The sequence below is a fragment of the Streptosporangium roseum DSM 43021 genome, from assembly GCF_000024865.1.
Lineage (GTDB): Bacteria > Actinomycetota > Actinomycetes > Streptosporangiales > Streptosporangiaceae > Streptosporangium > Streptosporangium roseum.
In genome coordinates this window covers 4058620-4116290 of record NC_013595.1, presented here as the reverse complement: position 1 = coordinate 4116290, position 57671 = coordinate 4058620, and the positions used below count along the sequence as shown (strand labels likewise).

The following is a 57671-nucleotide window of genomic DNA, read 5'->3' as shown; positions in this document are numbered from 1 at the left end:
CGGGGCGGGGCCCGGCGTGCAGCTCGACCAGCCCGGCCAGGGCGTCCGCCTCCCACCAGGCCGCGCCGCCGACGTCGGCGCCGGCAGGGTCGCGGGGCTCCCGATCCGGCCGCGACAGACCGATCTCGGCGGCGGTCAGGGAGCGCCCGAGCCGGCGCGACAGCGCCTCGGCCACCAGGTCCGGCACCGGAGAGCGCGGACGCATGCCCGCCAGCCAGTGCGCGACCGCCGCCCGGCCGTACCTCAGCGTCACCCCCGCCTCGACGCCGAGATCGTTCACCGCGCCGGCCAGTTGCTGGCCGGTCCACCCGGTCTCGGTCAGCAGTGCCCGCAGCCGGACGTTCGGTCGGTGTCCTGTCGCCATCCGGGTCCTCTCACCCGGCGCGGCGACAATAGTCCTCCGTTCTCGGGCACAGGGCCGGGCGGGCCGCCCGCCGATGGGCGCCCGCCCGGGGACGGCCGTCCGGCTCACCGCTTCCATCTGCGGCAACGGCCGCGGCCGCCGCTCCGGCCGTACGGCTCTCCGCCTCCTTTCCTTTCCGTCCACCGGTGGCCCGGAGGCGCGCCCCGCGACCTCGGCCACCGGCGTGAAACACGGCCGGCAAATGAAACCACTCCCCCGGCGCCGGGGGGTTCCGAGACATTGCGGCGCCAGCCGTACTGGAAGTGAGCCTGCCCTTCGTCGCGGGGATGCGGCGTCGGCCGCGTCCGTTCATATCGCTCCGGCAGCGCCCGGAAATCCGGAAAAACAGGAAAGAGGTGAGTGTGGTGACGACCGCACCAGTGCTCGGCTTCACCGACAGCACCACGCGATCGGCACATGAGGTACTGGCCGCGGCCCAGGAGCTGGCCGGACCGGCTCACCGCGGCGCGGTGGACCGCCTGCCGGAGGAGATCCGCCACATCGCCGGCTACCACGCGGGCTGGTGGGACGCCGAAGGCCGCCCGCGGCAGGGCGGCGGCAAGGCGGTCCGGCCGGCCCTGGTGCTGGCCTCGGCGTGGGCGGCCGGCGGCGAGGACGCGGAGACCGTCCGGGCGGCGGTGCCGGCCGCGGTCGCGGTGGAGCTGGTCCACGACTTCTCCCTGCTGCACGACGACATCATGGACGGCGACCTGACCCGCAGGCACCGGCCGGCCGCGTGGTCGGTGTTCGGGGTCGGCGAGGCCATCCTGGCCGGCGACGTGCTGCTGACCCTCGCCCTGGACCTGCTCGCCGGGAGCCCGGGCCTGAGGGTGCTGACCGGCTCGCTGCTACGGCTGTGCTCAGGGCAGAGCGCCGACCTGGCGTTCGAAACCCGTACCGACGTCACCCTCGCCCAGTGCGTCGAGATGGCCGCGGGCAAGACCGGGGCGCTGCTGGGCTGCGCCTGCGAGATCGGCGCGCTGGCCGGTGGCGCCGGCCAGGACCGCGCCGGGCTGTTCGGGCGGTTCGGCCACCATCTCGGGCTGGCCTTCCAGCTCACGGACGATCTCCTGGGGATCTGGGGGGATCCCGCCGTCACCGGCAAACCCGTCTTCTCCGACCTGGCCGCCCGCAAGAAGTCCCTGCCGGTGGTCGCCGCCCTCACCTCGGGCACCCCCGCGGGCGAGCGGCTGGCCCGGCTCTACCACGGCGACCGGATCCTGGACGAGCGGTCCCTCGCCCATGCCGCCGACCTCATCGAGGCGGCCGGTGCCCGCGCCTGGGCGCAGCGGGAGGCCGAGGCCAACCTCGCCGCCGCGCTGGCCTGCCTGCGGCAGGCCGACCCCGCCCCGGAAGCGGCCGGCGACCTCCGCCTGCTGGCCCAGCTGATCACCCGGCGGGACCGCTGACATGGCCGACCACATGCCCACGACGACGCCTACGGACGGGCTGACCATGGACGGACCGCCGGTCGGCGGGCTGCCCGACGGCTCCGTCCGGACGGTGCTGCTGGCCTCACCCCGCTCGCTGTGCGCCGGTGTCGAGCGGGCGATCGAGACCGTGGAACGCGTCCTGGCCGACCGCGGCGCCCCCGTCTACGTCCGTAAGCAGATCGTGCACAACGTTCACGTGGTCGCCGATCTACGGCGGCGCGGCGCCGTCTTCGTCGAGGAGCTCGACGAGGTGCCCGACGGGGAGACCGTGGTGTTCTCCGCGCACGGCGTCTCCCCGGCGGTCCGGGCGCAGGCCGGCCGCAAGGGGCTGCGGGTGGTCGACGCCACCTGCCCCCTGGTCACCAAGGTGCACGTCGAGGCCCGCCGCTTCGCCGCGCGCGGCGACACCGTCGTGCTGATCGGGCACGCCGGGCACGAGGAGGTCGAGGGCACCCTCGGCGAGGCGCCGCGGCAGAGCGTGCTGGTCCAGACCCCCGCCGAGGCGGCCGCCCTGGAGGTCGACGACCCCACCCGGGTGTCCTATCTGACCCAGACCACCCTGGCAGTGGACGAGACCTCCGAGGTGGTCGAGGCGCTGCGGGACCGGTTCCCGGCGCTCTCCGGGCCCGGCAGCGACGACATCTGCTACGCCACCACCAACCGGCAGCACGCCGTGGCGGGGATCGCCGCCGCCGCCGACCTGGTGCTGGTCGTCGGATCGGTCAACTCCTCCAACTCGGTGCGGCTGGTCGAGCTCGCCCGGCGCCAGGGCACCCCGGCCCACCTGATCGACGACGCCGGCGGCATCGAACCCGGATGGCTCCACGGGGCCCGCGTGATCGGCCTGAGCGCGGGCGCCTCGGCCCCGCACCACCTGGTGGAGGAGGTCATCGCCTTTCTCCGCGGCCTGGGGCCGCTGCGGGTCCGGGAGCACCGCCACACCACCGAAACCGTCCGCTTCGCTCCGCCTAAGGAAGTGCGTACGAATGAGCGCTGACATCGCCACCGCCGTCCCCCACGCGAGCCAGGACGCCGCCTCCGCCGCGAAAACGCCGGCCGGCACCGGCACGACGATCACGAGCGGCCTTCTCCCCCGGATCAACGGCCCCGGCGACCTGCGCCGCCTGCCACCGGGCCGGCTGCCCGAACTGGCCGGCGAGATCCGCCGTTTCCTGGTGGACAAGGTCAGCGCCACGGGTGGTCATCTGGGTCCCAACCTGGGGGCGGTGGAGCTCAGCATCGCGCTGCACCGGGTGTTCGCCTCGCCCCGGGACGCGATCGTGTTCGACACCGGCCACCAGGCCTACGTGCACAAGATCCTCACCGGCCGCCAGGGCGGCTTCGACCGGCTGCGCCAGGCTGGCGGGCTGTCCGGGTATCCGAGCCGCGCGGAGTCGGTCCACGACCTCGTCGAGAACTCCCATGCCTCGACCGCCCTGTCCTACGCCGACGGCCTGGCGAGGGCCTTCCAGCTCCGCGGCCACACGGACAGGCACGTGGTGGCGGTGATCGGGGACGGGGCGCTGACCGGCGGCCTGGCGCTGGAGGCGGTGAACAACCTCGGTGCCGCGCCCGGCCGCCCCGCGATCATCGTGCTCAACGACAACGGCCGCTCCTACGCCCCCACGGTCGGCGGGCTCGCGAGCCACCTCGCCACCCTGCGCCGGCCCGGGGTCCCCTCTCCCCGGCCGGGCGTCCCCAACGTGTTCGAAAGCCTGGGCTTCTCCTACCTGGGACCGGTCGACGGCCACGACATCGGCGCGCTGGAGGGGGCACTCCGCCAGGCCCGTGCCCTGCGCCGGCCCGTGGTGGTGCACGCGGTGACGGTCAAGGGCAAGGGGTACGGCCCTGCCGAGAACGACAGGGCCGACCACATGCACGGGATCGGGGTGCTGGACCCGGCCACCGGACGCCCGCACGACGTGCCCGGCGCGGCGCCGCCGTCGTGGACGTCGCTGTTCGCCGACGAGATGACCGTGATCGGCGCCGAGCATCCCGGCGTGGTGGCGATCACGGCGGCGATGCCGGGCCCGACCGGGCTGGCCGAGTTCGCGACCAGGTTCCCCGACCGTTTCTTCGACGTCGGCATCGCCGAGCAGCACGCCGTCGCCTGCGCCGCGGGGCTCGCCCTGAACGGCATGCATCCGATCGTCGCGATGTACGCGACCTTCTGCAACCGGGCCTTCGACCAGGCGCTGATGGACGTCGCCCTGCACCGGCTCCCCGTCACGTTCGTCCTGGACCGGGCCGGGATCACCGGACCGGACGGCCCCAGCCACCACGGCATGTGGGATCTGGTGCTGCTCGGCATGATCCCCGGACTGCGGATCGCCGCCCCCCGCGACGCGACCCGGCTGCGCGAGCTGCTCCACGAGGCCGTCGGCCATGACGGCGGGCCGACCGTGGTCCGCTATCCCAAGGCCAATGCCGGCCCTGACATCGCGGCGCCACGGAGGCTCGGCGGTCCGGACGGCGTCGACGTGCTGTCCCAGCACGGCGACCAGGCCCTGCTCGTGGCCGTCGGGCCGCTCGCGGGACCGTGCCTGGCCGCCGCCGCGCAGCTCCGTCACCACGGGGTCGGCGTGACGGTGGTCGACCCGCGCTGGGTGGCGCCGGTCTCCCCGGTGCTGGTCGAGCTGGCCGCCGCGCACCATCTGGTGGTCACCGCCGAGGACGGCCTGCGTACCGGGGGCGTCGGCACGGCGATCGCCACCGCGTGCGCCGACGCCGGCCTGACGACGCCGGTACGCACCCTCGGTCTGCCGAGGGAGTTCATCGGCCACGGTGAACGCGCCCACCTGCTGGCCGCCGCCGGCCTGGACCACCGCTCGATCACCGCCTCCGTGCTGGAGGCCGTCCGCCCGGGAGTCCCCGGGCGGACGGCCCCTTCACCGGCGGGCGAGCCCCGGCCGGTCGGAGGATGGTCATGAGCGCCCCCGTCCTCCTGGGCATGCCCGGTACCGGCGCCCCGCCCACGGCCCCGCGGTCGTCTCCCTCCCCGTCGCCTGCCTCCGCCGTCCTCAGGCCGCGCCGGGTGACCCGCCGGCTCCAGGTGGGCGGGGTCGCGGTGGGCGGGGACGCCCCGGTGTCGGTGCAGTCGATGACCACCACCGTCACCGCCGACGTCGGCGCCACCCTCCAGCAGATCGCCGAACTCACCGCCGCGGGCTGCGAGATCGTCCGCGTCGCCGTACCGTCCCAGGACGACGCCGACGCCCTGCCGCAGATCGCCAGGAAATCCACCATCCCGGTGATCGCCGACATCCACTTCCAGCCCAGATACGTCTTCGCCGCCATCGACGCCGGGTGCGCCGCAGTCCGGGTCAATCCCGGCAACATCCGGGCCTTCGACGACAAGGTGGGGGAGATCGCCCGTGCGGCCGGCGCGGCCGGGATCCCGATCCGGATCGGCGTCAACGCCGGTTCCCTCGACAGGCGGTTACTGGCCAAGTACGGCAGTGCCACCCCCGAGGCGCTGGCCGAATCGGCCCTGTGGGAGTGCTCCCTGTTCGAGGAGCACGGCTTCGCCGATCTCAAGGTCTCCGTCAAGCACCACGACCCGCTGACCATGATCGCCGCCTACCGGGTGCTGGCCGCGTCCTGCGACTACCCCCTGCATCTCGGCGTCACCGAGGCCGGTCCCGCCTTCCAGGGCACCGTCAAGTCCGCCACCGCGTTCGGCATCCTGCTGGCCGAGGGCATCGGCGACACCATCCGCGTCTCCCTGTCCGCTCCACCGGTGGAAGAGGTCAGGGTCGGGACGCAGATCCTCCAGTCCCTCGGGCTGCGGCCGCGCCGGCTGGAGATCGTCTCCTGCCCCTCCTGCGGCCGGGCGCAGGTCGACGTCTACCGGCTCACCGACCAGGTCGCCGCCGCCTTCGACGGGTTCCCCCTGCCCCTGCGGGTGGCCGTCATGGGCTGCGTCGTCAACGGGCCCGGCGAAGCCCGCGAGGCCGATCTCGGCGTCGCGAGCGGCAACGGCAAGGGGCAGATCTTCGTCCGCGGCCGGGTCGTCGCCACCGTCCCGGAATCGAAGATCATCGAAGCTCTCATCGAGGAGGCGACGCGCCTCGCCGAGCAGGCGGACGCGGGCGACGACGTCCCGGCGCCCTCAGGAAGCGCGCCAGAGCCGTGATCCGGCCCCGAGAGCACCGGCCGCGCATCTCACCGGTACGGAGGACAGCACCGTACCGGCTCCCGCAGCCCGCCGCCGGAGCCGTGAGCGCCGACCCCGAAGACACCTCACCCCCTCGGAGGAATGGATGAGCACCACGCGTACGGCACGTCCCGCCGGAGCCTCTCCCCAGGACCTTCTCGCTGAGATCGCCGTCGATCCCATGGGTCAGGTCACCGCCTCGGTCTACGAGACGGCCCGGCTGGTGGCGTCGGCACCGTGGCTGAGCGGCCACCGGCGGCGGATCGAGTTCCTGATCCGGGGCCAGAACCCGGACGGCACCTGGGGAGGACCGGGCCCCTACGTGCTGGTCCCCACCCTCAGCGCGGTCGAGGCCCTGTTCACCGTGGTGAGCGCCGCCCGGCCCGGCGAGCGGGCCGCATCCGGCCACAGCGATGTCGCGGGTGCCGTCCACCGCGGCCTGCACGCGCTGTTCGCGCGGCTGGACCCCCAGTCGAGAGCCGTCCTTCCGGACACCATCGGGGCGGAGTTCCTCATCCCCTGGCTCGTCGGCGAGATCAACCGGCATCTGGACGCGCTGGAGAGGCACCCCGTCCCCGGACTGGCCGCCTGGCACGGCTCGGGGCGCCTCCACACACCCGACGGGTGGGATCCGGCCCCCCTCGACCGGCTCCGCCATGCCGCCGGGCAGGGGCACGCGCTGCCCCCGAAGGTCTGGCACTCCCTGGAGGCGCTGGGGGGCACCGCCGTACAGGCTCCCCAGGTGCGTCCCGTCGGCGGGGCCGTGGGCTGCTCGCCGGCCGCCACCGCCGCCTGGCTGGGCCCCGGGGACGGCGACGGGGCGGGCACGGAGCGGCGGCGCGCGATCGAATACCTGCACACCGTGCAGGCCAGGCACGACGGCCCGGTCCCGGGCGTGACGCCGATCGGCGTCTTCGAGCGGGCCTGGGTGCTCTCGGCGTTGGCCGAGGCGTTTCCGGGCACCGCGCCGCCCCGGGAGCTGGGCCACAGCCTGCACGCCGCCTTCGGCGACCTCGGCGTGCCCGCCGGCGCGGGCCTGCCGCCCGATTCGGACGACACCGCCGGGGCGCTCCACGCCCTGGCGCTCATCGGCAGGCCCCGGTCCCCGGAATGCCTCTGGGCCTACGAGGCCGACACCCATTTCCGCTGCTTCGCCGCCGAGCGCACTCCTTCCACCAGCACCAACGCCCACATCCTCATGGCCTTCGGGGACCATGAGGCCGGCGCGGCGGACCGGGCCCGCTACCGGCGGGCGATCGGCAAGATCTCCCACTGGCTGCACGGGCAGCAGCGGCCCGACGGGAGCTGGATCGACAAATGGCACGCCTCCCCCTACTACGCCACGGTCTGCAGCGTCTCGGCCCTGGCCCGCCACGGGGACGCGTCGTCCGCCGCGGCGCTGCGCGCGGCCGCCGAGTGGGTGCTCGGCACCCAGCGCCACGACGGGTCATGGGGCCTGTGGTCCGGCACCTCCGAGGAGACCGCGTACGCGATGCAGACCCTGCTCCGGGCCCCCGCACGCGACGACGGCGCGGTGCGCCGCGCCGTGCTGCGCGGTGACGCCTTCCTCGCCGGGCAGCATCGCGCGGACCACCGTGACCACGACGGACGCGACGACCACGACGGATCCGGCGGGCGCCGCGGCCATGACCGCCACGGCGAGCGCGGCGGACCCGACGGACCCGACGGACCCGACGGTCACGGTCGCCGGGGCGACGCCCGGCGGTACCCGCCCCTGTGGCACGACAAGGACCTCTACGCGCCCGTCGCGGTCATCCGGGCCGAGACGCTGGCCGCCCGCACCCTGGCCCGGACCCGGATCCTGGAGAGGCAGCGATGACATCCCCCGCACCCGGCGCTCCTCCCCCGGCAGGCGCGGAGGGGGTGGCGGCGTGAACCTCAACGGATACCGGTTCGCCCTGCGCACGCGGTCGTTCCTGGAGGCCCACGCCGCGGACGGGACCGGCATGGTCGAGCTCGGCTCGGCTCCGGAGCCGCGACTGCTGGTCTGGCACCCCGAGACGGTCGGGGAGATCTTCCGCTCCGAACAGCAGATGGTCCTGGAGGGCAGCGACACCCTGGGACCTCTGGTCGGGCCCCACTCCCTGCTCTTCGCCAACGGGCCACGGCACGCGGCCTACCGCAAGGTGGTCGGTACGGCGTTGCGCGGGCACCGGCTGGCCGCCTACCACGGCACCATCCGTGACGCCGTCGACGCCGCGCTGGACGGGCTGGTCCCGGGCGAGGTGTTCTGCCTGCCCGAATGGACCCGCGACCTGACGCTCCGGATCATCGGGCAGATCGTGCTCGGCCACGCCGGGCACGAGACGCTCGGCCCCTTCACGAGGTGGGTGGAGTACACGCTCGGATCCCGGCCCCGCACCCTCGCCTACCGCCACCTGCGGGTGCCCGGACCGCTGCCGTCACCGTGGCGGACCTTCCGGCGGCGCAGGACGGAGATCGTCCACAGCCTCCTGGAGGCCGCGCGTCCCGCGACGGCGGCCGCGGGACCGTCCACGCTCGCCGCGCGGCTGTCCGCCGGAAGCGAGCCCCTCGGCCCCGTCGGCGACGAGGAGCTCTCCGACCAGCTGGTGTCGCTGCTGTTCGCCGGCCATGAGACGACCGCGTCCGCGATCGCCTGGACCCTGTTCTGGCTGCACCGCGACGACCGCGTCCGCCACGACGTCCAGGAGGAGCTGGCCGCGACCGGCGACGACGGCTCCGCCGCCGAGAGGGTCCCCCTGCTGAACGCGGTGTGCCAGGAAGCCCTGCGGATCTCTCCCCCCGCCACGGTCGCCGGCAACCGGACGCTCACCGCCGACCGGCGGATCGCCGGCCGGCCCATGCCTGCGGGCACCCGCCTCACCCCGTGCATCGCCCTGGCCCATCGCAACCCGGAGGCCTACCCGCACCCGTGGCGCTTCGATCCCGCGCGGTTCCTGGACACGCGGAGATCCGCCCAGGAGTATCTCCCCTTCGGCGGAGGGACCCGCCGGTGCCTCGGCGCGAACCTGGCCATGCTGGAGATGCGGATGGTCGTCGCGGCGGTGCTGCGCCGGCACGCTCTCCGCTGCCTCAACCCCGAGGCCGGGGTGCCGAACCTGCGAGGGCCCGCCATGGGTCCCGGGCCGCTCAGGATGGCGGTCGGCGGGTGCCCCCGGCGGGCCGGGACATCGGGCGGGACGGCCGCGGGCACCCCCATGACGAGAACCGAGGGTTGACTTCCTCCCCATGGCTGAAGCCCGGGGCCTCCACACTCAAGGAGATTCGATGACCTCGCTGGCCACTCGGAGCCGGCCGATGACCCGGGGACGGGCACTGATCCGCATCCACCGGCTCGAATACCCATTCCCGGCGGTATACGCGTGTCACGTGCTCTGGGGCGCCTGCTTCGCGGCGACCGACCCCGGGCAGCTGTTCACCGTGCCCGTACTGGTCACCCTCCTGGCCAACCTGCTCGCCGTCGTCTCGCAGAATCCGCTCAACGCGGCGCTGGACATCCGCGCGGACTCCCACACGCGGGGGAAGGGCGGCATCGCCACCGCGACCCGGCGGCTCAGCCCGGCCGTGGCCTTCCGGTGCGCCGCGATCGAGAAGACGCTGGCACTGGTGCTGGCGACCGCGGTCTCGGTGGGGCTCGGCCGTCCGGCGGTGGCGATCGGCGTGGGGCTGGCGATCGTCCTGCACCTGCTCTACAACCTCGAACCCGTCCGCCTGAAGCGGCGCGGCTTCGCCAACCCCGCCTACTTCGCCCTGACCTTCGCCTTCCTGCCCTGCGTGTCGACCTACTCGGCCGTCCGCCCGGACGTCCCGGCGCCCGTCTGGCTGGTGTTCGCCGGCCTGGCGGTGCTGCTGTTCGGACGCTCGCTGTGGTGGTCCATTCCGGACCTGGCCGGAGACGCCGCCGCCGGTGACCGCCCGCCTGCCGTACGGCACGGCGCCTACCGGTCCCTGCTGGTGGCCTGCGCGGCCACGGCGGGCGCGCTCGTGCTCGTCGGGTGGGGCCTGTGGTGGCTCTACGGCCCGGCGTGGTCACTCCTGGGCGTCGCGGCCTGCGCCGCTTTCCTCATCGACAAACTCGGCCTGCTGCCCGGCATCTCCGACGAGAACCTTCCCGATGAGAGGACGATGCGCAAACGGAGCCTGTCCATGGTCCTGGCGGCCGACCTGCTGCTGGTGGTGATCCCCCTGGTGGCCGGATGAGACAGCCGCGGTGACCGGACGGATCGGGTCTCCGGGGCGCCCCGCGCCCGTAGAGGGCTCCGCTCACAGGAAGCTCCGCGGGACCTCCGGGGCGGCCCCCTCCATGCGGACGATCTGGAAACCGGCCATGGCGAGCACGGCGGGCAGGTGGCGTACGACGTTGCGATCCTTCTCCTTGGCCGATTCGTGGAGGCGGGCCCAGTCCTCCATGTCGGGGTGGAGCTTGCGGACGGTGTCGCGGGAGGGGCCGTGGGTCCAGCCGTCCGCGGCGCGCTCGTCCATCCAGCGCCGGTGCTCCATGGCGGCGAGCCGCTCGATCTCCGCTTCGGTGAAGGCGAACCCGAGTCCGGGGTCCACCCGTGATGCGAGGACGGCCCCGACGGCCTTGAGCTTGCGGCCGATGTCCTGGGCCTGGCTGCGGTTGGCCTTCTTCAGGCTCTCGGGCAGCTTCGGCCAGGCGACCAGCGAGTCGTTGGTCTCCGGGGACTCTCCGCTCGTGAGGCAGCCGTAGACGTAGTTCTCGTGGATGGTCCGTGCCAGCTGCTCGATGAGGTCCTCGGCGATCAGACGCGGATCACCGGCCTCCTCGGTGACGGCGAACACCCGCAGGAGGCCGGCCAGGTCCTCCAGGAGGCTCACTCCCTGGAAGGCCTGGTCGAACATTCCCTGCCGTTCGACCCGGATCACGAGCGAGCGCGGTGACCTGGTCCACAGCCGCAGGGTGGTCAGCGCGGTCTTCAGGGCCAGGTCCTCGTCGCGGTAGCACACGTACACCCGCTGCGGCACGTCGGCGGGGGCGTGCTCGCCGGAGTCGAGCAGGCGAGGGTGGACGGTCGTGAGGTCGAGGACGGAGTCGATGAATTCGCATCTCCGGCGTATGACGGACAGTGTCGCGTCGGCGTCCGCGTCGATGACGGTCACCGGCAGTCTCGGCTGGGACTGCGGAGACCGTAGCCGCCACCGCCGGGCCAGGCCGACGAGCAGCGCGCTGCCGAAGCCGTCGAGGCCGACAAGCGTGACGGGCAGGCATTCGTCGACGGGATCGCGGTCCAGCAGCACCCGGGCGGCGAGTTCGTCGAGGTTGAAGAAGTCCAGCCGGATGCCGGGCGGGTCCACCACGCCCAGCCGCCGGGCACGCAGGGCCGCGCAGAGATCGGGGTCGGAGATGAGGACGTAGGCCGCCAGCGGGCCGGCGGCGGACCGCCTGACCCTGTGAGCGGCCAGGGCGATCCCCGTGTTCGTGGAGCTGTCCTGCTCGCAGGCGTAGAGCACCTCGGCCCTGCCGACCCCCGCCGCCCTGAGCACGGCGGGGGTGCGGGCGTCGCCGACCACCTGGAGCACGCGAGGGTCGTCCAGGACGGTGACGGGGGTGGAGGTGACCACCACGACGTCACGCCCGGCGGCGCGCAGCTTCTCGACCAGTCCCCGGGCCATCGGTCCCTCCCCGCAGATCACGGCGTGCCGCCGCGCCTCCCGCGCCCGGATCCGCCGGATCTCGGTGGTGAGCATGAGCCGCGCCGCCTCGATCAGGGCGTAGATCGTCACGGCGGGCGCGATGAACCTGGCCAGTTCCAGCGTCCACGGCAGCGGGGTCATGCCGTCGAAAGGGATGGGATCGAGAACGAACAGCTGGAGATCGTAATAGACGATGTCCAGCGGCGAGCGCGCGAACTCCGGCCGGGAGACCAGATAGGTCCGCATGCCGACGTAGCCCAGAACGAAAGCCGCTACCGCCAGGAAGATGAACGCGATTCGGAGCCGGAAGGCGGCGAATGGTGTCTTCACTCATGCCTCACTCATGGCGATATGGAAATGTGGGTAATCGTCTTAACAGCCCCGAGCCGGTAATGATCGACCCTCTCCACACTAATGGGAGTGCCCGGCGGACGGCGGGGATACGGAAGAGCGGTGCCCGGAGATCACCGCCTCGCCGCCGGGTGGCCGGGAGAGGCCGGACCGCCGGCCGATGGGCACGGCATGGCCCCGAGCCGGGTGCCGTCAGCATCGGCCCAGGTGAAACAGGGTAAGAGCCCTTCATTGGACCCGATATCGGATCAAGACAGTCCGCTGCGGTCGTGCGGAGAGGATGCGCCATGGCCATATTTCGGTCGGGATCGGGCGTGCTACGCCGTAAACCCATCGAGCACATCGAAGAACCGGAGGGCGGCAAGAGCGAGCAGCTCACCCGCGTGCTGGGACTCTGGCAGCTCACCGCGATCGGGGTGGGCGGCATCATCGGCGCAGGCATCTTCACGCTCGCGGGCACGGTCGCCAACGGCACGGCGGGTCCCGCGGTGGTGGTGTCGTTCCTGATCGCCGGGATCGCGAGCGCGGCGGCGGCGCTCTCCTACGCGGAGTTCGCGGGCCTCATCCCGAAAGCGGGGTCGGCCTACACCTACGGCTACGCGGTCCTCGGCGAGCTGCCGGGCTGGTTCATCGGCTGGGACCTGCTGCTGGAGTACACCGCGATCGTCGCGGTCGTCGCCATCGGCATCTCCGGCTACTTCTCGTTCCTGCTCGGCGACCTGGGCCTGCAGTTGCCCGCGTGGATGCTGGGGGCCCCGGGAACGGGGGAAGGGCACCAGGTGGACCTGTTCGCCGCCATACTGTGCCTGTTCATCGCATATCTGCTGAACCTCGGCATGAAGAACGCGGCCCGGTTCGAGACGGCCGTCGTCGGGCTGAAGGTCGCCGTGGTGCTGATGGTCATCGTCATCGGCTTCTTCTACATCAACTCCGACAACTACGTCCCGTTCTTCCCCTTCGGCATCGGCGGCGCCATAACCGGGGCGGCCACGGTCTTCTTCGCCGTCTTCGGCTACGACGCCATGAGCACGGCGGCGGAGGAGTCCAAGGACGCCCAGCGCCACATGCCGAAGGCGATCGTGTACTCGCTCGCCATCTCGATGGTCCTGTACGTGCTGGCCTGCCTGGTGCTGACGGGCATGCAGAAATACACGGAGATCGACAAGGAGAGCGGCTTCTCCACGGCGTTCAAGTCCGTGGGCCTGAGCCGCCTGGCCGACGTGATCGCGGTCGGGGCGATCGTCGGCATCCTCACCGTGATGTTCACCTTCATGCTCGGGGTGAGCCGTGTCTGGTTCTCGATGAGCCGCGACGGGCTGCTGCCCAAGTGGTTCGCCAAGACGCACCCGACGCGGCACGTGCCGACGCGCGTGACGTGGATCGTCGGCGTCGCCTCGGCGTTCATCGCCGGGTTCCTCCCCATCAGGGAGGCCGCGGAGCTGACCAACATCGGCATCCTGCTCGCCTTCGCGGTCGTGTGCACGGCGGTGATCGTGCTGCGCTACCGGCAACCCGACCTGCCTCGGACCTTCCGCTGCCCCGGAATGCCGCTGGTGCCCGCGATCGGCGTCGTCTTCTCGCTCTGGCTGATCACCTTCCTGCAGTGGCAGACGTGGGTGCGCTTCCTGGCGTGGTTCCTGATCGGCCTGGTCGTCTACTTCGCATACTCCTACCGGCACTCCGAGCTGGCCAGGGCGGAGGCGGCGCACGGCGGCGGGGTCCCGCCGGACGAGCGCTGACGGCACCGCCACCCACCTTCCGGGCCCCTCCCCGGCCCGGCCGGGCCGGGCCGGGCCGGGGAGGCGGACGGCGGGAGACCGTCAGACGAGCCCCGTGGAGACGTCTGCCGTGAAGGAGACCGTGCCGCCCGGGGTCCGGACCCGCACGTTCCCACCGGAGCAGGAGATCTCCGGGTCGGCGGCGCCCGGCACGATCACGGTCAGCAGGGCTCCCGCCGCCGGGGAGACCACCGTCGGGACCTTGATCCTCTTCAGGTAACCGGGCGAGATCTCCCCGGACCGGACCGACTGGCCGCCGATCGGCCTGCACGCGGGCATCTCCAGCTGGATCAGCGACGCCCGCCAGCGCCCGTCGGCCAGCACCACCCTGCCGTCCCCCGCGGCGGTCGCGCTGAGCGCGGGGCCGAGGTGCCACAGCGGGCGCACCTGCCGCCCCCGCGGGACCACGTCCAGTACGGCCATCAGATCCGTGCCGTGCTCGACCAGCACGGACCGGGTACGGGTGAGGCCGTAGGCCTCGTCGGCGAGCCGGAAGGACTGGCGCGTACGGCCGGCGGCCTCCCCCAGCAGGCGTGCCGCCGTACCTTCCCGGAAGTCCGCGCCGACCACGACGGGAACGTTGTGGGCCTGCGGCGAGAGCGTCCACCTCTGGTAGGGCGTCTTCTCGTAGGAGTGGAAGCCCGCCTCCACCAGGATGTCGCGCCGCCGCGCGTGGTAGCTCACACCGAGATGGTCCTCGTGCCCGTGGAGCGCGCGCCCGGGGCCGAACCTGATCGAATAATAGGCCGAGTCCGCGTCCTGCCAGGCCGTCCTGCCGAAGACGTAGCCGCCCGTGAACACCTTCACGGTGTCCTTCCTCGGGGAGATCCCTTTGGGGCGCAGGTCGGCGGGGCTGTCGCCGATGGGCGCCAGACGGCCGTCGGGCTGGGTGGCGTGGGCGACGTAGTCCTCCAGCGACCGCCACCGCCGGGTGAGCTCGGCGGGCATGCCGACCCCGCAGTCCTTGATCTGCTCCATCGCGACGCGCATCCGCTGGTGGACGTAGAGCCCGTAGCGCGGGGCCTGCTCGCGCAGCACTCCCTGCGCGTCGATGGCGAACCTGGCCGAGGCGGTCATCCGGCGCAGCGCCAGAGCCGTCCACCTCTGCTCGCCGAAGCGGCAGCCGATGCCCAGCAGCGCGATGTCCTGGTCCAGGCCGTGGTTGTGGCCGCCCTTGTAAAGGGTGGCGTCGGCCAGGATCTCGGCGTGCTCGGCCAGGCTGGCGGCCAGCCAGTCGTCCTTGACGTGAGCGCTGAGGCAGACCAGAGCCGGGGCGCGGAGCGCCACCGGATGCTCGGCCCAGGCCCACGGGCTGACACCGGCCGTTCCACGCGGGTTGTCGCGCACCCAGTCCCTGGCGATCTCGGTGGCCCGGTCGAGGTATTCGCGCCGCCCGGTGGCCTCGTAGTCCACGACCAGCCGCCCCATCCACCGCAGGGTGTGCAGGTTCAGCGCCCACGAGCGGTTCCGGTAGGGGTCGGCACGCCAGTCGACGTCCCTGCCCAGCTCCACCGGGGGAAGGCCGACGAAGGCGACCCGCCCTCTCATCGCGTCGGTCCCCGTCACGGTGGAGAACTGGCCACTCTGGCAGGTGACCCTGCCCCGGCTGTCGGCCAGGGAGAGCTCGACCGGCCCGCAGGCCAGAACGGCCAGGAAGGTCAGGAAGGTCAGGGCGAGTGCGCCCAGCCCGATGATCCCCCGTTTTTTGTCAAGCAAGCGATTGCTCCATCAGAAGGCGCGAGCGGCCCCAGCGCGCTCGCGACATGAAAGGACACGACTCCCGGCAGGCGAGGCCCCTCGCCCGCCGGGAGGTTTCAGAGAGCTCCGGAGAGCCCCGGCGGACCGGCGTCCCGGACCCGCGTTCTGATCATGAACCGTTAGATGCGCGACATCCCGGGATCGTTCTCCGCAGGCACGTCTTTTCGCGGCGGGACCGGGGATGGCCGGGCGGCGGGGAAGGCGTGACTTTCAGCGTCCGCCCGCGATGCAGTGGATTCCGGACTTGAGGAACAAGACCCCCTGGGGGTATGTTACGGTCACATGCATACCCCACCGGGGTACCAGCGAGAGGAGAATCCCATGTGCACGGCATGCGCGTGCGGCACCCAGGACAGCACCTCCGCCCAGGTGGAGATCACTGAGGGCAAGGTCTACACAGTCAGCGGGATGACCTGTGGCCACTGCGTCTCGTCGGTCTCCGCCGAGGTCGAAAGCGTCGGCGGCGTGACCGGCGTCCAGGTCGACCTGGCCACCGGCCTGGTCACGGTCAGCGGGACGGGCTTCTCCGACGAGGAGATCCGCGCGGCGGTGGACCGGGCGGGCTACGCGCTGGCGGACGCCTCACCGGTCAGCGCGTCCCGAACGATCAGCGTGTCCTGAAAATCAGCGTGTCCTGAAAACAGGTGGTGGGCGTGCATTGGCGTGCACGCCCACCCGCGGGGCCGGTCCGACTCGAATCACACCCAACCCCCACAACGCATCCTGCCACCCGGCGGGACGCGAGAAACCAGGAGTGCGGCATGAACGCCGTCAATCCACGCAGGTGGCAGGCACTCATCGTGCTCGCCGCCGCGCAGTTCATGGTCATCATGGACACCTCCATCATCGGCGTCGCCCTGCCGGACATGCAGCGCGACCTCGGCTTCTCCCAGGGCGACCTGCAGTGGGTCTTCAACGCCTACGTCATCGCCTTCGGCGGCCTGCTGCTGCTCGGCGGGCGGCTGTCGGACCTGTTCGGCGCCCGCAAGATCTTCACCACCGGCTGGGTCATCCTGATCGCCGGCTCCGTCGTCGCCGCGGCGGCCGGCAACGCCTGGGTCGAGATCCTCGGCCGCGCCGTCCAGGGCGTCGGCGGGGCGCTCATCGCCCCCGCCTCGATGACGCTGCTCATGATGCTCTTCGGACACAACCCGCGCGAGCTGGGCAAGGCCATGGCCCTGTACGGCGCCGCCGCGCCCGCCGGCGGCACCGCGGGCGTGTTCCTCGGCGGCGTCATCACCCAGTACCTGAGCTGGCCCTGGGTTTTCATCATCTACGTCCCGATCGGCCTGGCCACCCTGGCCGCCGTCCCCGCCCTGCTCCCCTCCGTCGAGGGCCGGCGCGGCTCGGTCGACGTGCTGGGCGCCGCCGCCGTCACCGCGGGGATCGCGCTGGCCGTCTACGCCATCGTGCGTGCCCCCGAGCAGGGATGGGGGTCGGCCACCACGCTGCTGGAGCTCGGCGGGGCGCTCGCGCTGCTGGCACTGTTCCTGGTGATCCAGCGCAGCGTGCGCGAGCCGCTCATGCCGCTGAAGATCTGGAAGGCCCCCGGCCTGGCCACGGCCAACCTGGCGATGGCGCTGCTGGGCGCGGCCTGGATCCCGATGTGGTACTTCCTCAACCTCTACCTGCAGCAGGTGCTCGGCTACGGAGCCTTCGCCAGCGGGGCCGCGCTGCTGCCCATGACCGTCGCGATCATGATCTTCATGATCGGCGTCACCGCCCGGCTGCTCGGCAAGTTCGGCGCCAAGCCGCTCATCGTCACCGGCCTGCTCGTACTGGCCGCCGGCGTGGCGGGACTGTCCCTGGTACGGCCGGACGGGGCGTTCGCCTCCGACGTGCTGCCCGCGTCACTGATCGCGGCGGTCGGCATGTCGCTGGCCTACATCCCGGCGATGATGTCGGCCATGTCGGGGGTGCGGCCGGAGGAGAGCGGCCTCGCCTCGGGCATCGTCAACACCACCTACCAGGTCGGCTCGGCCCTCGGGCTGGCGGTCATGACCGCGATCGCCACCTCCCGGGGGGCCGCCGAGCCGGGAAATCTCCTCAGGCTCACCGACGGCTTCCAGGGCGCCTTCGTCGGGGCGGGAGCGGTGGCGGCGCTGGGCGCCGTACTCACCCTGCTGCTCATGCGCAGGCCCCGACCGGCCGACCGTACGGCCGCCGGGACCGAGGCGGAGTCGCTCGGCGCCTAGGGATCCGGGGGTACGGCCCACGTACCCCCAGACGGTACCCCCGCCTCGATGGGAATACCATAGGGGGGTACCGTGTTACTACAGATGAACCGATGACAACAGGAGTGACTGGAGGCGGGGAGATGGCCGGATACAGCGACACCAAGCAGGATCACCTCCGGCGGCTGCGCCGGATCGAGGGCCAGGCACGCGGGCTGCAGCGCATGGTCGAGGAGGACAAGTACTGCATCGACATCCTGACCCAGGTGTCGGCGACCAACCGGGCCTTGCAGTCCTTCGCCATCGCCCTGCTGGAGGAGCACATGGCGCACTGCCTGGCCGACGCCGCCGCCAGGGGCGGCCCCGAGGCCGAGGCCAAGATCAAGGAAGCCTCCGACGCCATCGCCCGCCTCGTCCGTTCCTGACCGCACGCAGATCGACCCTGACCACACAGACCGACCCTGACCGCGCACAGACCGACATAAGAGGAATGATCGCCATGAGCACCACCACATACACCGTCAAGGGCATGACCTGCGGCCACTGCGTCAGCTCGGTCAAGGAAGAGGTCGGCGGGGTCCCCGGCGTCACCGGCGTCGAGGTGGACCTGGCCACCGGCCTGCTCACCGTGGACGGCGAGGGCCCCGTCGACACCGCCGCGATCGTGGCCGCCGTCGAGGAGGCCGGGTACGGAGTGGTGACCCCGTCATGAACACTCCCGCGAAACTCGGAGCCTACGTCCTCGGACTCGCCGTGGTCTTCGGCGGAGCACTGGGAGCCGGCAGCGCCGTGGGCGCCGTCAGCCCCCCGCCCGCGGCGGACGGCCACGGAGCCCACGCCGGACCCGCGACCCCCGCGCCGGCCACGTCGACCACACCCCCCACCCCCGGAGGACTTCAAGTGTCCCAGAACGGCTACACCCTGACCCCCGAGACCACGACGGTCAAGCCCGGCGAGGCGACCGATTTCCGGTTCACCGTGACCGGCCCCGACGGCAGACCGGTCACCGGCTACCAGGTGCAGCACGACAAGAAGCTGCACTTCATCGTGGTCTCCCGCGACCTGGGAAGCTTCCAGCACCTGCACCCCGAAGAGGCCGGGGGCGGCGTGTGGTCGGTGAAGCTGACGCTGCCCGCGGCGGGCGCCTACCGGGCGTTCGCCGACTTCGCCCCCGAGGGCGGCACCGGCCTGACCCTCGGCGCCGACCTGCACGCGGAGGGCGACTACACGCCCAAGGCGCTGCCGGCCGCGAGCCGTACGTCCAGGGTCGACGGCTACACCGTCACCCTGGACGGCGACCTGGCCCCCGGTGCCTCCAGTAAACTCACCCTCAAGGTGAGCAAGGACGGCAAGCCTGTCACCGACCTGCAGCCCTACCTGGGCGCCTACGGCCACCTGGTCGCGCTGCGCGCCGGAGACCTCGCCTACCTGCACGTGCACCCCGACGGGGAGCCGGGCGACGGCAGGACCGCCCCGGGCCCGGAGATCACCTTCTACGCCGAGGTGCCCAGCCGGGGCGACTACCGTCTCTTCCTGGACTTCCAGCACGAGGGGACCGTACGCACCGCGGACTTCACCGCCCGCGCCGGTGAGCTCCCCACGCCGGCCGCGACCTCGGGGCCGGAGCCGACGGCCACACCGTCCACGTCCGGCTCGCACGGCGCACACAACCACTGACACGGGCATGACGAGCGAAAGGAGCAGGTGATGTCCTCCCTCACCGACGACAGACCCCCGAGCGCGGTCGAACTCTCGATCGGCGGCATGACCTGCGCGTCCTGCGCCAACCGGATCGAGCGCAAGCTGAACAAGCTCGACGGCGTCACCGCGACCGTCAACTACGCCACCGAGAAGGCCAAGGTCACCTTCCCCGAGGGCGTGGATCCCCAGACGCTGATCGCCGAGGTGGAGAAGGCGGGCTACACCGCCGAGCTGCCCGCCCCGCCCAGTGCCGAGGGCGCGCCGCAGGAGCCTCACGACGAGCTCCGCTCCCTGCGCGCCCGGCTGATCACCTCCGTGGTGCTCGCCGTGCCGGTGATCGCGATGGCGATGATCCCGCCCCTGCAGTTCACCAACTGGCAGTGGCTGTCGCTGACCCTCGCCGCGCCGGTCGTGGTCTACGCGGGCTGGCCATTCCACAAGGCCGCCTGGACCAACCTGCGCCACGGCGCCGCCACCATGGACACCCTGGTCTCGCTCGGCACGATCGCGGCACTGGGCTGGTCGCTGTGGGCGCTGTTCTTCGGCAGCGCGGGCACCCCGGGCATGACGCACCCGTTCGCGTTCACCATCGAGCGCACCGACGGCTCGGGCAACATCTACCTTGAGGCCGCCGCGGGCGTGACGGCCTTCATCCTGGCCGGCCGCTACTTCGAGGCCCGTTCCAAGCGCCGCGCCGGGGCGGCCCTGCGCGCCCTGCTGGAGCTCGGCGCCAAGGACGTCGCCGTGCTACGCGACGGCCGCGAGGTCCGGATCCCGTCCGACCAGCTCAAGGCCGGCGACCGGTTCGTGGTCCGGCCGGGTGAGAAGATCGCCACCGACGGCGTGGTCGAGGAGGGCTCCTCCGCGGTCGACGCCTCCATGCTCACCGGCGAGTCAGTGCCGGTGGAGGTACGGCCCGGTGACACCGTGACCGGCGCGACCGTCAACGCCGGGGGCCGCCTGGTCGTCCGCGCCACCCGCGTCGGCTCCGACACCCAGCTCGCCCAGATGGCCAAGCTGGTGGAGGACGCGCAGACCGGCAAGGCGCAGGTCCAGCGGCTGGCCGACCGCATCTCCGGCATCTTCGTCCCGATCGTGATCGCCCTGGCCGTCGGCACGCTCGGCTTCTGGCTCGGCACCGGCGGCGGCGCCGGCGCCGCCTTCACCGCCGCGGTGGCCGTGCTGATCATCGCCTGCCCCTGCGCCCTGGGCCTGGCCACCCCGACCGCGCTGCTGGTGGGGACCGGCCGGGGCGCCCAGCTCGGCATCCTGATCAAGGGCCCCGAGGTGCTGGAGTCCACCCGCGCCATCGACACCGTCGTGCTCGACAAGACCGGCACCGTCACCGAGGGCAAGATGACCCTCACCGACGTGCACCTCGCCGACGGCGAGGACCACGACGAGGTGCTGCGCCTGGCCGGCGCCCTGGAGCACGCCTCCGAGCACCCCATCGCCCAGGCGATCGCCCGGGGCGCTGCCGAGCGGGTGGGAGAGCTGCCCGCACCGGAGGACTTCGCCAACGTCGAGGGGCTCGGCGTGCAGGGCATCGTCGACGGGCACGCCGTGCTGGTCGGCCGTCCCCGGCTGCTGGCCGAGTGGTCGCAGCACCTGTCCGCCGAGCTGGAGCGGGCGCTGCAGGAGGCTCAGGCCGCCGGCCGTACGGCTGTCGCGGTCGGCTGGGACGGCAAGGCCCGCGCGGTCCTCGTCGTGGCCGACACCGTCAAGCCGACCTCGGCCGAGGCGATCAGGCAGCTGCGCGCCCTGGGGCTGACCCCGGTGCTGCTCACCGGCGACAACGAGGCCGTCGCCCGGTCCGTGGCCGCCGAGGTGGGCATCGACGAGGTGATCGCCGAGGTCCTGCCCGCCGACAAGGTCGACGTGGTCAAGCGCCTGCAGGCCGAGGGCCGGTCGGTGGCCATGGTCGGTGACGGCGTCAACGACGCCGCCGCGCTCGCCCAGGCCGATCTGGGCCTGGCCATGGGCACCGGGACGGACGCGGCCATCGAGGCCTCCGACCTCACCCTGGTCCGCGGCGACCTGCGGGTGGCCGCCGACGCCATCCGCCTGTCCCGCCGCACCCTGCGCACCATCAAGGGCAACCTGTTCTGGGCCTTCGCCTACAACGTGGCCGCCCTGCCCCTGGCCGCGCTCGGCCTGCTCAACCCGATGATCGCCGGAGCCGCCATGGCGTTCTCCTCGGTCTTCGTGGTCAGCAACAGCCTGCGGTTGCGCGGCTTCAAGTAAAGCCGCCGCTCCGGACGGACGGGCGCTCGTACGGCCTCCAGCACCGCGCTGGGGGCCGTCGCGCGTTCCCGGGAGGTGCGGCTCCGTTCGAGGGAGTAGCTGAGCTGGGATGACGGGGCTGATCGCGTTGCGTGTCGTCTTCTACCGTGCGTGCTGGAGGCGATCGCGATGGGCCCGTTGCAGGAAGAGTTGGCGCTAGGGGAGGCGGCGGCGCGGGAGCGGGTCGCGCGGTTGCGTCAGGAGTTGGCGGCCACGGAGGAGGCGCTGTCGCGGTTGACGATCACCGGGGAGCCGACCAGCTGTTCTGAGCTGCCGTTGATCAATGCAGATGCCGGTGCATCGGGCGGCCGAGCACGATGGGGAACAGATTGCGGCCTGGGTGGCGCAGGTCTGGCCACAGATCTGCGCCGACGCCGCCGAACGCCACGCCTGGATCCCCTGCGAAGACGAGAGCGGTCAGAGCCTGCGCCCACCCAAGGGCCGTACCTGGGCGCGGGTCGGTAAAACGCCGGTCGTCAAGGGCTCGGGCAGGGTCTCGATCGCCGGGCTGATCTGCGTGCGGCCCGGACGGCGCACCCGGCTGCTGTATCGGGTGATGGTCTTCCACGACCGCAAGGGCGAGCCGAAGGGCTTCGACGTGCCCGACTTCGTCCGGCTGCTGCGGGCCGCCCATCACCTGCTGAACGGCTTCATCGCCGAGACGGGCCTGGTTCTCAAGCCGAGCTGATCAACACACCTCGGTCTTTCAACATCAGTAGTGCAGGCCAGACGGTATTTCGTTGGAAATTTCCTCATTGCTACTGGGACCCCATGAGCCGGCACCTCGACCTCCCACCCGTCCCGGGGATCGACGTCGAACAGGCCGGCTGATCGGAATCACCTGCTTCTGCCGCGCACTGCTGCGAGCATCGGGCCGGCTCATGGGCGGTGTGCGCTAGGGAGTGGTTTGGCAGGCGTCGTGAGCGGCTTGGACGAACGCGCGGACGCGTTGGGTGGTGTTGGTGTTGAGCCACAGCGGGCCCCAGCGCAGTGGCGGAGCGTCGGTGATTGGGATGTAGGCGATGTCGGGGCGGGGGTAGAACCGGGGGGTGTTCTCGCCAACGGGGAAGACGCCCCGGCCGGCCGCGACAAGGGTGAGGTGCTCGTTGAAGCTGGCCGCTCGCGGTCCCCGCGGGATGGGTTTCCCGACCGGGGTGTGCGTGGGGTTGCGGTCCCGCTGGAACGCCTCGGGCAGCTCCTCCGCCACCAGCGTGACGGGGTGATCGGCGAGCGCCTCCATCGATACCGAGGCGTGCTGGGCCAGTGCGTGGCCGGCCGCCACCGCCAGCATCTTCTTCTCCGACAGCAGGACCGGGCCGGCGATCAGGTCGGACGGGGAGGCGATGAGCAGGTCGGTGATCAGGACGTCGATGTCGCCGCCGCGGAGCCGGGCGAGGGCGTCGTGGCCCTGGGCCTCACGGATGTGCACCTCGCAGTCGGGGTGGCGGGCGGCGAACAGCGCGACCGCCTTGAGCAGCAGCTGTCCGGCGGTGGCGCTCAGATATCCGACGTGCAGGTCACCGGTGACCCCGCGTCCGGAGTCGATGGCCCGGCGCACCGCATCGTTCATGCCGTCCACCAGCGGCCTCAGGTCATCGGCCAGCTGCCGGCCGATCGGAGTCAGCAGGACCTGGCGGCTGGTGCGTTCGAACAGCACCGCGCCGACGAGGCGTTCCATCTTCTTGATCGTCTGGCTCACCCTGCCGGTGGTGATCCCCACCCGCTCGGCCGTATGCCCGAAGTGCAACTCCTCGGCGAGCGTCAGGAACACCTCAGCCTCCTGCCGCTCCAGCATGCCCCTCCACCCTTGAGCTCAACTAAACGACCGCAACGCGAACGTGTGTTGATCCATTCCACCACAACGGTGGATCGTTAAGACACACCCCGGTGACCAGGAAGAACCCCTGGCGCCGCCCCCTTGAGGAGTACTCAACGATGACTTCCGCGCGCAAGATCGTGGCCGGGCTGTTCATGTCGCTGGACGGCGTCGTCGAAGCACCGGAGAAGTGGCACTTCCCCTACCTGAACGAGGAGATGGGCGCAGCGGTCGGCTCCATGCACGCCGAAGCCGACACCCTGCTGATGGGCCGGGTGACCTATGAGACCTTCGCCGCAGCCTGGCCGCACCGGACCGGCGAGCTGGCCGACCAGATCAACGGCATCCGCAAGTTGGTCGTCTCCACCACCCTGGCCAAGGCCGACTGGCAGAACTCGGCCTTGATCGACGGCGACGCCATCGCCGCCCTGGCCAAGCTCAAGCAGCAGCCGGGCAAGTGCATCCACCTGTCGGGCAGCATCAGCCTGACCCGGGCCCTGCTGGCGGTCGGGCTCATCGACCGCCTGCGACTGCTGGTGCACCCCATCGTGCTCGGCACCGGCCAACGGCTCTTCCCCGAGGGCATCGGGGTAGTCCCCCTCAAGCTCGCCCGGTCGGCCACCTTCACCACAGGCGTGATGGACCTGACCTACCAGCCGGCCTGACGCCGCAGACCGCACCACCGGCGAACCATCCCCCAAAACCAGAACGAGGAAGATCCCATGACGCACACCATCAGCGCCCCGACCACCCCGACCGTCCCGGCCCGTCCCCCGCACGCCGCCCGTCCGGCGGCCCGGCTCCTGCTGGGCTGCGGTATCGCCGCGGGCCCGCTGTTCCTGGCGGTGGGCGTGATCCAGGGCCTGACCCGCGAGGGCTTCGACTTCACCCGCAACGCCATCAGCCAGCTCAGCCTCGGCGACCTGGGCTGGATCCAGGTGACCAACTTCGTGATCACCGGAGCGCTGCTCATCGCCGGAGCGATCGGGACGCGGCGGGCGCTGCACGGTGGGCCGGGCGGCACCTGGGCTCCCCGGCTGGTCGCCGTGTTCGGCGCCTCGTTCCTGGTCAGCGCGGTGTTCGCCGCCGACCCCGGTGCCGGCTTCCCCATCGGCACCCCCGAAGGACCGACCGGCTCGATCAGCACGAACGGCGCCGTCCACATGTTCGGCGGCATGATCGGCTACCTGGCGCTGTGCGCGGCGTTCGTCGTGCTGGCCCGGCGCTTCTCCGCCCAGGGCCGGCGCGGCTGGGCGGTGGCCTCCCGCATCGTCCCGGTGGCCGTCCTGGCCGGTTTCGCCGGCTCCGCCGCAAGCGTCCTGGCCTTCTCCGCAGGAGCGGCGCTGGGCCTGGTGTGGCTCACCGCGACGACCGCCCGGCTCGCCACCACACCGCCGACCGGACGGTGACCGCCGAACTCCCGGCTGCTGAGCGGACGAACCTCCACCGGATGCCCGGCCGGCCTGAATCCATCCATTTCACAAGAACGGAAACACCGATGCACAGCACTGAGATCAAGGCGCTCCAGGTTCCGGGAGCACGACTGCACTATGAGGTCGGCGGATCGGGGCCGCTGCTGCTGATGATCCCGGGCGCGCCCGCCGACGCCGGGGCACTGGCCGGCCTGGCCGCGCAATTGGCCGACCGCTACACCGTCGTCAGCTACGACCAGCGCGGGCTGTCGCGCAGCAGCCTGACAGGCCCGCCCGAGGACCAGAGCGTCGCGGCCTTCAGCCAGGACGCGCACCGCCTGCTCACAGCCCTGGGCGGCGAACCCGCCTACGTGCTGGGCAACAGCGGCGGCGCGCTCACCGCCCTCGACCTGGCTGCGCGCCATCCCGAGCAGGTACGGGCCCTGATCGCGCACGAACCGCCGATCCCGGAACTCTTGGCCGACCGCGAGCATTGGCGGGCGAGGTTCCAAGAGGTTCACGACATCTATCGCAGCCAGGGCTCCGGGGCCGCGATGCAGAAGTTCATCGCCACCATCGAAGGAGATGGTGGCGCTCCTCCAGCGATGCCCGACTTCTCTCAGATGCCCCCTGAGGCGTTGGAGATGATGGGCCGGATCCAGGGCAACCTGGACTACTTCCTGGCTCACGTGCTGCTGCCGGTGCTGCGCTTCGAGCCCGACATCGCCGCGCTGCGCTCCGGCCCCGCGCCGATCGTCGTCGGCGTCGGAGCTGTCTCGCCCGCGGGCGTCCCCCTCCAGTCCGCTCTGGCGCTCGCCGAACGCCTCGACACCAAGGCGATCGAATTCCCCGGCGACCACCAAGGCCTGGCCACCGACGCCATCACCAGCGCCGAGATCGTCCACGACACCTTCACCCGAATCGCTGGAACACAGGAGCGGTAACCTTCGCGTCCTCCCACACCCGACACCGCGAGCGAGCCGGCGCCCCGCAAAAGAAGCACGGCCCGCTCGCATTGTCGGTGCCCTGCCCGCCCGACGGGCTGACATGTATCCGACGCCCGAGCGGCGCGGGCGACTCCACACCGATCTCGGCCGGGCCGCCAGCCGTACTCGGCGAGCTGCCGGCGGCCCTTCCTGCTCACCTGGGTGCCCACCGGGTCAAGCGCGTCGCCCAGCACCCCGTACAGCAGGTGCTCGGCCGGCTCCAGGCCGTGCTCGCGCAACAGCCGGGCGGCCGCGCTGTCGCCGTGCCGCAGGATGCCCAGCAGCACATGCTCATCACCGATGTAGGAACAGGTCCACGGGTAACGGCCGAGCTGATGGCCGAAGGCGGCGGCTTCGGCGTGGGCGTAGCGGATCGCCTGGCGGCCCTCAGCGGTCAGCCGGTCCCACATCACCACTCCTCGCGGCGGAAGCGCAGCCCATGCTTGTAATGCACGGCCTGTTTGGTCAGCCCGAGCGGCGGGAGATGTCGCGCCAGGACCAGCCCTGAGCACGCGCGTTGTCCACCTGCAGCGTTTCCAGCACCTCGACCAGCTGGCGCAGCGCGAGTACCACCGCCAGGCCGACCTCGGGATCGATCGAATTGAGGGTCGTCGTCGCTCATGGTCCGCACCGTAAGCGAATCGAGACCTTCGTCATAGGGGGCAGGATCGCCGCAGGTCAGATGCTATTTCGTTGGGAATTTCTGCATTGCTGCCGGGACCCCCTCATGTCGAGATCAAACCTCCCAGGGGTAGAGCTGGCCGAGGGGTCCATGCTGCTCGCTTTCGCCCGGACGAAGAGGGCCGGCGAACGCCCCAGCACCTGAACCGAAGTTCAGGTCAATCTAGGGAGAAGGCGGATCTGCGCGGCCGTGAGTTCGTCGTTCTCCCCAGAGCGGACGACGACGCGGACAGGCTCGCCGTCCGGCCCGACGGCTTCGATGTCCTGCTGGGTCGCGTCGAGATGCTTGCTGCCCCAGGAGAACAGCCCCAGCACGACGGGCAGGAGTTCCTCGCCGGCTTCGGTCAGCTCGTATTCGTGCCGCAGCCGCGAGCCGGGGTCTTGGTAGGGCACCTTGCGGAGCACGCCCACGGCCACCAGTTCGGCCAGGCGTTTGGCGACGGTGGCCTCGGAGGCGCCGCTGTGCTGCACGAAGGCCTCGTAGCGGCGGTCGCCGTAGAAGGCCTGCCGGAGGATCAGCATGGTGGCCCGGGACCCGAGGATCTCCATGGCGCAGTCGATCGGGCATCCCGGCCCGGGGGCCGGGACGTCGTTCGAGCCGAGGGAAAAGGGCACAACGCCAGCATATCCTGACTTGACCAATTTGAAGCCAGCTCACTAGGCTCTGACTTTATGAATCTAAAGCCAGAGCCTGGATGGGCGTGGTCGACCCTGGCCGTGGCCGGGGCCGCGCAGTTCCTGGTGTTGCTGGAGGCGACCGTGATCACGATCGCGGTACCCCAGATCGGCGCCGACCTCGGCAACGGCCCGGCGCTGGCGTGGGTGCTGTCGGCGTACCTGCTCGCCTTCGGCGCCTTCCTCCTGCCCGGAGGGGCATGGGCCGACCGTCTGGGCAGGCGGGCGACCTTCCTTGGCGGGCTTGCCATCTTCACGGTGGCAAGCTTGCTCTGCGCGATCGCTCCCTCTCTCGCGCTCCTGGTAGCCGCACGTGCACTGCAGGGCGCCGGAGCGGGCGTCCTCGCCGCCAGCGCGCTCGGCATCGTCGTCGCCACCTACACCGAACCCCGCCGGCGCGCCATCGCCATGACCGTCTGGAGCACCCTCGGCGTCATCGGCGGAGTCGTCGGCAGTCTCAGCGCCGGACCGCTGATCGCCTGGCTGGACTGGCCCAGCGTGTTCTGGATCAACGTCGTCGCCGTCGTCCTCCTCTTCCCGCCCGCGGTCAAGGTGATCCGCGCCGAGCGCACAGGGCAACGGGCGCCCCGCGTGGCGCCGGCGTTCGTCGCCGCCATCGGCGCGACCAGCCTGCTCCTCGGCCTGGGCGTCATCGAGGCTCACCTTTGGATCGGCGCCGCGGCCCTGTTGGGCGGCCTGGCCATCGCCGGCGCGGCGGTGGCACACCAGCGCCGGACGCACGATCCGATCATCCCCGTCGGACTGTTCAAGACCTCGGCCTACCGGTGGGGAGCGGCCGGGCTGTTCACCGCCAACGGAATCATGATCGGCACCATGTTCGTCTTCTCCCAGCACTTGCAGCAGGTCCTGAACGTCTCCGCCACCCAGGCCTCCCTCGCGGTGCTGCCCATGTCGGTGAGCGCGCTGCTGGTCGCGCTGGCCACCGACAAGCTCATCGGCCGCTACGGCAGCAGAACCACCCTGGGCCTCGGGGCCGGCGCGCTCGCGCTCGGGCTCGCCTCCCTGGCCGGGCTCAGCATCGTCGCGCCCTCCTGGGGATGGCTCGTGGCGGGCGGATTCCTCGTCGGCGCGGGACTGCCGGCCAGCTTCGTCCCACTGAACCGGATGGCCTTCAGCGTCGTCGACAGCGCACAAGCAGGTGCCGCGTCCGGGCTCACCAACACCATCACCACCCTGGGCGGCGCCTTCACCGTCACCGCCGCGACCCTCGCCGATCAACTTTACGGCCCTGCCGGCGGCTATGCGCTGATGCTGGCACTCACCGCCACGCTCGCGGTCGCGGCCGCACGCCACGGGGCGCGGCGCGCCGGCAGCCCGGCCTCCGAGGCGGCGACGGCGAACGCGGTCATCGGCTGATCTCATCTGTACGGCGGGCGCGACGGTGTGCCGGAGCGCCCACCGAGGTGCACCATCGCCGCGGCAGCGTGCACCAGGACCGTGCGCACGGCCGCCGACCGCACCTTCGCCGTGCCGGCCTCGACGAGCTACTAATCACTCTCAACGAGTCCGTCGCTGAGGCAGACTCGGGCCTGACAGCCGCCGGCGGGTGAGCACTCACAGCTACTGGACCTTGAGTCCTAGGCAAAGATCGTGCCCCGCTGGTCGGCCGGGAGAGTTGATCGCCGCTGGGATGTCGTGCCGCAGGTCGTTGTCGAGTACGTGCGCGAGGCGCTGGAGCTGCCTGCCAACGTCGAGCTGGTGGCGGGCGCCGAGCGGTCGGCCAAACGGCATCGCCAGTTCGTGCGGGACCGCCTGAACGTGGTGTGCGAGCCCGCCCGGGTACGCCAGATCGCCGAAAGCGCGATTCGTAAAGCGGTCCAGACGAAGGACAACCCGGCGGACTTGATCAACGTGGCGTTGGAGGAGCTCGTCCACGCCCGGTGTGAGACGTGTTGACCTCATCGATCCAGACCGGCGGTTGGTGAGTGCCCAAGGGGCTGCGGTGCCATCCCCCATGGGGACGGCATCAAGCCTGGATCATCAACCTCACCCCACCCGACCACACACCGACCACCCGACTCGACCCAGAGCCACGCGTTCTCTTTCCCACCGGTCCCGCCTGACCAGAGAGACAGCAACATGACGACATCACGCCGATACGGCACCGTGCTCACTGACCACACCTTCACCGTCCCTCTTGATCATGACCGGCCCGATGACCAGCAGATCCAGGTGTATGCGCGCGAAGTGCGCGCCGCTGGAAAAGCGGGCCGGGACCTTCCTTGGCTGTTGTTCCTGGGCGGCGGCCCCGGCGCGGCCGCCCCCCGCCCACTCGGCGGCGAAGGCTGGCTACACCGGGCCTTGCAGGACTACCGTGTGCTGCTGCTGGACCAGCGAGGCACCGGCAGATCTACCCCCGTGGACCGCCGTTTCCTGGCCCAGGTCGGCGACCCGGACGCCCAGGCGCACTACCTGTCGCACTTCCGCGCCGACGCGATCGTGCGGGATGCCGAGATTATCCGCCGAACACTCATCGGGGACCGGCCGTGGAGCGTGCTGGGGCAAAGTTTCGGTGGCCTGTGCACGGTCACCTACCTCTCCTTTGCTCCGCAGGGGCTGGCCGAGGCGTTCATCACCGGCGGGCTACCCGGCGTGCGTGCTACCGCCGACGACGTCTATCGCGCGCTGTATCCCCGGGTCGTCGCCAAGAACGCTGAACACTTCGACCGCTTCCCGGGCGACGGCGAGCAAGCCCGTACCGTCGCCCGGTACCTGCGGGACCATCAGGTCGTCCTGCCGAGCGGCAGGCCGCTGACCGTCGGGACCTTTCAGTCCCTGGGCAACCTCCTCGGCGGCAGCGACGGCAGCCGCCGCCTGCACTATCTCCTCGAAGACCCCTTCACCGGCGGGACCGAACCATCAGACGCCTTTCTGTCCGAGGTCGACTGGGAACTGTCCCGAATCGCCGGGGGACCGCTGTACTCCCTGCTGCATGAGGCGACCTACGCCCAAGGGGAAGGCGCCACCCACTGGTCGGCTCAACGCATCCGGGGCGAGTTCCCCGCCTTCGACGCCACCGCAGCTCTCGACTCGGGCGCGCCCGTCCTGTTCACCGGCGAGATGATCTACCCCTGGATGTTCGACACCGACCCGGCGCTACGGCCGTTCCGCCAGGCCGCACACCTGATCGCCGAACGTACGACCTGGCCCGCCCTCTATGACACCGGCCGCCTGCGCGCCAACACCGTGCCCGTCGCCGCCGCCATCTACTACGACGACATGTACCTCGACCGTGACCTGTCGATCAGCACCGCCCAGACCATCCACGGCCTGAGGCCCTGGATCACCAACGAATACCAACACAACGGCCTACGCACCAGCAACGGAGCCGTCCTTGACCACCTCATCGCCCTGATACGCGAAACACCATGAAACTCGCCTTATCGCACAAGCCGCTCCGCCCGGTTGCGAAACCGGACCCACCTGGCCGGGGCCGTAGGAAAGCCCAGGCCCAGTGGGAGATGGTCGTGAAATCACGGCCGAGGTTCTTCGCCCACTGGATCTGGGTGGACACGGTCCCAACCGTTTGGTGACCAGAACGACAAGAGCCGTGTAACGAGAGATTGTTACGCACGGTTCTGTGGGAGCCCCGGGCTGAGACGCCCGGGACGACCCGACCGGGGGCCACCCGAGAATGGCGCTCGGACGCTGGCAGCCGCCGGACTCCGGCACCGCGCCGATGACCATATCGCGCTCCAGTTCCCGGTCCGGCCTCCCACGGCACCCGCCGATCTCGGAGCGTGTGCCACCATGCACCGCTGGAACACGTTCACGGTGGAAGGGGAGCAGTACCGCAACGCGCTGGTGTCGGTCTCACGGTCGCATTGGCGGGAGTTCGAGCACTGGTGCACGACCTCGGCGGTCGAGAACGGGACGATCACGGCTGGGACGGCGCGACAGATTTCGGCCATCGCTCTGACGTCATCCCTCTGAAAGTCACCGTCCCTGCCGCCGGACCCGGCCCGGCGCGGCGCGGGCCGGGTCCGGCCGTTCACTCCTCGTCCTCGTCGTCCCAGTCGTACTCCTCGTCGTCCCGCAGGAACTCCGGGATCCAGCCGGCATCCTCAGCCTCGATCACCTCCGTCCGGCACAGCGCGCGGAACGCGGTGTCGCCGAGCTTGCAGTTGAAGTAGTCGAGCAGGGTGATGGCCGCGCACTCCGCTGGCTGCAACGCGTCGGTCCTGGGGAACCGGAAGTCGTAGCCGTTGGTCACGAAGTGCACCCCGCGGAACTCCTTGTGCACGAAGGTCTCCCGGGCGGGACCCTCACCCCAGCCATCCCAGTGGGCGGCGGCCACCTGGTTGTAGTACGCGTCGGCGTGCCGGGCCGGCTCGGGCGCGAACACGCTCTCGCCGGTCAGGTAGCACGCCTTGCTGAACGGCGGGCGGCGGCCGGGGCTCGCAAGGATGCCGGCGGCGTTGGCGTCCGGTTGGCCGATCGCCACCGGTGTCATCGAGGGAGCCTGCCGCCATCTGGTCAAAGATCGTCTGGACATCACCGGCACCCGATGGGGCCTGCCCGGTGCCGAGGCGGTTCTCACGCTCCGGGCTGTGATCGCGAACGGCGACTTCGATGCCTACTGGCGTTTCCACCTTGCTCAAGAGCACTACCGGGTTCACCAGACCCGCTACCAGGCCGAACTCGGCCTCACTGCTTGATCAGCTCAGTCCCTGAGAAAGAGCTACACCCTTTCCGGGGTCCGGCGGTTTCCGGGATCCGGCGGCGGATCGGGCCCTGGCACGTGCGGGCCGCCCCGATCCGGTGACGGGCACGCATCAACTACTACGTCTCATAGCAGGATTTGTCGGAAAGGAATTGCATGCCGTTTTGCGGTGATATGACCGACAGGATATATGCAGGTCAGTCCAGCGAAAGGGCAGCTCAGGACGGTTGGCGCCACTGCGACAGGGGACTATGGATCTTAGTAAACGCATGGGGAGAGATCCATGGAACCCTGGGCGGCCGTTCTCGGCCTGCTGGTCGTGCTCGCCGGAGGGATCATCGGCGTGTACGCCGCCTCGCTCCTGCTCGCGCCCCGGGGAACCCTCGACGTGGGCCCCTTCCTGTCGGGCGCCCGCCCGCGGGAGCACGCCCTGTCCCGCTTCCATGTCCGCTGGTACGCCGTGACCCTGCTCTTCCTGGCCTTCGACATGGAGATGGTCTTCATGTACCCGTGGGCCGTGGTGGTCGCCGAGGTCGGAGCCGGGGCGCTGGTGGAGATGTTCGCCTTCCTCGGGCTGCTCATGGTCGGCGTCGTGTACGCCTGGCGCGAGGGGGCGCTGCGATGGGCGTGAGCGAGTGGCTCCTGGAGTACGCGGCGGGCGGCCCGCGGCCCGTCACCGTCGCGGCTCCGCACGGAACCCGCGTCCGGCTGCTCGCGGAGGCCGAGCTGGCGCGGCGCGGCTGGCGGCCCGCCGGCACGCCGGCGGTGGCGGACCTGCTCGTGGTCTGCGGCTCCCCCGAGGACGCCCTCACCCGGGCGGTGGAGACGGTCTGGGCGGACACGCCCTGCCCGAGGGCACGGGTCGAGCTGCGGGAAGACCTCTGGCCGGAGCAGGTGGCCGGCGCGCTGGACGGCGCGGCGAGCCGCCTGGCCGACGGCCCCGCCCAGCGCCGCGACGCGGCCGAGCGCGTCAGGCACCAGTCGCGCCGGGACAGGGGCCGGACGCACGGGCACGACGTGGACGGTCCCGGACGCGGGAACGGGGACGGCTGGCAGGAGCACGGGGACGGGCACGACGTGGACGGTCCCGGACACGGGAACGGACACGGACACGGACACGGGGACAGGGACGGGGACGGGCACGCGCACGGCCACGGGGACGGCATGGACGGTCCCGGGGGGCTGCGGATGGCTGGCAGGGGCCCCGACCGTGACGGCCTCACCCTCGACCGGCTGCACGTCCCGCTGGGCCCGGTGCTGCCCGACTGGCCGGCCGGGCTGGTGGTGGAGACCGTCCTGCAGGGGGACGTGATCCAGCGGGCCCGGGTCCGGATTTCCGGCGGGTCGGGCGTGGAGCGTTTCTGGGACGCGCCCTGGCTGGCGGCCCTCGCGGGCCGGCACGTGACCCGGGGGGAGGCCGCCCGCCGCAGGGCGGCATCCCACCTGGACAGTCTCGGGCGGCTGCTGGCGGTATCCGGCTGGGACAGCTCGGCGACGCGGGCGCGGCGGCTGCGCGACCGCCTGCTGTGGGAGCGGCCGGACGACGGGCTCGCCGAGGACTTCACACGGTTCGCCCGCCGGGTGCGGCGCTCGCGGCCCCTGCGCTGGATGCTGCGCGGCCTGGGAACGGTCGACGCCTCATACGGGCCCGCCGTACGGGTGCGGGGAGACGTGGTGGCCCGGATGGAGCGATGGCTCGCCGGGACGGAGGCGGCGCTGGGCGATCTGGACGACCGGTCACGGCTGGCCGATGACGAGGGGCCTCGCGGACCCGTGGGCGAGCGGCTCTCGGAGTCCCTGCTGGCCGTACTGCCCACCCTGCTCGCCGGCGCCGAGCTCGCCACCGCGCGGCTGATCGTGGCCAGCCTCGACCCGGACCTTGACCAGGTGCCGTCGGCGTACGGGGCCCTTCATGCCTGAGATGACGCCGTTGTGGGCGCCGATCGCGCTGATCGGCGCCCTGGCCGTGCTCGCCTGGGGCGCCGCCGCCCTCGACGCGGCCTTGACGGCGGGCATCCGGCTGAGGTCCGCCGGCGACCCGCTCCGGGAGGCCGCGCGGCTGCTGGTCCGGCAGCGGCGGCGCACCCTCCTGTCCGACACCCTGCTGATGCGCGCGGGGGTCTGCGGCCTTCCCGTCGTCGCGGTGCTGGCCGGCATCGTGCTGCCGCTCGGCGGGAGGCCGGTGGCGGATCTGGCGGTGGGCGTCGTGTGGTTCAACGCCATGGAGGTCTGCGTCTGGGGGGCGCTCTGGCTGACGGGGTGGGGCGCCAACTCGGTCTACCCGCTGATCGGCGGGTACCGGGCCGTGGCGCAGGGCCTGGCCTACGAGCTTCCGCACATGTTCGCCCTGATCACGGCGGCGCTGGGGGCCGGTTCCCTGCGCTTGAGCGAGGTCGCCGGCGCGCAGCGGGGGCTCTGGTTCGCCGTGTGGATGCCGGTCGCGTTCGCCGTCTATCTCGTCTCGGCTCTCGCCATGGCCTTCTGGGGGCCGATGGACCGGCCGATGGGCTCCGACATCGCGGGCGGGGTGCGGGCCGAGCTGTCCGGGCCCGACCGGCTGGTCTTCCAGGCGGGGCGCTACACGCTGCTCGCGGTGGCGGCCGCGGCGGCCGTCCCGCTCTTCCTGGGCGGCGGCGCCGGTCCGGCGCTGCCGCCGTGGCTGTGGACGGCGCTCAAGACGGTGGCCGTGCTCGCCGTCCTGGTGTGGGCCAGGCACCGGCTGCCCGCCGTACGGATGGACCGCTTCACGTGGCTGTCCTGGCTGGTGCTGATCCCCGCCGCGCTGCTGCAGATGCTCGTCGTCGGGATCGTGGTGCTTTGACGCTCCAGTCCGCCGCGTTCTGGATGCTCGCCACGCTCTCGGTGGCCGGGGGCGTCGCGGTGTTCGTCGTCGACTCGATGGCGCGGGCGACGTTCGCCCTGCTGACGTCGTTGATCTGCGTGGGGCTGGTCTTCCTCCTGATCGACCTGTCGTACCTGGGCGTTCTGATCGTCCTCATGATGGTCATGGAGATGCTGATCATGGCGGTCTTCATGATCATGTTCATGATGAACCCGGCCGGCCTCATGCCGATGAAGATGGTGCACAACGCTCGCGGAGCCCCGCTCATCGCCGCGGGAGTCTTCGTCCTCCTGGTGGCCGGGGTGTTCCTCACTCCCTGGCCTCGGCGCCGGGGCAGCCCACCGGCCGATCCGACCCATGCACTGGGCCTGTCGATCATGGGGCCGAAGATGCTCGTCATGATGGTCGTCGGGGTGGCCATCCTCGCCACGATGATCTCCACGACGGTGCTGGCGACCCACCGGGGCCGCTACGACGCCGACAGCGGCGGCGATGACAGTGGCGACGACGGCGGCGGCGGTAACGGCGACGGCGACGGCGACGGCGATAACAGTGGCGGCGGCGGTAACGGTGGCGGCGGTGGCGCTCCGACCGGCCACCTGTCCCCTCCCCGGGCGCTCCCCTCCTCCCCTCCCCCGGACCTCCCCTCCCCCTCCCCTGCAGAGCGGGCGCGTCATCGCGGCGACCGCCCGCGCCTCCGTCACGAGGAGGACCGCTGAGATGGGACTTCAGGCCTTCCTGCTGCTCGCCGCCGCCCTGTTCTCCGTCGGCCTGTACGGCGCGCTGTCGCAGCAGGCGATCGTCATGCTGATGATGGGCCTCGAACTCATGATCAACGGGCTGATCGTGGCCGCCGGCGCCTTCTGGTACCACGTGGCCCCGGCGAGCGCCGACGGCCAGGTGCTGGTCCTGGTCGCCGTGACCGTCATGGCCCTGGAGATGGCCATGGGCTTCGCCGTCACCACGGCGATCTTCCGGGCGCGCGACGTGGACATGACCGACGACGCCGGGGATCTGAGGGGATGAGCGCGCTCGCCTGGCTGCTTCCCGGCCTGCCGGTCGTTTCGGGCGGGCTCCTGGTGCTGGCCGGCCACCGGGCGGACCGGGCGGCGCCGATGACGGCCGTCGCGATCGCCGCCGCGACGCTCGCCCTGGCGGTGCTCGCCGCGATCACCCGCCCCGAGTCCTCCACGACGCTGTTCGCCGGGCTGCGGGCGGGGCCGGCGGTCGACGGGCTGTCGGCGGTGACGGTCGTCACCGTGTCCGCGATCGCGCTGGCCGTGCTCGTCTTCGCCGCCGGGCAGATCCGCGAGGATCGCGGCCGGTTCTCCGGGCTGATGCTGCTGTTCACCGGGGCCATGCTGGCCACCGTCACGGCCACCGATCTCGCGCTCCTGTTGATGGCGTGGGAGGTCATGGGGGCGATGTCGTACGCGCTGATCGGTTTCCGGTGGCGCGACGGCCATCGGGTGAGGTCGGCGGGCATCGCCTTCGTCACCACCCGCGCCGGAGACATGGGCCTGTACCTCGCCGCCGGCTGCGCCCTCGCCTCGGCCTGGTCGCTGGACATGGCCGGGCTCGCGGGGAGCGCACGGCCCTGGCGCGACCTGATCGCCGCCGGGATCGTCGCCGCCGCGCTGGGCAAGTCGGCCCAGCTGCCGTTCTCCTTCTGGCTGTCGCGTGCTATGGCGGGCCCGAGCCCGGTGTCGGCGCTGCTCCACTCGGCCACCATGGTCGCCGCCGGGGCCTACCTGCTGCTGCGCGTGCAGCCGCTGCTCGCCGCGACGGGCTGGGCCGGCCCGCTGGTCGCCTGGGTGGGCGCGCTGACGGCGCTGCTGCTCGGAGCCGTGGCCGTCGCCCAGCGTGATCTCAAGCAGTTGCTGGCGGCGTCCACCTGCGCGCAGGTCGGCTTCATGGTGCTCGCCGCCGGCGTTTCCGCGGTGGCCGGAGGCACCGCGCATCTGGTCGCGCACGCCGCCGTCAAGAGCCTGCTCTTCCTGTGCGCCGGGGCGTGGCTGACGGCCCTGGGCACCAAGGACCTGACCGAGCTGCACGGCGCGGCCCGGCGCCACCGGCTCGTCGGGGTCACCTTCGCGATCGGGGCCCTGGCGCTGGCGGGGCTGCCGCCGCTGTCGCTGTGGGTCACCAAGGGCGCCGTCCTGTCCGCGGTGGCCGAACGGTCGCCGCCCCTGTATCTCGTCTCGCTCGCCGCCGCGCTGCTGGCCGCCGCCTACGCGGCCAAGGCCGTGTTCGCGGTCTGGCGCCCACGGGACGCCGGGACACGGGACGACTCCGAGCAGCCCGGCACCCATCGTGTCGGTCTCCTGGAACGCCTGCCGCTGCCCGTGCTCGCCCTGGTGGCGGCGGCATCCGGCGTGGTCGGACCGCCCGCGGCCTTCGACGCCTGGCGGAGGCTGCTGGGAGCCCCCGCGGAGCCCGGTCCGGGCGGCGGTGAGCTGCTGCTGTCCGGCGCGCTGGCGATCGTCGTGGTGCTGGCCGTACGGGATCGGGCGCTGCCCGCCCCCCGGGTGCTCGGCGAGTGGCTGTATCTGGAGCGGGCCGCGGTCGCCGTGGTGTGGCGGCCGCTGACGGCGCTGGCGCGGTCACTGGCGCGCTTCGACGACCGGGTGGTCGACGGCGCGGTCCGGAGCGTCCCGCGGGCCGGGATGGCGGCGGCCCGGCTGGCGAGGAGATGGGGGGAGGCCGGTGCGGACGGCGCGGTCCGCGCCGTCGCCTCGGGTGTGGCCGGGCTCGCCGCTCTGGCCCGGCGCCCGCAGACCGGCCAGGTGCACACCTATTTCGCGCAGGCGGCGGTGGGACTCGTCCTGCTGGCCGTCCTGATCGCGCTGGTGAGGTGAGCGTGCTCTCCGCCGTGATCTTCCTGCCGCTGGCCGTGGCCGCCGCAGTCCTGCTCCTGCCCCGGCTGGGCGCGCGTGCGGCGATCCGGGTCTGGATCGCCGCCGCGGCCGCCGACCTGCTGCTGGTCGCCGTGATGTGGGTGGGGTACGAGGGCGGGATCGGCTACGAGACGCGGATGCGCTGGATCCCGTCCGTGGGCGCCGGGTACCACGTGGGCGTCGACGGGATGTCGCTGCCGCTCATGGCGATGACCGCGCTGCTGTTCCTGGTGTGCTCGATCTACTCACTGCGCGGGACCCGGCGGGCCCGCGCCTACGCCGCGCTCTTCCTGTCCCTGCAGACGGTCTGCCTGGGCCTGTTCGCCGCGCTGGACCTGCTGCTGTTCTTCGTCTTCTTCGACCTGTCCATCGTGGGCATGTACTTCGTGATCGCCGGATGGGGGCACGGCGACCGCCTCCGGTCGGCGCTGAAGTTCTTCCTCTACACCTTCCTGGGATCGCTCGCCCTGCTGCTCGGCTTCATCGGGCTCTACCTCGGCGGCGACCCGCGCACCTTCGACATGGTCGACCTGACCCGCGCCCCGCCCTTCGCGGGCGCCCCCGGGACCGCCGGGCTGGTGCTGCTCGCCGTCGGCGTGGGGCTGGCGGTCAAGACGCCGACCGTGCCGTTCCACACCTGGCTCCCGCCGGCGCACACCGACGCCCCGGCCGCCGGATCGGCCATCCTCGCGGGCGTGATGCTGAAGATGGGCACCTACGGCTTCGCCCGGATCGCGATGCCGATGCTGCCCGGCGCCTGGCAGCGCCACGCCTGGGTGTTCGTCGTGGCCGGAGTGGCCGGCGTGCTGTACGGCGCGCTGGTCGCCCTGGCCCAGGACGACCTTAAACGGCTGATCGCCTACACCTCGGTCAACCACATGGGCTACATCGTGCTCGCCCTGGGCGCCGCGGGCCTTGTGGCCGGGGACGCGCGGGCCAGGGAGCTGGCGGTCAGCGGGGCCGTCACCCAGATGGTCAGCCACGGGCTGGTCACGGGCGCGCTCTTCCTGCTCACCGGCGTCCTGTGGGACCGCGCGCGCAGCTACGACCTCGACGGGTTCGGCGGAATCGCCGCGACCGCTCCGATCTTCACCGGGCTCACGGCCGTGGCCGCCTTCGCCTCCCTCGGCCTGCCGGGGCTGTCCGGCTTCATCGCCGAGTTCCAGATCTTCGCCGGGGTCATCGGCATCGGGACACCCGGCGGCGTGGTCGCCGGGGCCCTGTCCGTGACCGGCGTCCTCATCACCGCCGCGCTGCTGCTGCGGATGCTGCACAAGGTGTATCTGGGACGGCCGGGAGAGCTGACGCCCCGGGTCACCGACGTGCGGCCCGACGAGCTGGCCGCCGTGGCGCCGCTCATGATTCTGTCCCTGATCATCGGGATCGCTCCCCGGTGGCTGCTGGACATGATCGAACCGGTCTCCGCCGCCGTGGTCTCCCTGGTGAGCCGTTGACTCCCTCGCCACGGCCGAAGCCCACCCCGCGACCGAAGCCGCGGGGTTCCACGCTCGGGGAGTTTCGATGAACGGGATGAACGACGATCCCCTCGACCTCCTCCCGGAGCTGTTCCTGCTCGGCGGGGCGGTCCTGGGACTGCTCACCGGCATGTTCCTGCCACGTCACCGCCAGCCGATCGTGGCGTGGATCTGCGCCCTGGGCCTCGCGGGCGGGCTGGCCGCCGGCGCGTTCGCGGCCACCCGGCCCGGCGGCATGGCCTTCGGGTCCTACGCCCTCGACCCGCTCACCCACGTCACACGGGCCACGGTCATGCTCGCCACCCTGCTCGTGGTCGTCCTCGCGTCCGGCTGGGCGCGCGGACGCCGGCGCGAAACCGAGGCCTACGTCCTGCTCCTGCTCTCCGCCCTGGGCGCGATCATCCTGGCGGGGACCGGCGACCTGCTCGTCTTCGTCGCGGCCTACCTCCTGGCAAGCATCCCCGCCTACACCTTGGCGGGTTTCGCGAAGGACGCGCCCGGCACCGAGGCGGCGCTCAAGTACTACCTGATGGGCGCCTTCCTCGGCGTCCCGATGCTGGCGGGAGTGACGCTGCTGTACGGCCTCGCGGGCTCGACGACCTATGCGGCGCTGGGCGAGCGGCTCGCCGGGGTCCCCGGGGCCGCCGTGGCCTGCGCCCTCGTCGCCCTGCTCGCCGGCGTGCTCTTCAAGATCGGCGGCGTGCCCGCCCATTTCTGGGTGCCGGACGTCGCCGAGGGGGCGCCCGCCGCCGTCGCAGCGTTCGTCACGACGGTCCCGAAGGTCGGCGCGTTCGTCGCGCTGTTCCGCATGGCGGACGAGTTCCTCGCGGCCTCGGCCGCCGACTGGCGGCTGCTGCTGGCCCTGATCGCCACGGCGACGATGACCCTGGGCAATCTGGCCGCCTTCTTCCAGGACAACGTGCGGCGGCTGCTGGCCTACTCGACGATCAGCCAGGCCGGCTACCTCCTGCTGCCCGTCGTCGCGGCCGGACGCAGCGACCTCGCCGCTCCGGCGCTGCTGTTCTACCTCGGCGCGTACGCCGTCACCAATCTGGGAGCCTTCGCCGTGGTCGTCGCCACGGGACGCGACTCGCTGGGCGGCTACACCGGCCTGGCGCGGCACTCCCCCGGCCTCGCCGCGTCGCTCGCCGTATGCCTGTTCGGGCTCATCGGAACCCCGCCGACCGCCGTCTTCGTCGGCAAGCTGCTGGCCTTCGCCGCCGCCTGGGACGCCGGCCAGGTCTGGCTCGCCGTGGTCGCGGCGGCGAACACCGTCGCGAGCGTCTTCTACTACCTGCGATGGATCGTCCCGGCGTTCCGGCCGGGAGGAGCGGAGGGACCGGGAGGATCGGGAGAACCGGGAGGATCGGGAGAACCGGAAGGCAGGGAAGGAGCGGAAGGCACGGGGAGACCGCGCCGCGCGGAGGGGCCGGGCGATCCAGGGAGGCCGGGACCGCGCGCGGCGGGGGGCGTGTCGCGAGGCGCCGCGCGCGTCGCCCACGTCGCGGCCGGAGCCTCCGTCCTCCTGGGCGTCGCCAGCGGGCTCGTGCTCGCCCGTGGCTGGTAGCGCACGGTTTCCCGGCGGGGCGGCACCGGGCCAGGACGCCACAGGTAAGCGAGTTGAGCTGCGAATATACTGGCTCCATGATCGGAAGCACGTGCGGCGTACCGTCCCGGCGCCGGTTCCGCCCGTCCGGTCGGACAGCCGCGCTGAGAGCGCCGGGATGACCGGATCCGGAACGCACCCGCCGGCCGGCCTGCCGGATCACGCGACGGATCCCATGATCCGCGTGCGGGACGCGCGGGAGCACAACCTGCGCCACGTCGACGTCGAGGCGCCTCGGGACCGCATCGTCCTGTTCACCGGGGTGTCGGGTTCGGGGAAGTCGTCCCTGGCCTTCGGGACCGTCTACGCCGAGGCGCAGCGCCGCTACCTGGAGTCCGTCACCCCCTACGCCCGGCGGCTCATCGAGCAGGTGGGGGCTCCCAAGGTAGGCGACATCACCGGCCTCCCCCCGGCGGTCGCCCTGCGGCAGGCCCGGGGCGGCGGCAGCGCCCGCTCGTCGGTGGGCACCGTGACCCACCTCTCCAACGTGCTGCGGATGCTGTTCTCCCGCGCCGGCGCCTATCCCCCCGGCGCGGAGCACCTGGACTCCGACTCCTTCTCGCCGAACACCCCGATCGGGGCCTGCCCGCACTGCCACGGCCTGGGCCGGGTGCACACGGTCAGCGAGGAGAGCCTGGTTCCGGACCCCGGCCTGAGCATCCGTGAGGGCGCGGTCGCCGCCTGGCCCGGCGCCTGGCAGGGCAAGAACTACCGCGACATCCTCGTCGAACTGGGAGTCGACGTCGACCGTCCGTGGTCGGAGCTGCCCGCCGAGCAGCGCGAGTGGATCCTGATGACCGACGAGCAGCCGGTCGTCACCGTCCACCCCGTGCGTGACGCCGGCAAGGTGGCCCGCGACTACCAGGGGACCTTCTCCAGCGCCCGGCGGTATGTGCTGCACACCTACGCCACGACGAAGAGCGCCTCCCTGCGCGCACGGGCCGCCCGGTTCCTGCTCTCCTCCCCGTGCCCGGTGTGCGAGGGCAGACGGCTGCGTCCGGAGGCGCTGGCCGTACGCTTCGCCGGCCGGGACATCACCGAGATGGCGGCCCTGCCCCTGACGGAGCTGGCCGAGGTGCTCTCCGGCGCGACCCGCGCCGGCGACCTCGACGCGGCCGGGCCGCCGGACGCGCGGGCGGAGGCCGCGGCGGCGCTGGCGGGCAACCTGCTGGAGCGCATCCGGACCATGGCCGAGCTGGGGCTGGGATACCTGAGTACGGACCGGTCCACCGCGACGCTCTCGTCAGGGGAGCTGCAGCGGCTACGGCTGGCCACCCAGCTGCGGTCGGGCCTGTTCGGAGTGCTGTACGTGCTCGACGAGCCGTCGGCCGGCCTGCACCCGTCCGACACCGAGGCGCTGCTGGAGGCCATGCGCCGGCTCCGGGGGGCGGGCAACTCGCTGTTCGTCGTCGAGCACAACCTGGATGTCATGCGTCAGGCCGACTGGATCGTCGACGTCGGCCCCGGAGCCGGGGAGCACGGCGGGCGGGTGCTGTACAGCGGCGAGGTCGCGGGCCTGGCGCGGGTGGCCGGCTCGGCCACCCGCCGATACCTCTTCGAGCAGGCGGACCGTACCGGCGACCGGGACGCGCGCCGTCCCTCCGGCTGGCTGGAACTGCGCGGCATCACCCGTCACAACCTCCGCGACCTGGATGTGCGCTTCCCGCTGGGCACCTTCACCGCGGTCACGGGTGTCTCGGGTTCGGGGAAGTCGACGCTGGTGAGCCAGGTGCTGACCGGCGTCGTCGCGGAGCACCTGGGTGCCGACGCCGACGACCCGGGACAGCTGGGCGCCCGCGAGGGCGAGGACACCGGCGCCGGGCACGAGGGAGGCGGCGGGCGCGCGGGGCCGGACGGCTCCACGACCTTCCCGGGGCCGGGGCCGGACGGCTCCACGCCCGAGGAGGTCGTGACCCACGTGGCGGCGACCGGCCTGGAGCCGATCCGCCGCCTGGTCCGCGTCGACCAGCGGCCGATCGGACGCACCCCGCGGTCGAACCTGGCCACCTACACCGGCCTGTTCGACGCCGTCCGCCGGCTCTTCGCCGCGACCCCGGAGGCGCGCCGCCATGGTTACGACGCCGGCCGCTTCTCCTTCAACGTCCCCGGCGGACGGTGCGAGAACTGCCAGGGGCAGGGGTCGATCTTCATCGAGATGCTGTTCCTGCCGGGCGCGACCGCCCCGTGCCCGGTCTGCCACGGCGCGCGCTACAACCCCGAGACACTGCGGGTGACGGTGGCGGGGCGCTCCATCGCCGACGTGCTCGACATGACCGTCGAGCAGGCGCGCGACTTCCTGCGGGAGGTCCCCGGCGCGGTCAGGAGCCTGGAGGTGCTGTCGGAGGTCGGGCTGGGATACCTGCGGCTGGGGCAGCCGGCGACGACCCTGTCCGGCGGCGAGGCGCAGCGCGTCAAGCTGGCCAGCGAGCTGCAACGCGTGCGCAGGGGCCACACCCTGTACGTCCTGGACGAACCGACCAGCGGGCTGCACCCGGCCGATGTCGACCTGCTGGTGGCGCAGCTACGCGGGCTCGTCGCGGCGGGGAACACGGTGGTGCTCGTGGAACACGACATGGACGTGGTGGCGGGTACGGACTGGGTGATCGATCTGGGGCCCGGTGGCGGCGAGGCGGGCGGGCGCGTCGTCGCGGCCGGCCCCCCGCACGTGGTGGCGGGTGCGCGGGACAGCGCGACGGCTCCGTACCTGGCCCGCCGGCTGGCCCGCCGGGAAGGCGGACGGCGGGGCGTGGCCGCCCGCTGACCGCGGCGCGCCCGTTCCGCCGGCCGGCCCGGCGCCGGGGCCCTTCAGACTCCGGCCGGCCCGGCGCCGGGGAGCCCTTCAGACTTCGGTGGAGGAGGCGAGCGGCCCGGATCCGCCCACGGTGGCGTCCACATGGTCGTCCGTCGCCAGCGCGCGGCTCAGCGCCGCGCGCCGGAGCAGGAATCCGAGGCCGACCAGGACCGCCACAAGACCGAGCCCGAGGTAGTAGGCGGTCTCGGGAACGACCTCGCTCAGGCGCACGACGCCGCTGCCCAGCCCGCCGCCGAGCGCGGCGAACAGCCAGTAGACGCCGACGACCCGCCCCATGAACGGGCGGGGGAGCACGTCGGCCAGCGCCGAGATGCTCACCGCCGCGACGACGACCTCACCGCAGGCGTGCGTCAGGTAGACCACGATCAGCCAGAGCGGGGAGATCCTCGTGTCTCCGGCGGCGAGCGCGGCCGCGACCGACATCACCAGGAAACCGCCGCCCACCAGCAGCAGCCCGGTGGCGAACTTGATCGCGACATGCCGCCGCCCGCCGATCCTGGGCAGCACCGAGGCGATCATCGGTGCGAGCACCAGGATGAACATCGGCGTCACCGCCTGCAGCCAGCCGGCCGGCACGGTGAAGCCGGCCACGTCGAGGTCGACGTGATCCCGGGCGAACAGGTTGAGCAGCGACGCCGCGTGGGCGATGATCATCCAGAACAGCGTGCTGCCCAGCAGCACGGCGAGGAAGGCCCGCAGCCGCCGCCGGTCGGCCACGCCGAGCTCCGGGTTCCGGTACAGCACCAGGTAGCCGACGGGCGGCACGATGACGGTCAGCACGCCGGTGATCGCGATCGCCGTGGTGGGGCTGAGCACGCCGGCGAGCGCCATGACGACGAGCAGCCCCGCCAGCACCGCGCCGGTCGCGGATGTCCGGGTGAGCAGGACACGACGTTCCCCGGGCGTGAGCGGCCTCGCCGGCCGGGCGCCGATACCGTGGAACTGCGCCCCGGTGGAGGCGAACACCACGCCGGTGGCGATCACGGCCAGCGCCGCCACCGAGAAGGCGAGATGCCAGCTGACCCGCTCGCCGAGGAAGGCGGTGACCAGCGGTGCCAGCAGCGCGGACACCTGGACGCCGACGTACATCAGCGAGATGCCCGACTCGCGCCCTCTGCTGCCGCCGAACATCAGGTTGATCATCGCTTGGTGGTTCGGCTTGAACAGGCCGCCGCCGATCGCCAGCACGCACAGGCCGACCGCCGTCATGACACCGGTCGGGATCGCCAGGAGCAGGTAGCCGATCCCGCTGAACACGCACCCGGCCAGCAGCGCGGGCCGCTGGCCGAGCAGCCGGTCCCCCGCCCAGCCGCCCGCCATCGACAGGATGAACATCAGGCCGATCCACGCCCCGAACAGCGCGGCGGCATCCGCCCTGGCCAGGCCGAGCCCGCCCGTGGAGCGGGGTGCCGCGGCGTACAGCACCAGGATGGCCTGCATGCCGTAGAAGCCGAAACGTTCGAGCGCGTCGGTGGCGAAGAGCGTCACGTACCAGCGCGGCATCGCGCGCACCGACACCGCGCCGTCATACCGGTCGGCGGCGTCGTGGCTCTCGCCGGGACTCCCGGTCCCGGACCGCTGGGAGCTCATGAGCCCTCGACCCCGTCCGCCCGGCGCCCGTAGACCCGGCCGGACACGGCCTCCGTCTCCCGGCCGCAACCGTGGGCTCTCGCCTCGTCCATGCGCTTTCCTCTTTTCGACACGAACCTTTGAGGACAGCACTACGGGCACGGGCTCGAGGATGCCTCGGGAACGCCAATCAAGATCACCGAACGGCGGGCGGCTTCCACCGCGATTCGAGCGAGCTTCCAACCCGCCGAGAGCCGGCCCGGCCGCCACCTCTGCCTGGCACCACCGCCGCGAGCTCGGCCCGGGAGACCGGGTACGGCTCGGCCTGGTCTCGCATCGGCGGTGGCGTTCGTGCCGTGGGCGGCCTACTGGAGCCTGCTCATCCCCTGAGATCCCGCCGGCGCCGACGGGCCACCCCGCACATTGAACAGCCGCACCTGACCACCTCAGGTCATGAGGCGTCGACGTGCGCAAGCCCGTACCGGTCACTTGCCCGGCGTCTGGTCGTGATCGCGCTCCGGTAGGCGAGCCCGAGAGCCACAGGGATCGGCCAGTCCAGCAGTTCTACACCCTTGGTGCGGAGGAACGCGTCGACGCCGGTAAGCAGCGGAACGATCAGCATGAACCGCAGGAACGGAGTATGGAAGAAGTACAGCTTGCTGCGGAGGTCGTCGCGGACCCACATCCGGTATCGGTCGGACACGAGCCTGCCGAACATCCGGTACAGGATCCACTGCCCGGCAGGGGGACGGTCCCTGAGCCGAGTGAGCAGCCCACCGCGGACGATGTCGAAGCCGTCACGCAGGGCAGGTCGCGTCTGCCTCGCTGCGGCGAGGTCCAGCAGGGGGCCCAGCAGTTCCTGACCCCGGTGCTCGCGAAAGCGCGGCGGATAGGCGTGCATCAGCAGGCGGCAGCGCCGCTCGTAGGCATCCATCACATCCCCGTTCCGGGCTGGAGTCGGAGTCGGAGTCGGCGCTGAGCGATGGCGGCCAGGCGGGCGAGCCGGATGGTCTCCCGGCTGGACCGCTCGATCAGTGCCCAGAAGGCATCCGCATCCATGAGACATGATCGTGGCATTCATGATCGTCCGCGTACAGATCACGACCGTCCTGATCCGTGGCTTGCGGAACTCTCGTCGCAGAGGTTTCATGCGGCCGGAGACTTGGTGAGCGCAGCAAAGGTCCAGACGTATCCAACGGCGGCCGACCGCTGGTTCTTCACCCTGCGGCAGCCGTCTCGCCGCGATGCGTGCCCGCCGGCGGGCGAGGACGGCAAGAGATCAAGAGATGAGGACGGCAAGAGATATCGGCAGGAATCGTCCCTACTAAAGAGACGCCTGCCGTATCGATTGAAGGATGTGACCGTGCCATCCGTGATCCAGGGTGGTCGTCATGCCACAGACAGACACGGCTGCCCGACCAGGCGGCAGATGGAAGACCCCTGTCCTCGTTCACCGCAACGCCTGGTTCCCAGGCCGGATCATCGGAGGGGCGGCGCTTGTCCTCGCCCCCCTCGTATGGTCGGCCGGGTTGCTTCTGCGGTACCTGGCGCTGAACTCGGTGGCCTTCACGCCCGAGCAGTTGGAGGCGTTCGACAGGCAGCCGTTCGCCGCCCCGATACAACTGGCCGTGTATGTGGAGAATCCCGCACTGGTCACCGCCGGCTATGCGTGCTTCGCCCTCGGCGCCATTCTGCTGTGTCCCGCCGTCATCACGCTCGCCCGGATCGTCGCCGCGCGAGCTCCGTGGTCCGCCCTCGTGGGCGGCACGCTCCTCGTCCTGGGCCTCTTCTCGCGCCTGTACTGGGCGGGCGTCGATCACACCGCCTTCCAGCTGATCGGGCAGCTGGGCCTTGAACAGACGACCAAGATCGTGATGGACACGTATGCGGACGTCTCCTACGGGCCGTGGAGAGTACCCGTCACGGCTGCCTTCGGCCTGTATATCGGCACCCTTGTGCTGGCCATCGGGGCCTACCGGTCGGGCACGTTCGGTGTGGGGCGTCTCCTGTTGTTCCTCTGGTCGGGAACACTGTGGACCGGCCATCTCAAGGAGAGCACCTTCATCGACGTCATCTCGGCAGGCGTCCTGTGTCTGGTGCTGGTGCCGCTCGGCATCCGGGTGCTGCGCGAGGCCGTCCCCGAGCTGTTGACCGAGCGGCTCCCCGCCCCCGGCCGCAAGCCCCTGCGGCTGGTGAGCTGGTGAGCTGTACGCCCACCGGATACGGCTGTCTAGGCTGATCAGGTGAGGATCGAGGAGATGCGTGATCGACTGGTGACGGTGGCGCTTCCCGCCGCCGCCTTCTGCGCCGGCTTCGTACCGGACGCGAGGCCGTACACCTTCTTCGGCCTCGCCTCGGTGCCCGTGTACATCCAGGGCGCGGCGATCGGTCTCCTGGCCGCCGCCGTGGCCTGGACGGCACCGCGGCGGCTCTGGCCGCTGTTGCTCGTCGCGGCCGTCGACTCGGTGGCGCGGTCGCCGGGGTTCCTGCTGTCCGTGGCGTCCTACGTCGCGGCGACCACGTATCGGCGCCCCCTGCACCTGACGGTCTTCGCGGTGGTCGCGAGCCTTCTGGCGGTGGTGCCCCAGCCTGAGGCCGAGTTTCTCTCCTCCCTGGGCGGCGCGCCGCTGTTCGTCTGGTTTCCGCTGGTGATCGGGCTGTGGGTCGGCGCGCGCCGACAGGTGGTGACCGGGCTGCGTGAGCGCGCCGAACGGCTGGAGCGGGAGCGAGCCGCCCTCGACGGACGGGCTCGCGCGCAGGAGCGCGCCCGCATCGCGCGGGACATGCACGACGTGGTGGCGCACCGGGTATCGCTGATGGTCCTGCGCGCGGGAGCGCTGGAGATCAACGCTGTGGACGAGAAGACCGCGGCGGAGGCGGAGCTCATCCGGGTCACCGGCAAGGAGGCCCTTGAGCAGCTGCGAGCGGTTCTCGGGATCCTCACCGAAGTTCCCCGGCGACCGCCGATGACCGGGGACGAAGTCCTCGAACCCCAGCCGACGCTGGCCGATCTCGACTGGCTGCTCAACCAGTCGAGGTCTGTCGGCATCCCGGTGGAACGGCGCGATGAGGGGACGGCGCGGGAGGTGCCCGTCATGGTGCAGCACACCGCCTACCGAACGGTGCAGGAGGCCCTCACCAACATCCACAAGCATGCGGGCATGGCCGCCACCCAGGTCGTGGTGCACTACCTGCCCTCGGCGCTGGAGGTCACCATCAAGAACTCCGTCCCATCGGACGACACGCCGGCCATGCCCGGCAGCGGCCTCGGCCTGATCGGCCTGCGAGAGCGGATCGAACTGCTGGGCGGCGGGTTCGCCGCCGGACGGGAGGCGGACGGCGGTTTCCTCGTGTCCGCGAGGTTGCCGACGTGATCCGGGTGCTCATCGTCGACGACGAGGCCCTGGTGCGGACCGGGCTGCGCATGATCCTGGAGGCCGCCGATGACCTCGAGGTGGTCGCCGAGGCGGCGAGCGGAGTGGAGGCGGTGACCGCGGTCGCGCGCCACTGGCCGCACGTCGTGCTCATGGACGTGCAGATGCCCCACATGGACGGCGTGGCCGCGCTCAAGGAGATCAACCGGTCCCCGAACCCGCCGAAGGTGGTCATGCTCACCACCTTCGACCGCGACGAGTACGTCTACAGCGCCCTGCGCGCCAAGGCCGCGGGATTCCTGCTGAAGGACACCGCGCCCCGTGACCTGATCGCCGCCGTCCGTACGGTGGCCGGCGGCAGCGCCACACTCGCGCCTACGGTGACCAAGCGGATGATCGACGCCTTCGCCGGACAGCAGGCACCGGACGCCCGCGCCGCACGCGCACGCCTGGCCGCCCTCACCGACCGCGAACGGCAGGTCGTCCAGGTAGTGGCCCGAGGGCTGGCCAACGCCGAGATCGCCCGAGAACTCAGCATGAGCGAGACCACGGTCAAGGCCCACGTCAGCCGCTCGCTCGCCAAACTCGGGCTGGCCAACCGGGTACAGATCGCCCTCCTCGTCCGCGATGCCGGGTAGGCCTGCGACATGATCACGTATAGCCGTGCGAGGGCCTACCGGAGCTCGTCTGACTCCTCAGAGGAGGCGTCTCCCCATGGCATGCCCCTGGTTATCCTCGAAGGTGATGCTGATCGCGGCATGGGAGGTGAAGGTGTGACGGAACGCAAATCACCCGGAGTCAGCTTCGAGACGTGGATCGACCGGCAGATCCGTGAGGCCACCGAGCGCGGGGAGTTCGACGACCTGCCGGGCGCGGGCAAGCCCCTTCCCGGCGAGGGCAGGCCGTACGACGAGATGTGGTGGATCAAGCAGAAGATGCAGGCGGAGAACCTGTCGTTCCCACTGCCGGGGACGCTCGCGCTACGCAAGGAGGCCGAGGAGTCCCGAGCGGCGGCGGTGGGCGCCCGGACGGAGGCCGAGGCTCGCAGGATCATCGAGGAGATCAACGACCGGATCCGCGAGAGCTACGGAAAGCCCCTGTCCGGTCCGCCGCTTCTCCAGCCGCTCATCGATGTGGAAGAGGTCGTCGGCGATTGGCGGGCCCGCCATCCCGCCGAGGAGAAGCCCGCCCCTGAACCGCCTCGCAGGAAGCGCTCCTTCTTCCAGAGGATCAGGCACGGCTGAGCCGTCGCCGTCCGGCGAAGACCGCATGCGCAGAGTGATCGACGGCACCGGGGAACGTGCCGGAGACCCGAGCTGTGTCCCGGACGTTCCCTCAGAGGGATGACTGCCTGCGTAACCGCAGGTCAGCCGCTTCGAACATGAGCGGACCGAGATCTCATCCGTCATGGTGACCGACCTGCGGTGATCGCCTGCAGCCGTTCCGAGCCGGGTTTTCGGCGTTTACCGTTTCTCGTCGTTCCGTAGTGCTTCTCGTGCCCATGTGCCCTGGGTGTGCCCTGCCCCGTAGACCCGGGTGGTCCTTGACGAGCGCACCAGCCGACCCGCCTCAGCGGGCGGAACTCCCACTGCCTGGGACTGCGGAACGCCTCCGAGACACCTTCCGTTTCCGTGATCACTATCCGGTGACGGCTCCGCAGCGCTGTCACCGGACGTCGCGACCAGCCGATCCGCCAGTTCTGGACGCTCGTAGCCTCGGAAAACCTTGCCGGCCGGTGAATCAGGAGCCGGCGGCGTTCCGGTCCCGATTCCGCCAGGAAGAGCTCGACGAGCCCGGCCGCGGACGTCTCCCCCGCCCCGGCATGCTCGGCCGCTGCAGGAGTCACCGGCAGCCTCCCAAGATCGCGATCCACAGGTCTCGGCGATTCCTCTACGGGCACCGCCTGAAGCGCTTCCGCCTCATAGGCGATTCATAGCAGCCCTATAACGCCGCCTGCTCAAATGATCCGCGACGCGAAAAGAACCTGCCTTGTCGCACGTGACGGCGCTCGTCCTGTGCCGGACAGCCTCGTGCGCGAGGACTCATGGGAGGCATCCTTTGGATACGACAGCAGCACCCATCATGCATGCCCGCGAACGGCTGGAGGAGCTGTGCCGCAGGCCCGGATTCGAAATAGTGCGCCAAGCCGCCTCAATCGCGCTGGTCGGCTCCTGGTGTCACGGCCTGGCGGATGAGTTCTCGGACGTCGACGTCTTCCTCTACGTTCCCGACGACCGATATCCGGCAGCGGTCGCCGCTGCGATCGAGGACGGCCTGGTACAGCCTGGTGGCGACTGGACCGTCTGGTACCGCAAGCCGTACGACGTCGCGTTCAAGGTCTGGGCGATGCGCGAGCTGCGCGAGGAGATCGTCCGCGAGCCCGTGATCGCCGCCTCCTATCTGAAGAAGGCCGAGGTGTGGCAGGATCCGGGCGGGCAGTTCGGTGCCGTCGTCGACGCGCACATGGCATCCTTCGCGGCCACCATGCCCGCCCTGATCAAGAGCCGGAGCCATTGGCTGCGCATGCGCATCAAGCATGCCAGGCTGGCCCGCGACCGCGGTCTGGCCGTGACGACCGACCTCGTCCGCGCGGACTTCGTCCGCGGACTTTATGAGATCTCCTTCCTGCTCGAAGGCGTCCCCTTCTGCCACCTCAAGTGGCTGGAGGCCAGATCGACGGCGGAGACGGAGCTGGGGCGGATCTTGCAGCCCGTCATCAAGGACATCCTCGCGGCCGACGCCTACGAGCCGATGGTGGCGAAAATGCGGGAGGCGTATCTCCTCACCCGCGAGGTCGCCATCCGGTTCGGCGCGCAGGACCCCACGCTCACCAATCCGCAGGGCGACATCGTCACCCGGGTCTTCGAGGCGGACTTCCTGTGAACGCCCTGATCCTGAACGAGCCGGGGCGGGCGCAGATCGGCCCCAGAACGCTGCGCAGGCTGCCGGAGGGCTGGCCGCGCCGGCCCTGCGCACGGCTGCGGATCCGCCCGGCGGGCCCCCTGATCGGAGCCGAGATCACGGGGGTGGACCTGGGCGCGCCGCTCGACGAGGAGCTCAAGGCCGAGCTGAGAGACGCGCTGCTCGAATGGAAGGTCCTCTTCTTCCGCGGCCGGCGCGTGACCGGTGCGGACCAGCGCCGGCTGGCCGAGGTCTGGGGAAAGGTGGAGACCTTCCCCTTCCTGTCGAAGGGCAGGTCGCCGGATGTCGTCCGGTTCGCCAAGCATGAGGAACGTCCGGGCCTGGAGAACACCTGGCACTCGGACGCCACCTGGCATCCCACCCCCAGCATGGGGGCGGTGCTGCGGGCCGTCGAGGTGCCGGCGGGCGGTGGCGGCGACACCATCTGGTCCGACGTCGCCGCGGCCTACGACAACCTCGACCCCGAACTGGCCGCGTTGGTCGACGGCCGCGAGGCGGTCCACCACTTCGACTGGCTCTACTCCCGGCTGGGGCTCCTCGAAGGTGAGGAGCTCGACAGGGCGCGGGCCGACTTCCCGCCGGTGCGCCATCCGATCGTGCGGACCCATCCGGTGACCGGGCGCAAGGGCATCTTCGTCAACCGGGTGTTCACCGAGGGCGTCGTGGGACTGGAGCACGGCGCGGCCAGGGAGCTCATCGACCGGCTGTGCCGGCATGTGGAGACGCCGGAGTATCAGGTGAGGTTCCGCTGGGAGCCCGGCTCCGTCGCCGTCTGGGACAACCGCGCCACCCAGCACTACGCGGTCAACGACTACTACCCGGAGCGGCGGGTCATGGAGCGCATCTCCATCGCCGGCGACCGCCCGCGCTAGGCGCCGTCGCCGTTCACCCCGGCCGAAGGGCCGGCACGACATCATGGGGGACAATTGTCGTCACATCCCATCCCGTGTGACTGCCGTCATCAGGAGTTCGTCGGCTACGTGCGGCGATCCGGAGCGAAGCGCATCGCGACGCTCGGTCCCGAGCGGACGAGCAGCGAGCTGGCGGCGGATTACATCCTGGAGCGCTTCCTGGGCGCCTCCGGCGGGTCGGTGAATCTGCACCCGAGCTTCGAAGAGGCGTTCGACTCGGTACTCGCCGGTCACGACGACCTGCTGGTGGTGCCGCACGCGTACGGGAACATCAACTACTTCTACACCGAGCCGCGAGCGGCCGTGCGTTACATCTTCCTCCACGAGACTCCGCCCTACGGGCTCGTGACGAGGAGGGGATGGGTCACGGGGGGCGGCGCCGGCCTGACCGTGGCCTGCCACTCGGCAGTCCTGCCCCTGCTGGAGCGGATGCTGGAGCGGGCGGGGCACCGCGGGGCGGAGATCACGGTCATGAACGCCTCCTCCAACAGCGTCGCCGCTCAGTCCGTCCACGACGGGCTCGCCGACATGGCGATCACCAACGGCAGCTCCGCCGACCACTACGGCCTGGAGTTCGCCGCGGTGCATGGCCCCCTGGACCTCAGCTGGACCGTTTTCTCCGGAAAGGACTGACGATGACCGTCACGACGATGTTCCCCCAGCTCCGGTCAGTGGAGCTGGCCGAAGGGGTGCGTGCCCGGGCCTTCGCCGCGGGCGAGACCCTGGTGCAGGTGGTGGAGATCGCGCCGGGCGCGGTCCTGCCGCCGCACAGCCACGACGAGGCGCAGGCGGGCATCCTCGTCTCGGGCCGGCTGACGCTGCTGATCGGGGAGGAGGAGCGGGTCATGGAGCCGCTCCGGACCGCCTACATGATCGCCCCGGGCGTGCCGCACGCGGCGCGCAACCCGACCTCCGAGCCGACCGTGTCGATCGATCTGAAGAGGCTGGTCGACAGGCCCTGCTCCAGTGGCTTCATCGAGCTCGGCGACCGGAAGAAGACGAAACTGGGGCTGTTCAACGAGTTCTTCGTCGGCGACTGGTTCGAAATCATGATCAGCACGCTGGAGGCGGGCGGTCAGATGCCGGACCACCGGCACCGTCACGAGCAGATCGGCTACGTCATCGGCGGAGCCGCTTACCGGATGACCGTCGGCGGCGAGGAGCACGAGCACGGTCCGGGGGACGCCTACTACGCGGCTCCGATGGTGAGCCACAGCGCGGTCAACGACTCCGCCGAATCGAGCCTCAACTTCGTGGCCTTCATCCCGCCTCGCTACCACAGACCCGCGGACGACGGCTCCCCTCTGCTCGCCTCCGTCCCTACGGCGGGAGAGCCCGCGTGAGGCCGCGCGCCTCCGGAGCGGACGTCGCCGAGCGCGGACGGCGGGCGCCCCGAGACGAGTTCGAGCTTGAACTCCTGGTCATTCTGCAGGACCTGCTGAAGCGGGATGACCTGGGCATCGAGGACGACTTCTTCGCGGTGGGCGGAGATTCCCTGCTCGCCGCCGTGGTCGTGGCCCGGCTCAGGCGGCACTTCGGGATCCGGCTCGAACCCGGCGTCGTCTATCGCAGTCCCCGGTTCCTGGATCTGGCCGGAGTGCTCCGCAGCGGCGGGGCGACCGCTCCCCAGCCGATCTTGTTCGATCTGAGCCGCAGCCCGGCGGATGATGCGCCGACGCTCTACTGCGCGCACGTCCTTGCCGGGACCGCGGTCAGGTACCTCCAGCTCAGCCAGCGTCTCGGAAGTGACGTCACCGTGTGCGGCGTTCAGTCGCCCGCTCTTGGCCGCGATCCGGTGCCGGCCGTCTGCCTGACCGAGATGGGTGCCCGCTACGCACGCGAGATCGCCACCCGCGACCCGCGGGGCCCCTACTATCTGGCGGGCTGGTGCTTCGGCGCGTTCGTCGCCCTGGAGATCGCGCACGCGCTGCGGCGTCAGGGCGGGACGGTCGCCGGCCTCACCCTGATCGATCCGGCCACCCGCGAGGGAGAGGAGGAGGTCGACGAGGTGGCCGAACTGTTCCCCGCGCTGTGGACGATGGTCGACAGCCGAGAGCACTACCTGTCCCTGTCTCCCGCGGATCGGATCCGATACATGCTCGACTGCGGGCTGCGCAAGGGGCGGATCCCACCGGGCACGACCGCTGAGATGCTCCTGGGATACCTGTCGATCCGCAGGGCACACGCCGCGGCCATGGACGCCTACGAGATCACCGAGCCGTATCCGGGCGAGATCGAGGTCGTCTACAGCACCGAGCGCAGCCCCCGCTACCGCGAGCGCCTCCTCCACGAGTGGAAGGGGATCGCCTCCTCCCTCGTGCTGACGCCGATACCCGGTTCGGACGCGCTGGTCGAGCCCGGCGTGTCCGGTCTGGCCGGGAGGCTGCTGCTGAGCACGCGCGGAGCGGGAGCCTCCCGTTGAGGTCCCTGCTCGAACGGGTCTTCGGCGACCACCTGGCCGGCAGGCTCGTCCTGCAGGTGGGCCTCACCTCGATCGGGACCGGTTTCTTCATCGCCGCCGGCACCGTGTTCACCATCAAGCACCTGCACCTCTCCGTGGCCCAGGCGGGGGCGGGATTATCGGTATCGGGCATCGTGGCGCTCGCCACAGGAGTTCCGCTGGGGACGGTGGCGGACCGGGTGTCGCCGCGCCGGCTCTGGCTCTGGTCCATCCTGGCCAAGGCGGTCCTGTTCGCCTTGTATCCCTTCATCACCGGGTTCGCCGGCTTCCTCGCGCTGATGGCCGCCTTCGGCGTCGCCGAGTCGGCCGCCGCGGCGGGGCGCAGCACGTACACGCTGGAGGTGCTGCCCCGGGAGACCCGGCTCAAGGCGCAGGCGCACATGCGGGTCGCCCTGAACGCGGGCATCGCGGCCGGTTCACTCGGGGCGTCGGCCGTACTGCTGCTGGACTCGCCGCGGGCCTACGTCGGCCTCGCCCTCGGCAACGCCCTCACCCTGCTGCTGGACGCCTGGTTCATCGCCAGGTTGCCCGACGCGGAACGGGCCGGAGGAGGGTCGCGCCCGAGGGGACGGCAGGCGCTGATCGGGGACCGGCCGGTGCTGGCGCTGTCCCTGCTGTCCGGCTTCCTCGCGACGAACAGGACGGTGCTCGCGCTGCTCCTGCCCGCCTGGGCGATGGAGATCGCGGGCGTGCGACCTTCGGTCGTCGCGGTGCTGTTCACCCTCAACACCGCGATGGTGATCTTGCTGCAGGTGCCCTTCGCGCGAGGGGCCGACGACCTGCCGGGCGCCGCAGCCCGGCTGAGGCGCGCCGCGCTTGCGCTGTGCGCCTGCAGCCTGGTGTTCGCGGGCACGCAGTATGTCCCCGACGGGACCGCGGTGGCCCTCCTGGCAGCCGGCACCGCCGCCCTGACCTGCGCCGAGCTCTGGCATGTCGCCGGGTTCTGGGGGCTGTCGAACGAGCTGTCGCCCGCCGGGTCCCGAGGCGCCTACCTTGCGCTGTTCCGGCTCGGAGACAACGTCGAGAAGGTCGCGGCCCCCGTCGTCCTCGTCGGCCTGGTGTTCGCCCTGCGCGGGTGGGGCTGGCTGGTGATGGCCGCCGCCTACGCGATCGCGGCGGCCTGCGTCCGGCCGGTGACCGCCTGGGCCGCGCGGACCGCGCGGATCGCCCCGGCTGCGCACCGCGCCCTGATCCACGAGACCTGACCCGCGGGTCCCTCTCGCCCATCGCCTTTCAGGAGAACCTATTGTCACGGCATTCCACACTCGCCGCCGTCCTCCGTCACGCGCGCGACTCTCCCGGGCGGATCGCCGTCGTCGCCGGGCAGGAGGAGCTGACGTATGCCGGTCTCGTCCGGCAGGCGGCCGGCTGGGCCGCGGCCATCCGCCGCACCGCCGCCGCCGACGACGGGATGGCGCGATCCCCCGAAGGGCCGGTCGCCGTCCTGCGCGGCCGCGACCCGGGCACCGTGGCCGCGCAGCTGGGCGTCTGGCTCGCGGGCGCGACCTGCCTGCCGATGGATCCCGACACCCCGCGCGGCAGAGTCGAGGCCATCGTCGCCGCGGCGGGCGTGTCCGCCGTCGTCACCTGCCCCGACCTGGCCGGTCGGGTGCCCGCCGGCGTCCCCGTCCTCCTCGAACCCGCCACCGGAGCCACGGAGGCCCCGGAGATGACCACCGATCCCGACGCCGTCGCATATCTGATCTTCACCTCCGGAAGCACGGGCGTCCCGAAGGGCGTCATGGTGGGCCACCGGAGCCTGGCCCGGATGCTCGCCTGGCATCGGGAGAAGTACGGCACCGGCCCCCGGGACACGGTCTCGGCGTTCGCCGGGCTGGGCTTCGACAGCTCCGTCAAGGAGATCTGGTCGGCGCTGTACGCCGGAGCGCGGCTGGCCCTGCCGCCCGTCGACGTCGTCCGGGACCTGGACGTGGTCCGCGCGACGCTGGCCCGGCACGCGGTGACCCAGAGCTTCCTCACCACGGCGCTGGCCGAAGGGCTGCTGGCCGAGCCGGACGCGGCCCGCACGCTGCGGACGCTCATCGTGGCCGGGGACCAGCTCCGGCGCTGGCCACCCCCGGACTTCCCGGCCGCGGTGTTCAACGAGTACGGCCCGACCGAGGCGACGGTGGTCACCACCGCCACCGAGGACCTGCGCCGGCAGGTCCCCACCGGACTGCCGCCGATCGGGTCTCCCGTCGACGGGGTCGAGCTGATGCTGGTCGCCACCGACGGCACCGTGATCACCGGCGAGGGGGTGGAGGGGGAGCTGTGGATCGGCGGCGGCGCCCTCGCCCTCGGCTACCTCGGCGATCCGGAGCTCACCGCCGGGCGATTCGTCCGCCGCGCGGGATCCACCTGGTACCGCTCCGGAGACGTATGCCTGCGGCGTCCCGACGGGCAGTGGCAGTTCGTCGGACGGCGAGGTGGCATGGTCAAGATCCGGGGGTACCGGATCGACCCCGGGGAGATCGAGGCGGCGCTGCTCGACTGCCCTGCGGTGTCGGCGGCGGCCGTCGTCGTCGCGCACGGCGCCACCGGCCCCGTGCTCGTCGGATTCCACTGCGGAACGGCGACGGAGACCGAGCTGCGCGTCCGGCTCGCCGACCGGCTCCCGCCTTACATGATCCCGACCCGGTTCCAGGCCGTGGAGCGCCTGCCGCTGACCTCGCACGGCAAGATCGATCGAGCCGCGCTGGCGTCCCGCGTGGACTGGACGGGTGGCGCCGCCCGTACGCCGGCCACCGCGACCGAGCACGCCGTCGCCGCCCGTACGCCGGCCACCGCGACCGAGCACGCCGTCGCCGCCATCTGGACGGAGACGCTCGGCGTCGCTCCCGGGCCGCAGGACGA

49 protein-coding genes and 1 pseudogene (2 of these 50 only partly in view) are annotated in these 57671 nt (G+C 71.6%); 42 read left to right on the top strand and 8 right to left on the bottom strand.

The features are described 5' to 3' along the window. Positions 1-364, bottom strand: the beginning of a protein-coding gene (locus SROS_RS18025) for an NsdA family TPR-like regulatory protein (protein WP_012890381.1). Its footprint begins 1019 nt before the window's first position; 364 of the gene's 1383 nt are visible here — the first part of the coding sequence; it begins with the start codon at positions 362-364; its stop codon lies off the left edge, out of view. A gap of 395 nt (positions 365-759) precedes the next feature. Between SROS_RS18025 and SROS_RS18020 the strand changes: the two genes are divergently transcribed. The 7 genes from SROS_RS18020 (at position 760) to SROS_RS17990 (ending at position 10195) form a co-directional block, all read left to right on the top strand. After that, positions 760-1812, top strand: coding sequence for a polyprenyl synthetase family protein (locus SROS_RS18020; RefSeq protein ID WP_012890380.1), 1053 nt, complete (start codon positions 760-762; stop codon positions 1810-1812). Positions 1813-1906: 94 nt separating this feature from the next. Further along, positions 1907-2833: a 4-hydroxy-3-methylbut-2-enyl diphosphate reductase gene (ispH, locus tag SROS_RS18015; protein WP_425358635.1), complete on the top strand. Its 927-nt coding sequence runs from the start codon at positions 1907-1909 to the stop codon at positions 2831-2833. Then, positions 2823-4766, top strand: a complete 1944-nt coding sequence (locus SROS_RS18010; protein ID WP_012890378.1) for a 1-deoxy-D-xylulose-5-phosphate synthase — start codon at positions 2823-2825, stop codon at positions 4764-4766. Before ispH ends, SROS_RS18010 begins: the two co-directional genes overlap by 11 nt. Then, positions 4763-5971, top strand: coding sequence for a flavodoxin-dependent (E)-4-hydroxy-3-methylbut-2-enyl-diphosphate synthase (ispG, locus tag SROS_RS18005; RefSeq protein WP_012890377.1), 1209 nt, complete (start codon positions 4763-4765; stop codon positions 5969-5971). Before SROS_RS18010 ends, ispG begins: the two co-directional genes overlap by 4 nt. A gap of 127 nt (positions 5972-6098) precedes the next feature. Beyond that, complete coding sequence (locus SROS_RS18000; RefSeq protein WP_012890376.1) at positions 6099-7832, top strand: prenyltransferase/squalene oxidase repeat-containing protein; 1734 nt, start codon at positions 6099-6101, stop codon at positions 7830-7832. Positions 7833-7884: 52 nt separating this feature from the next. Further along, complete coding sequence (locus tag SROS_RS17995; protein WP_012890375.1) at positions 7885-9213, top strand: cytochrome P450; 1329 nt, start codon at positions 7885-7887, stop codon at positions 9211-9213. 49 nt (positions 9214-9262) lie between these two features. Further along, a complete protein-coding gene (locus tag SROS_RS17990; protein ID WP_012890374.1) occupies positions 9263-10195 on the top strand; it encodes a UbiA prenyltransferase family protein in 933 nt (310 codons plus the stop codon). 63 nt (positions 10196-10258) lie between these two features. Here the strand turns inward: SROS_RS17990 and SROS_RS17985 are convergent, their stop codons facing one another. Continuing rightward, the gene (locus tag SROS_RS17985; RefSeq protein ID WP_012890373.1) at positions 10259-11980 is read right to left on the bottom strand and encodes a RyR domain-containing protein; all 1722 of its coding nucleotides are present in this window, start codon (positions 11978-11980) and stop codon (positions 10259-10261) included. Positions 11981-12288: 308 nt separating this feature from the next. Here SROS_RS17985 and SROS_RS17980 point away from each other — a divergent pair, with 308 nt between their 5' ends. Beyond that, on the top strand, positions 12289-13740 hold the full coding sequence (locus SROS_RS17980; protein WP_012890372.1) for an amino acid permease: 1452 nt from the start codon (positions 12289-12291) through the stop codon (positions 13738-13740). Positions 13741-13821: 81 nt separating this feature from the next. Here the strand turns inward: SROS_RS17980 and SROS_RS17975 are convergent, their stop codons facing one another. Continuing rightward, on the bottom strand, positions 13822-15495 hold the full coding sequence (locus SROS_RS17975) for a heparinase II/III family protein (RefSeq protein WP_012890371.1): 1674 nt from the start codon (positions 15493-15495) through the stop codon (positions 13822-13824). A 363-nt stretch (positions 15496-15858) separates the two neighbouring features. On the opposite strand from SROS_RS17975, the gene SROS_RS17970 reads away from it, so the two are divergent. The 7 genes from SROS_RS17970 to SROS_RS17940 all read left to right on the top strand — a co-directional run bounded on the left by SROS_RS17970 (position 15859) and on the right by SROS_RS17940 (position 22383). Further along, complete coding sequence (locus tag SROS_RS17970; RefSeq protein ID WP_012890370.1) at positions 15859-16158, top strand: heavy-metal-associated domain-containing protein; 300 nt, start codon at positions 15859-15861, stop codon at positions 16156-16158. 140 nt (positions 16159-16298) lie between these two features. Beyond that, positions 16299-17732 (top strand): MFS transporter, encoded by a 1434-nt coding sequence (locus tag SROS_RS17965; protein ID WP_012890369.1) that lies wholly within the window; start codon positions 16299-16301, stop codon positions 17730-17732. 122 nt (positions 17733-17854) lie between these two features. After that, positions 17855-18136 (top strand): metal-sensitive transcriptional regulator, encoded by a 282-nt coding sequence (locus SROS_RS17960; protein ID WP_012890368.1) that lies wholly within the window; start codon positions 17855-17857, stop codon positions 18134-18136. A 74-nt stretch (positions 18137-18210) separates the two neighbouring features. Further along, on the top strand, positions 18211-18423 hold the full coding sequence (locus SROS_RS17955; protein ID WP_012890367.1) for a heavy-metal-associated domain-containing protein: 213 nt from the start codon (positions 18211-18213) through the stop codon (positions 18421-18423). Further along, a complete protein-coding gene (locus tag SROS_RS17950) occupies positions 18420-19388 on the top strand; it encodes a hypothetical protein (protein WP_012890366.1) in 969 nt (322 codons plus the stop codon). Before SROS_RS17955 ends, SROS_RS17950 begins: the two co-directional genes overlap by 4 nt. 30 nt (positions 19389-19418) lie before the next feature. Next, positions 19419-21656 carry a heavy metal translocating P-type ATPase gene (locus SROS_RS17945; protein WP_012890365.1) on the top strand — a complete coding sequence of 746 codons (2238 nt, stop codon included), beginning with the start codon at positions 19419-19421 and terminating at the stop codon, positions 21654-21656. A 322-nt stretch (positions 21657-21978) separates the two neighbouring features. Further along, entirely contained in the window at positions 21979-22383 is a 405-nt protein-coding gene (locus SROS_RS17940) for a hypothetical protein (protein WP_052316966.1), read from the top strand. 207 nt (positions 22384-22590) lie between these two features. On the opposite strand, the gene SROS_RS17935 is transcribed toward SROS_RS17940, so the two are convergent. Then, the gene (locus tag SROS_RS17935) at positions 22591-23490 is read right to left on the bottom strand and encodes a LysR family transcriptional regulator (protein ID WP_012890364.1); all 900 of its coding nucleotides are present in this window, start codon (positions 23488-23490) and stop codon (positions 22591-22593) included. A gap of 140 nt (positions 23491-23630) precedes the next feature. Between SROS_RS17935 and SROS_RS17930 the strand changes: the two genes are divergently transcribed. The 3 genes from SROS_RS17930 to SROS_RS17920 all read left to right on the top strand — a co-directional run bounded on the left by SROS_RS17930 (position 23631) and on the right by SROS_RS17920 (position 25867). Then, positions 23631-24176 carry a dihydrofolate reductase family protein gene (locus SROS_RS17930; RefSeq protein ID WP_012890363.1) on the top strand — a complete coding sequence of 182 codons (546 nt, stop codon included), beginning with the start codon at positions 23631-23633 and terminating at the stop codon, positions 24174-24176. Positions 24177-24233: 57 nt separating this feature from the next. Next, on the top strand, positions 24234-24920 hold the full coding sequence (locus SROS_RS17925; protein WP_012890362.1) for a DUF998 domain-containing protein: 687 nt from the start codon (positions 24234-24236) through the stop codon (positions 24918-24920). 89 nt (positions 24921-25009) lie between these two features. Beyond that, a complete protein-coding gene (locus SROS_RS17920) occupies positions 25010-25867 on the top strand; it encodes an alpha/beta fold hydrolase (RefSeq protein ID WP_012890361.1) in 858 nt (285 codons plus the stop codon). An 876-nt stretch (positions 25868-26743) separates the two neighbouring features. Here SROS_RS17920 and SROS_RS17910 read toward each other — a convergent pair. Beyond that, entirely contained in the window at positions 26744-27205 is a 462-nt protein-coding gene (locus SROS_RS17910; RefSeq protein WP_012890360.1) for a winged helix-turn-helix transcriptional regulator, read from the bottom strand. Positions 27206-27262: 57 nt separating this feature from the next. Here SROS_RS17910 and SROS_RS17905 point away from each other — a divergent pair, with 57 nt between their 5' ends. The 3 genes from SROS_RS17905 (at position 27263) to SROS_RS17895 (ending at position 30658) form a co-directional block, all read left to right on the top strand. Continuing rightward, positions 27263-28642, top strand: coding sequence for an MFS transporter (locus SROS_RS17905; protein ID WP_012890359.1), 1380 nt, complete (start codon positions 27263-27265; stop codon positions 28640-28642). 234 nt (positions 28643-28876) lie between these two features. Next, complete coding sequence (locus tag SROS_RS17900) at positions 28877-29182, top strand: DUF4158 domain-containing protein (protein WP_281048013.1); 306 nt, start codon at positions 28877-28879, stop codon at positions 29180-29182. A gap of 183 nt (positions 29183-29365) precedes the next feature. Next, positions 29366-30658 (top strand): alpha/beta fold hydrolase, encoded by a 1293-nt coding sequence (locus SROS_RS17895; protein ID WP_012890358.1) that lies wholly within the window; start codon positions 29366-29368, stop codon positions 30656-30658. A 619-nt stretch (positions 30659-31277) separates the two neighbouring features. On the opposite strand, the gene SROS_RS17885 is transcribed toward SROS_RS17895, so the two are convergent. After that, the gene (locus tag SROS_RS17885; RefSeq protein WP_043652257.1) at positions 31278-31730 is read right to left on the bottom strand and encodes a hypothetical protein; all 453 of its coding nucleotides are present in this window, start codon (positions 31728-31730) and stop codon (positions 31278-31280) included. Here SROS_RS17885 and SROS_RS47485 point away from each other — a divergent pair. The 10 genes and pseudogenes from SROS_RS47485 to SROS_RS52975 all read left to right on the top strand — a co-directional run. After that, positions 31705-31944: pseudogene (locus SROS_RS47485) on the top strand (ISKra4 family transposase); the annotation flags it as partial. The gene SROS_RS17885 and the pseudogene SROS_RS47485 sit on opposite strands and share 26 nt — an antisense overlap. A 288-nt stretch (positions 31945-32232) precedes the next feature. Beyond that, positions 32233-32580 carry an NADH-quinone oxidoreductase subunit A gene (locus SROS_RS17880; RefSeq protein WP_012890355.1) on the top strand — a complete coding sequence of 116 codons (348 nt, stop codon included), beginning with the start codon at positions 32233-32235 and terminating at the stop codon, positions 32578-32580. Further along, positions 32577-33869, top strand: coding sequence for a hypothetical protein (locus SROS_RS17875; protein WP_148269120.1), 1293 nt, complete (start codon positions 32577-32579; stop codon positions 33867-33869). The genes SROS_RS17880 and SROS_RS17875 overlap by 4 nt, the downstream gene beginning before the upstream one ends. Further along, a complete protein-coding gene (locus SROS_RS17870) occupies positions 33862-34770 on the top strand; it encodes a complex I subunit 1 family protein (RefSeq protein WP_043652254.1) in 909 nt (302 codons plus the stop codon). Before SROS_RS17875 ends, SROS_RS17870 begins: the two co-directional genes overlap by 8 nt. Beyond that, positions 34767-35510: an NADH-quinone oxidoreductase subunit J gene (locus tag SROS_RS17865; protein ID WP_012890352.1), complete on the top strand. Its 744-nt coding sequence runs from the start codon at positions 34767-34769 to the stop codon at positions 35508-35510. Before SROS_RS17870 ends, SROS_RS17865 begins: the two co-directional genes overlap by 4 nt. Position 35511: 1 nt before the next feature. After that, positions 35512-35817: an NADH-quinone oxidoreductase subunit NuoK gene (gene nuoK, locus SROS_RS17860; protein ID WP_012890351.1), complete on the top strand. Its 306-nt coding sequence runs from the start codon at positions 35512-35514 to the stop codon at positions 35815-35817. Continuing rightward, positions 35814-37649 carry an NADH-quinone oxidoreductase subunit 5 family protein gene (locus tag SROS_RS52980; protein ID WP_012890350.1) on the top strand — a complete coding sequence of 612 codons (1836 nt, stop codon included), beginning with the start codon at positions 35814-35816 and terminating at the stop codon, positions 37647-37649. Before nuoK ends, SROS_RS52980 begins: the two co-directional genes overlap by 4 nt. Continuing rightward, positions 37646-39142: a complex I subunit 4 family protein gene (locus tag SROS_RS17850; RefSeq protein WP_245564665.1), complete on the top strand. Its 1497-nt coding sequence runs from the start codon at positions 37646-37648 to the stop codon at positions 39140-39142. Before SROS_RS52980 ends, SROS_RS17850 begins: the two co-directional genes overlap by 4 nt. Before the next feature lie 76 nt (positions 39143-39218). Beyond that, complete coding sequence (locus SROS_RS17845) at positions 39219-40730, top strand: NADH-quinone oxidoreductase subunit N (protein ID WP_148269119.1); 1512 nt, start codon at positions 39219-39221, stop codon at positions 40728-40730. Between the two features lie 214 nt (positions 40731-40944). Next, the gene (locus tag SROS_RS52975) at positions 40945-43530 is read left to right on the top strand and encodes an excinuclease ABC subunit UvrA (RefSeq protein ID WP_148269118.1); all 2586 of its coding nucleotides are present in this window, start codon (positions 40945-40947) and stop codon (positions 43528-43530) included. A gap of 78 nt (positions 43531-43608) precedes the next feature. Here SROS_RS52975 and SROS_RS17835 read toward each other — a convergent pair whose 3' ends face one another. Together SROS_RS17835 and SROS_RS17830 are read right to left on the bottom strand one after the other, a co-directional pair. After that, a complete protein-coding gene (locus SROS_RS17835; protein WP_012890346.1) occupies positions 43609-45171 on the bottom strand; it encodes a peptide MFS transporter in 1563 nt (520 codons plus the stop codon). A 430-nt stretch (positions 45172-45601) separates the two neighbouring features. Then, positions 45602-46084, bottom strand: coding sequence for a hypothetical protein (locus tag SROS_RS17830; protein ID WP_012890344.1), 483 nt, complete (start codon positions 46082-46084; stop codon positions 45602-45604). Between the two features lie 595 nt (positions 46085-46679). Between SROS_RS17830 and SROS_RS17825 the strand changes: the two genes are divergently transcribed. The 11 genes from SROS_RS17825 to SROS_RS17775 all read left to right on the top strand — a co-directional run. Then, on the top strand, positions 46680-47354 hold the full coding sequence (locus tag SROS_RS17825) for a hypothetical protein (RefSeq protein ID WP_218919866.1): 675 nt from the start codon (positions 46680-46682) through the stop codon (positions 47352-47354). 54 nt (positions 47355-47408) lie between these two features. Next, the gene (locus SROS_RS17820; protein ID WP_012890342.1) at positions 47409-48524 is read left to right on the top strand and encodes a sensor histidine kinase; all 1116 of its coding nucleotides are present in this window, start codon (positions 47409-47411) and stop codon (positions 48522-48524) included. Further along, the gene (locus tag SROS_RS17815) at positions 48521-49162 is read left to right on the top strand and encodes a response regulator (RefSeq protein ID WP_012890341.1); all 642 of its coding nucleotides are present in this window, start codon (positions 48521-48523) and stop codon (positions 49160-49162) included. Before SROS_RS17820 ends, SROS_RS17815 begins: the two co-directional genes overlap by 4 nt. 135 nt (positions 49163-49297) lie before the next feature. Continuing rightward, a complete protein-coding gene (locus SROS_RS17810; RefSeq protein WP_012890340.1) occupies positions 49298-49768 on the top strand; it encodes a DnaJ family domain-containing protein in 471 nt (156 codons plus the stop codon). A gap of 838 nt (positions 49769-50606) precedes the next feature. Further along, the gene (locus tag SROS_RS17805; RefSeq protein WP_012890339.1) at positions 50607-51407 is read left to right on the top strand and encodes a nucleotidyltransferase domain-containing protein; all 801 of its coding nucleotides are present in this window, start codon (positions 50607-50609) and stop codon (positions 51405-51407) included. Continuing rightward, a complete protein-coding gene (locus SROS_RS17800; protein ID WP_012890338.1) occupies positions 51404-52318 on the top strand; it encodes a TauD/TfdA dioxygenase family protein in 915 nt (304 codons plus the stop codon). The genes SROS_RS17805 and SROS_RS17800 overlap by 4 nt, the downstream gene beginning before the upstream one ends. 108 nt (positions 52319-52426) lie before the next feature. Continuing rightward, on the top strand, positions 52427-52990 hold the full coding sequence (locus SROS_RS50975; RefSeq protein ID WP_012890337.1) for a type 2 periplasmic-binding domain-containing protein: 564 nt from the start codon (positions 52427-52429) through the stop codon (positions 52988-52990). Positions 52991-52992: 2 nt separating this feature from the next. Beyond that, on the top strand, positions 52993-53700 hold the full coding sequence (locus SROS_RS17790) for a cupin domain-containing protein (protein WP_012890336.1): 708 nt from the start codon (positions 52993-52995) through the stop codon (positions 53698-53700). Beyond that, a complete protein-coding gene (locus SROS_RS50970; RefSeq protein ID WP_012890335.1) occupies positions 53697-54779 on the top strand; it encodes a thioesterase domain-containing protein in 1083 nt (360 codons plus the stop codon). Before SROS_RS17790 ends, SROS_RS50970 begins: the two co-directional genes overlap by 4 nt. After that, positions 54776-56023, top strand: coding sequence for an MFS transporter (locus tag SROS_RS17780; RefSeq protein ID WP_012890334.1), 1248 nt, complete (start codon positions 54776-54778; stop codon positions 56021-56023). The genes SROS_RS50970 and SROS_RS17780 overlap by 4 nt, the downstream gene beginning before the upstream one ends. 41 nt (positions 56024-56064) lie before the next feature. After that, positions 56065-57671: the 5' portion of a non-ribosomal peptide synthetase gene (locus tag SROS_RS17775; protein WP_012890333.1), read on the top strand. Its footprint extends 181 nt past the window's final position; only the first 1607 of its 1788 coding nucleotides appear in the window; the start codon lies at positions 56065-56067; the stop codon falls past the right edge of the window.

What these genes read in the sequence shown, in the direction of transcription:
- SROS_RS18010 (WP_012890378.1), top strand. Translation starts at nt 2,823, where the DNA reads ATGAGCGCTGACATCGCCACCGCCGTCCCCCACGCGAGCCAGGACGCC.
- ispG (WP_012890377.1), top strand. Translation starts at nt 4,763, where the DNA reads ATGAGCGCCCCCGTCCTCCTGGGCATGCCCGGTACCGGCGCCCCGCCC.
- SROS_RS18000 (WP_012890376.1), top strand. Translation starts at nt 6,099, where the DNA reads ATGAGCACCACGCGTACGGCACGTCCCGCCGGAGCCTCTCCCCAGGAC.
- SROS_RS17990 (WP_012890374.1), top strand. Translation starts at nt 9,263, where the DNA reads ATGACCTCGCTGGCCACTCGGAGCCGGCCGATGACCCGGGGACGGGCA.
- SROS_RS17980 (WP_012890372.1), top strand. Translation starts at nt 12,289, where the DNA reads ATGGCCATATTTCGGTCGGGATCGGGCGTGCTACGCCGTAAACCCATC.
- SROS_RS17970 (WP_012890370.1), top strand. Translation starts at nt 15,859, where the DNA reads ATGTGCACGGCATGCGCGTGCGGCACCCAGGACAGCACCTCCGCCCAG.
- SROS_RS17965 (WP_012890369.1), top strand. Translation starts at nt 16,299, where the DNA reads ATGAACGCCGTCAATCCACGCAGGTGGCAGGCACTCATCGTGCTCGCC.
- SROS_RS17960 (WP_012890368.1), top strand. Translation starts at nt 17,855, where the DNA reads ATGGCCGGATACAGCGACACCAAGCAGGATCACCTCCGGCGGCTGCGC.
- SROS_RS17955 (WP_012890367.1), top strand. Translation starts at nt 18,211, where the DNA reads ATGAGCACCACCACATACACCGTCAAGGGCATGACCTGCGGCCACTGC.
- SROS_RS17950 (WP_012890366.1), top strand. Translation starts at nt 18,420, where the DNA reads ATGAACACTCCCGCGAAACTCGGAGCCTACGTCCTCGGACTCGCCGTG.
- SROS_RS17945 (WP_012890365.1), top strand. Translation starts at nt 19,419, where the DNA reads ATGTCCTCCCTCACCGACGACAGACCCCCGAGCGCGGTCGAACTCTCG.
- SROS_RS17940 (WP_052316966.1), top strand. Translation starts at nt 21,979, where the DNA reads ATGCAGATGCCGGTGCATCGGGCGGCCGAGCACGATGGGGAACAGATT.
- SROS_RS17935 (WP_012890364.1), bottom strand. Translation starts at nt 23,490, where the DNA reads ATGCTGGAGCGGCAGGAGGCTGAGGTGTTCCTGACGCTCGCCGAGGAG.
- SROS_RS17930 (WP_012890363.1), top strand. Translation starts at nt 23,631, where the DNA reads ATGACTTCCGCGCGCAAGATCGTGGCCGGGCTGTTCATGTCGCTGGAC.
- SROS_RS17925 (WP_012890362.1), top strand. Translation starts at nt 24,234, where the DNA reads ATGACGCACACCATCAGCGCCCCGACCACCCCGACCGTCCCGGCCCGT.
- SROS_RS17920 (WP_012890361.1), top strand. Translation starts at nt 25,010, where the DNA reads ATGCACAGCACTGAGATCAAGGCGCTCCAGGTTCCGGGAGCACGACTG.
- SROS_RS17905 (WP_012890359.1), top strand. Translation starts at nt 27,263, where the DNA reads ATGAATCTAAAGCCAGAGCCTGGATGGGCGTGGTCGACCCTGGCCGTG.
- SROS_RS17895 (WP_012890358.1), top strand. Translation starts at nt 29,366, where the DNA reads ATGACGACATCACGCCGATACGGCACCGTGCTCACTGACCACACCTTC.
- SROS_RS17880 (WP_012890355.1), top strand. Translation starts at nt 32,233, where the DNA reads ATGGAACCCTGGGCGGCCGTTCTCGGCCTGCTGGTCGTGCTCGCCGGA.
- SROS_RS17870 (WP_043652254.1), top strand. Translation starts at nt 33,862, where the DNA reads ATGCCTGAGATGACGCCGTTGTGGGCGCCGATCGCGCTGATCGGCGCC.
- nuoK (WP_012890351.1), top strand. Translation starts at nt 35,512, where the DNA reads ATGGGACTTCAGGCCTTCCTGCTGCTCGCCGCCGCCCTGTTCTCCGTC.
- SROS_RS52980 (WP_012890350.1), top strand. Translation starts at nt 35,814, where the DNA reads ATGAGCGCGCTCGCCTGGCTGCTTCCCGGCCTGCCGGTCGTTTCGGGC.
- SROS_RS17845 (WP_148269119.1), top strand. Translation starts at nt 39,219, where the DNA reads ATGAACGACGATCCCCTCGACCTCCTCCCGGAGCTGTTCCTGCTCGGC.
- SROS_RS52975 (WP_148269118.1), top strand. Translation starts at nt 40,945, where the DNA reads ATGATCCGCGTGCGGGACGCGCGGGAGCACAACCTGCGCCACGTCGAC.
- SROS_RS17835 (WP_012890346.1), bottom strand. Translation starts at nt 45,171, where the DNA reads ATGAGCTCCCAGCGGTCCGGGACCGGGAGTCCCGGCGAGAGCCACGAC.
- SROS_RS17830 (WP_012890344.1), bottom strand. Translation starts at nt 46,084, where the DNA reads ATGGATGCCTACGAGCGGCGCTGCCGCCTGCTGATGCACGCCTATCCG.
- SROS_RS17820 (WP_012890342.1), top strand. Translation starts at nt 47,409, where the DNA reads ATGCGTGATCGACTGGTGACGGTGGCGCTTCCCGCCGCCGCCTTCTGC.
- SROS_RS17805 (WP_012890339.1), top strand. Translation starts at nt 50,607, where the DNA reads ATGCATGCCCGCGAACGGCTGGAGGAGCTGTGCCGCAGGCCCGGATTC.
- SROS_RS17790 (WP_012890336.1), top strand. Translation starts at nt 52,993, where the DNA reads ATGACCGTCACGACGATGTTCCCCCAGCTCCGGTCAGTGGAGCTGGCC.